Genomic DNA, 56,895 nt, shown 5'->3' with positions numbered 1-56,895 from the left:
TGCTGATGGCCCACGACGGCCGGTACGCCCTGCCCGACCACATCGTCTCCAACGAGTTCTACGAACTGGAGGACGACAAGTTCTCCACCACGCGGGGCCACGTCGTCTACATCGACGAGGTGCTCGGCCTCGTCAGCCGCGACGCGTTCCGGTTCCATCTGGCGCTCACCGGACCGGAGCACCAGCGGACGAACTTCAGCCGGGACGGGCTGGTGAAGGTCACGCGGGACCGGCTCGTCGGGCCCTGGAACCGGATCGCCGGCGCCCTCGCCCCGGCCGCCGGCACCACCCCGGGAACGCTGCCCGTGTCCGGCGCGGCCCGGCGGCGGGCCCGTGCCGTGCTGGACCGGTTCGTCGACGCCTACGAGATCCAGGGCTACAGCCCGTCCACCGCCGCCGACCTCCTGGTGGCACAGCTGGACCGGCTGGGCAGGGCGACGGCCCGGCTCGCGGAACTGCCCGCCCCGGCACGGGCCGAGGCCCTCGGCGACCTCTTCCTGGACTTGCGCGTCCTGATCGCGGGCGCCTCGCCGATCCTCATCGACCTCGCCGAGGAGGCCCGCCGGACCGGCGGCTGGGACGGCACGCTGGACGAGGCCCTGGCGGACGCCGGGGAGGTCACCGCCTTCCCGGTGCCGTTCCTCGGCCACGCCGGTGAGCGGCCGGGGGAGTGAGCACCGTGCGGGGGACGAACGGGGGCCCGGCCCGAGGGGATCCGCACACCCTGGTGGTGGGCGGCGGATCGGTCGGACTGCTCACCGCGGTGGAATGCGTCCGGGCGGGGCAGCACGTCACCGTCCTCGAACGGGGCCCCCTGCCCCACCCCGGCTCCTCCTCCCACGACCGGCACCGGGTGATGCGGGCCCTGCACCCGCACGATGCCGGCGCCACCCGCGCGGCCGTCACCGCGCACGGGCTGTGGCGGGAGCTTGAGTCGCTGCTGGACGCCCGCTTCCTGTACCGCACGGGCGTGCTGACCGCGCTGCCGGCCGGCGAGACCGCCTCCGCAGCGGCCGGGCTGACGCGGGCCGGCCTCCCGGCCCAGGTGCTCGCACCACGGCAACTGGCCGAGACCTACGGACACTTGGCCTTCCCGGCCGGTTTCGGCGCCGTCCTGGAGGAGGACACCGGAGTGCTCCTCGCCGACCGGGTGCTCGGGGCGGCGGTCCGCTGGCTCGGCGCCCAGCCCAGGGCCCGGCTGCTGCCGCACACCACGGTCACGGCGGTCGACGCGGCTGCCCGGGCGGTGACGGTCGAGGACGGCCGGACACTGCGCGGCGACCGGGTGCTGCTGGCGACGGGGGCCTGGTCGCGGGCCCTGCTGCCGCCGGCCCTGGCCGGGCGGCTGACCGTGCACCGGCAGACCATGGTGTACTGCGATCCGCCGCCCCGGGAGCGGGAGCGATGGCGTGGCACGCCCGCCGTGCCCGCCTCCGGCATCCCGTGGGGAGCCTGGCTGGTCCCGCCGGTCGCCGGCACCCCGCTGAAGCTGTCGACCGACGCGTTCCGCAGGGTCGTGGCCGAGCCCGGCGCTCCCGAGCCCGACCAGACGCCCGCCGGGGACCTGGCGAGCCGGTTCACCGAACTGGTCCCGGGTCTGCGGCCGGAGTGGGTCGTCGGCACCCGCGACTGCCACTACGTCACCGACGGCACATCCGGCGGCGCCCTGCTCGCCGACCTGGGCGGGGGAGCCGTCCTCGCCCACTGCGCCTGCGGCGGCGGCGCGTTCAAGTTCGCCCCGCTCACCGCCCGCACACTGGCGAGCCGGTTCGGCGGCGTGCCGCCCGCCCCGACCGGTCTGCGCCCACTGGACCACCCCGTCGCCGCCGGTCCGGGCGACCCGGCCACGACCCCCACCACACAGGAGACGACGCGTGATCGACTACAACGGCAGAACGTTCCGCAACACCGAGGCGGGGCCTGACGGCACCGCACCCGTGGCCACGTACCACCAGGACGGCGACCTCGTATGGGCGGAGGCCGACGGGGGCGATGTCCGCCGCTGCGCCCTGGCCGGGACGTGCGACGCCGACGGCGTCATCACCATGGGCTACACCCTGGTCCTGAACAGCGGCGAGATCGCCGTCGGACGGTGTGTCAGCACGCCCGAACGGCTCGACGACGGCCGCATCGTGCTGCACGAGGAGTGGGAGCGCTACCAGCCGACTCCCGCGAAGGGCACCTCCGCCATCGAGGAGATCCCGTCCCGCGCCGCCGCCACCAAGCCGACAGAATCCGCACCCGAGGGGGGATGAGATGTCCACCGCAACACTCAGCAGGGTCGGCGACCACGTGCTCGCCTTCGACGACACCGTGACGAAAGCCGTACGGGAGACGTCGGACCAACTCACGGCCGTCGAGGGGCCGGTGGACGGCGCGGCCTGGACCGCGGCGGCCGGCGACGCCTGGCACCATCTGCCGGCGGAACTCCGGCAGGCCGTCAGCAGGTTCCGCCGCCACTCCGGCGATCAGGGCGTCCTGCTGCTGCGCGGACTGCCCGTGGGCGAGGACACCCTGCCCGACACGCCCGCCACCCTCGACTCCGTCCAGTCGGAGCCGTCCGTCTCGGCCGCCGTCCTGATGATGATCGCCCGCGGCCTCGGGGACCCGGCCGCCTTCCGGCCGGAGAAGAACGGCGCCCTCGTGCAGAACGTGGTGCCGGTGCCGGGCGAGGAGGAGGTGCAGGGCAATCCGGGCTCCGTGGAACTGACCTTCCACACCGAGAACGCCTTCCACGCCCACCGCCCCGACTTCGTCCTGCTCATGTGCCTGCGGTCCGACCACGAAGGAGTCGCGGGACTGCGCACCTCCTGCATCCGGCAGATCCTGCCGATGCTGAGCTGGGTGGACCGGGAGGCGCTCTACCGCGCCGACTACGTCACCGCGCCGCCGCCCTCCTTCGGCGGGCGGAACAACCACGTCACCGAGCACGCCGTACTCGTCGGCGACCTCTTCGACCCGGACCTGAGGGTCGACTTCGCCGCCACCACCCCCCGCAGCGGACAGGCCGAACTCGCCCTGGCCGAGCTGGAGTCGGCCTGCCACGCGCAGGCCATGGAGTTCCGGCTGCGGCCCGGGGACCTGGCCATCGTGGACAACCGGGTCACGCTGCACGGGCGTACCGCCTACCGGCCGCGCTACGACGGGCGTGACCGCTGGTTGCAGCGCACCTTCGTCCTGACCGACCTGCGGCGCTCCCGCCAGCACCGCCCCAACGACGGCAACGTACTGGTCCGGTGACCGGCCCGAGCGCGGCCCGGACCGCGCGCACAGTCCGTCAGGCCTCCGAGACACGGGAGATCGGCACGGTGGATACCCTTCGACGCGGACCGGACGGCCCGCACTTCGGCTGTGTGGGCATCGGTGTCGGCCCGGCCAACCTGAGCCTCGCCTCCCTGCTGCACGGCCACCCCGAGATGACCAGCCTGTTCGTCGAGCGCCGGGAGACCTTCGGATGGCACGACGACCAGCAGATCGCCGGGGCCACGCTCCAGGTGTCGCTCTTCAAGGACCTGGTCACGCTGGCCGATCCGACGAACAAGTTCTCGTTCCTGTCCTACCTCCACGACCAGGGGATGATCTACCACTTCGTCAACGCCCAGTTCGATGCCATGCCGCGCCGGGAGTTCCGCAACTATCTGGAGTGGGCGAGCCGCAAGAACGAGAACGTCACCTTCGGTGAGGAGGTCCTGTCCGTCGACTTCGACCGGGTCTTCGTGATCCGGACCAGCAAACGCACCCTGACCGCGGACCACGTGTCCCTCGGCATCGGCAACCGGCCCTGGGTGCCCGAGCACGCCCGCGGTCTGCTGGGGGAGTCGCAGTTCCACGTCAGCGACTTCGTGCGGCGGTCCGGCGGGCTGGGCGGACGGCGGGTCGGTGTGGTGGGCGGAGGGCAGTCCGGCGCGGAGGCCTTCCTGGACCTGATCTCCCGGCCGGAGGGGGAGCGCCCGGCTCATGTGGCGTGGATATCCCGGCGCGACAACTTCTTCCCCATCGACGACTCGCCGTTCACCAACGACTACTTCACGCCCTCCTTCTCCGACCACTTCTTCGGGCTCGACCGCGCCCAGCGCGAGGCGTTCAACGACCGGCAGCTCCTGGCCAGCGACGGTGTCTCCCCCGCCACCCTCAAGGAGATCTACCAGCGCTGCTACACCCGCCACTTCGTGGAGGGCGACCAGAAGCTCATCGCGCTGTACCCCGACCGCACCGTCACCGAGGTGAGCGGCGGCGACGGCGCCTGGGAGCTCACCCTGGAGCCGGGGGACCGGCCGCGTGCCGTCGAACGGCTCACCGCGGACGTCGTCGTCTGGGCGACCGGATTCCGGCCGGCCCGCCCGGACATGCTGGCGCCGCTCGCCGGCCGGCTGGAGTGGGAGGACGAGGAGATCCGCGTCGACCGGGACTTCGCCGCGTGCTGGGACGGACCGCCCGACCACGGCATCTTCGTCCAGAACGGCGTCCGCCGGCAGCGTGGCCTGGCCGATCCCAACCTCAGCCTGATCGCCTGGCGCAGCCGCCGGATCCTCGACCGGATGCTGGGCGTCAAGACCGAGGAGCAGTGCGACTCCTTCCTGAGGTGGTCCTCGCAGCCGGCCGTCGACAAGTTCCCGCAGGGAGCGTGATCGCCGATGGCAGGAATCCGGATCGCCGTGGTGGGCGCCGGGATCATCGGCTGCCTCGTGGCGCGGGAGCTGGCCGCGCGCGAACCGCACGCCACGATCGCCGTCCTGGACCGGGACGCGATCGGCAGCGGCGCCAGCCGCCGCTCGGCCGGCCTGCACCTGCCGCGGGGCGCGACCGAGCGGCTGCGGGCGATGACCCGGTACAGCCAGGACTACTACGACCGGCTCCGGCGCGAGCGGCCCACGCTGCCGATCCACGCGACGGCCGTGTCCGTGGTGTCCGCCACGGCAGACGACCGGGCGGTCCGCGAGACGTACCTGGCCGGTGCCGAGCCCGTCCGCGCGCAGCACCCGGACCTCCCGGCCGTCGGCATCCCGGCGGACGCGTCCGTCTGGCGGGTGAGCGGCGGACACCACACCGTCGTCCAGGACCTGACGTGCGCGCTCGCCCGGGAGCTGCGGTCCCGCGTCGACTTCCGCGAGGGCGTCGCCGTCACGGCCGTGCGGCCGGGGAGCGGTGGTGTGCTGCTGCGGCTGAGCACGGGCGACACGCTCACCGCCGACCGGGTGGTGCTGGCGCCCGGGCCGTGGACCGCCGACCCGGCGCTGGCGCCGTTCGTCGCGCCGTCGGGGGCCCGGGTGAAGAAGGTGGTCGCCCTGCACATCGAGCGGAGCCCGGCCCCGACGGACGGCGCGATCGTCTTCCAGGACGACGACGCCTTCCTGCTGCCGCTGCCCGAGCGGGGGCACTGGCTGTACAGCTTCACCCGCACGGAGTGGGACGTCGACCCCGGCACGGTGGCCCGGGGCCTGAGCGCCGAGGACGTGGAGGAGGCGCGCGGCACGCTGCGCAGGTGGGCGCCCGCACTCGTCGAGCACGCGGGCTCGGGCCGCGTCTTCTGCGACGCCTACAGCCCGGGCCGGGAACCGGTCGTCGACGTGGTGGACGACGGGGGGCGCGTGGTGTTCGCCGGTGCCGCGAACGGCTGCGGGTACCGGCTCGCCCCGGCCATCGCCCGGGAGGCGGCCGATCTGGTCCTGGGGGTGGTCGGCTGAAGCGGAGGGCGGGGCCCGGTGCCGCGGTGGCCGAGGATCGCGGTGGCCGAAGACCATCGCCGGCACCCCACCGCGGCTCTCTGCTTCTTGCGGCGGTATCGGCGCTGTAGCAAGATCGACCGGACTTTTTTCAGCCCGCCATTCGGATTGAGGTTTTCTGCTGATGGAGTGGGGCGTTCTGGCGGTCGTCGCAGTGGCCGGATTGCTGTCCGGTGCCGTGAACTCCATAGCCGGTGGCGGCTCCTTGCTGCTCTTTCCGGCACTGGTCGGAGTCGGCCTTCCGACCCAGGCCGCAAATGTCACGAATTCCGTGGCCAACTGGCCGGGATTCGCGGGGCAGGTCTACGGATTCGCACCCGAGCTGAAGTCCGAGCCGAGAGCCCGGATGGTGCTTCTGTCGGTGCTCACCGCCGTCGGTACGGTGGCCGGCTCGGTGCTGCTGCTGGTCACCAGCAGCAAGAGCTTCGACACGTTCGTACCGGCCCTGGTGCTCTTCGCGAGCCTGCTGCTGGCCGGCCAGAAGCAGGTGAAGAGGCTGGTGCGGGCGGCGGGCTCGGCCACCGGCGATGAGCGCCGCGAGCGGGTCGTCCCCCTGGCGGTGGTCATGACCGCGGCCGGCGTGTACGGCGGCTACTTCGCCGGCGCGCTCGGCGTGATCATGCTGGTGTCGCTGGCCATGACCACGTCCGAGAGCCTGCACCGCCTCAACGCGCTCAAGGCGGCACTCTCCCTCGTCAACTCGACCGTCACCCTGCTGATCTTCGCCCTCTTCGGCCCCGTCGACTGGGCCATGGCACTCGTCGCCGCCCCGACCGCCCTGGTCGGCGGCTACCTGGGTGCGAAGGTGTCCCGCTGGATGAACGAGGAACTGCTGCGCTGGACGGTGGTGACCATCGGCGTCACGGTGTCGGTGATCCTCTTCACCACCTGACCGTCCGCCCCGACGGCCGGGCCCGGGAACGCCTCCGGCCCGGCGCCCGGCCGCCGGCGTCAGCGCAGCGTGACGTGCTCGGGGCGGAGCTCGGCCGTGGAGCGCACGCCGAGCAGCTGCATCGTGCGTACGATCTCGGTGCGCAGGATGTCCACCGCCCGGCGGACACCGCGTTCGCCGCCCGCCATCAGGCCGTACAGATAGGCCCGGCCGATCAGGCAGGCGTCGGCGCCGCGGGCGATCGCGGCGACGATGTCCGCGCCGGACAGGATCCCGCCGTCCAGCCAGATCTCGGCCTCCTCCTGGATCTCGTCGCGGACCCTCGGCAGCAGCTCCAGCGGGGTCGGCGCCCGGTCCAGCTGGCGGCCACCGTGGTTGGACAGCAGCACCGCGTCCGCGCCGTGCTTGACGACGTCCCGGGCGTCCTGCGTGCTCTGGATCCCCTTCACCACGAGCTTCCCGGGCCAGCTCTGCCGCACCCAGTCGAGGTCCTCGTAGTCGAGCCCCGGGTCGAACATCGCGTTGATCAACTCGGCCACCGTGCCGTCCCAGGAGCTGAGCGAGGCGAAGGTGAGCGGCTCGGTGGTGAGCAGGTTCAGCCACCAGGACGGATGGGTCGCCCCGTCCAGGAGGGTGCTGAGCGAGAGCCGGGGCGGGATGGTCAGGCCGTTGCGCAGGTCCCGCAGCCGGGAACCGCCCACGGGGGTGTCGACGGTCAGCAGGAGCGTGTCGTACCCGGCCTCCTCGGCCCGCCGCATCAGCTCCGCGCCCGCCCCGCGGTCGTGCCACACGTACAGCTGGAACCACCTGCGTGCGTCCGGCGCGGCCCGGGCGACGTCCTCGATCGACGTCGTCCCCATCGTGGACAGGGCGTACGGGATGCCGGCCTGCTCGGCGACGGCGACGACGGCCCGTTCGCCCTCGTGGTGCATCATGCGGGTGAACCCGGTCGGGGCGAAGGCGAACGGCAGCGCCGACCGCTTCCCCAGGATCTGCGTGCCGGTGTCCAGCTCGGCCACCCCGCGCAGCACATGCGGATGGAACTCCAGGTCCCGGAACGTCCGCCGGGCGCGCCGCAGGCTGATCTCGCCCTCCGCGGCCCCGTCGGTGTAGTCGAACACCGCGCGGGGCGCTCGCCGGCGGGCGAGGCGGCGCAGATCGGCGATGGAGTACGCCGTCGACAGCCGACGGTCGGTCGGGTCCAGCACGAACGGCCTCGGACGCAGGAGCTGGGCCACCTCGCGGGGCCGCGGCAGGCGTCGTTTCGTCACGGAGTACCTTTCTCCTCAGGCGACTCTCTGTCCTCAGGCGACGCGGGCGGGCAGGGGCTTGCGGCTGGTGACGGCGAGCCGGTTGAAGGTGTTGATCACGCTGATCGACCAGACGACCGCCGCGTACTGCTCCTTGGTGAACACGGAGGTGGCCTCCGCGTAGAGGTCGTCGGGCACGTCCTGGCTCTGCGACAGCTTGCTGATGGTCTCGGTGAGCGCGAGCGCGGCCCGCTCCTGGGGGCTGTACAGATCCGTCTCCCACCATGCGGCCACCAGGTGCAGCCTGCGGTCGTCCTCGCCCAGCCGGCGGGCGTCGCGCGTGTGCAGATCGAGGCAGTACGCGCAGCCGTTGATCTGCGACGCCCTGATCTTGATCAGTTCGATGAGCCGCATGTCGAGCCCGGCCTCGACGGCTGCCTTTTCGACGAGGACCCGGATGTCCCGGAGTTGCCCGAAGGCCTCGGGGAGTTCGTTTCCCACATTTATGCGTCGCTCTGTCATGCCGACCAATTCTGAGCGTTCCCCGACGGGTAATGCAGCGGCTTTTTTCAGCCTTCCCAGAGGTGGCGGAGGATGGAGAACAAGGGACGTGAATGCGAATGTGCGGGAAACGTGCCCATATGCCGGGGGAGACGTGCCGGAGCGGAACGCGGAGTGCTCGCGCGGGCGGTCCGGTCCGCCCCGGTGTCGGCTAGGGTCGCACAGGTCACGACGGTTCTGGGGGCAGCATGCGACTGAGAGTGGAGTTCACGACCGAGCCCTTCGACCTCGACGAGGCACCCGCGCACGCGCTGGTCGCCCGTGAGGTCGTGGAGGCCGCCGAACTGGACGCCGTGGACGTCGGCCCGTTCGGCAACACCGCCGAGGGCGGTGCCGACGCGGTGCTCACCGCCGTGGACGCACTGCTCCGCAAGACCCTGGAGGCGGGCGCCACCCGGGTCTCCCTCCAGGTCAACGTGATCGAGGAGGACGAGGCATGAGCGGCGCCGGGGACGAGCCGTTCATCGCGGCCGTGAAGCCCCTGGTCGACGCCATGGGCGGCGAGATGATCCCGCCCGACGAGGCCGGCCCCGACGACGTCGTCCTGTCCTGGGAGGGCCGCGACGCCGTCGCCGTAAGGCTGCCGCAGCTCGCCGACTCCCTCGATCACATCCTGGCCGCCATGGAGCGCCGCAAGGGCATGCCCCTGGCCGACCTGGACCGCAAGGCCAAGCAGGAGGTCGTACGGATACTCGAGGCGCGCGGCGCCTTCTCCGTACGGCACGGGGTGGAGACCGTGGCGAGCGCCCTGGGCGTCAGCCGCTTCACCGTCTACAACTACCTCAACCGCGAGAAGGGGGCCTGACCGGTACCGCGCCCGGTTTCGCCGCCTCGCCGGGTTTCGTCACACGGAATTTTCAACAAACTGTTGACGTGCTGTCGCGGGAGGGCGTTAGCTATCGGCACGCCCGTTCAGCACGAAGGCCGTACCCGGCCACGGAGGCTCCCGTGACTTCCACTTCCACGCCGCCGGGCCTGGCCCGGTTCAACGCTCTCGAGGAGCACGCGGCCTTCACCGCGCTCCACGAGGCGTGCGCCTCCACGGCGTGGGCGAAGCGGCTGCTCGCCGCCCGCCCGTACGCCACCCCCGAGGCGCTCTACGCCGCGAGCGACGCCGCCATGGCGGAGCTGACGGCAGAGGACCTCGCGGAGGCGATCGCCGGCCACCCGCCCATCGGCCGCCCGAAACCCGGCGACCCCGCCTCGGCCCGGGAGCAGCGCGGCATGGCCGGCGCCTCCGACGAGCTCAAGGCGGAGATGCTGGAGCTGAACCTCGCCTACCAGGAGAGGTTCGGCCATGTCTTCCTGATCTGCGCCACCGGCCGGACCGGCGAGCAGATGCGCGACGCGGTCAGGGAGCGGATCGGCAACACGCCGGAGCGGGAGCGGGAGATCGTCCGCACCGAACTGGGGAAGATCAACCGCATCCGCCTGGCCCGACTCGTCGAAGAGGACTGACAGCAGCATGAGCACCTCCGCCACCGCGTCCGTGTCCACACACATCCTGGACACCAGCGCCGGCCGCCCCGCCGAGGGCGTCGCGGTCCAGCTCTCCGCCCGCAGCGGGCGTGCGGCCCACTGGCAGGCGCTCGGCGGCTCCGCGACCGACGCGGACGGCCGGTGCAAGGACCTTCCGGCCCTGCCGGAGGGGACCACCCACGTACGGCTCGACTTCGCCGTCGAGCCGTACTTCGAGAAGAAGTTCGCGAACGACGCGAAAAGCGAAGCCGATGCGCAGCAGGACGCCCCCGCGAATCGGGACAGCGGCGCCGGTGTGTTCTTCCCGGAGGTGGCGATCACGTTCACCGTCGTGCCGGGCGAGCACTACCACGTACCGCTGCTGCTCAACCCGTTCGGCTACTCCGTATACCGAGGGAGCTAGCTACTCATGCCCACCATTCTGGGACAGAACCAGTACGGCAAGGCCGAGAACCGAGTCGTCAAGATCACGCGGGACGGCGCCACCCACCACATCAAGGACCTGAACGTCTCGGTGTCGCTGAGCGGCGACATGGAAGAGGTCCACTACTCCGGCTCGAACGCCAACGTGCTCCCCACGGACACCACCAAGAACACGGTGTACGCGTTCGCCAAGGAACACGGCATCGAGTCCGCCGAGCAGTTCGGCATCCACCTCGCCCGCCACTTCGTCACCAGCCAGGAGCCGATCCACCGGGCGCGGATCCGCATCGAGGAGTACGCCTGGGAGCGGATCGAGGCCTCCGACGCCAACTCGCAGTTCATCGGCGCCGACGAGGTCAAGCACTCCTTCGTCCGCAAGGGCCAGGAGGTCCGGCTGACCCAGATCACCTACGACGGCACGTCGTGGGAGGTGATCTCGGGCCTGAAGGACCTCGTCGTGATGAACTCGACCAACTCCGAGTTCTGGGGCTACGTCAAGGACAAGTACACGACGCTGAAGGAGGCCTACGACCGCATCCTGGCCACCCAGGTCTCCGGCCGCTGGCGGTTCAACTGGACCGACGACGACCAGCGCATGCCCAACTGGGAGAAGTCCTACGAGCAGACGAAGAAGCACATGCTCCAGGCCTTCGCCGAGACGTACTCCCTCTCGCTCCAGCAGACGCTCTACCAGATGGGCGCGCGGATCATCAACAACCGCAGCGAGATCGACGAGGTCCGCTTCTCCCTCCCGAACAAGCACCACTTCCTGGTGGACCTGGAGCCGTTCGGGCTGAAGAACGACAACGAGGTGTACTTCGCCGCCGACCGGCCCTACGGCCTGATCGAGGCGACGATCCTGCGGGACGGCTGCGAGGCGAAGATCCCGGTGGAGCTCACCAACCTCTGACGTCCCTTCCGACGTTCCCTCTTTCGGCACCCGTGGCCGGGGAACCCTTCTCCTCGGCCACGGCACTCAAACTCCCCGGGTCCTGCCGTGCCCCCTCCCTCTCAGCGCAAAGGACGAACCATGGCAGCAGCCCAGCGCATCGTCATCGAGAACGGTGCGATCGCGACCGTCGACGCCGACGACACCGAGTACGCCTCCGGGCATGTCGTCCTGGCCGGCAACCGCATCGAGTCGCTCGGCGCGGGCAAGGCCCCCGAGGGCCTGGAGAACGTCGTACGCCGGATCGACGCCTCCGGTCACCTCGTCACCCCCGGACTGGTCAACACCCACCACCACTTCTACCAGTGGATCACCCGGGGTCTGGCCACGGACCACAACCTCTTCGACTGGCTGGTCGCGCTGTACCCGGTGTGGGCGCGCATCGACGAGCCGATGGTGCGCGCGGCGGCCCGGGGGTCGCTCGCGATGATGGCCCGCGGCGGCGTCACCACCGCCATGGACCACCACTACGTCTTCCCGCGGGGCTCCGGCGACCTCTCCGGCGCGATCATCGGCGCCGCCCGTGACATGGGGGTCCGCTTCACCCTCGCCCGCGGCTCCATGGACCGCAGCGAGAAGGACGGCGGCCTGCCCCCGGACTTCGCCGTCGAGACCCTGGAGGGTGCGCTCGCGGCGACGGAGGAGACCGTGGAGCAGCACCACGACTCCTCCTTCGACGCCATGACCCAGGTCGCCGTCGCGCCCTGCTCGCCCTTCTCCGTCTCCACGGAACTGCTGCGGGACGGCGCCCAGCTCGCCCGCCGCCTCGGCGTGCGGCTCCACACCCACGGCTCGGAGACCGTGGAGGAGGAGAAGTTCTGCCACGAACTGTTCGGCATGGGCCCGACCGACTACTTCGAGTCCACCGGCTGGCTCGGCGAGGACGTGTGGATGGCGCACTGCGTCCACATGAACGACTCCGACATCGCAGCCTTCGCCCGTACCAGGACCGGCGTCGCGCACTGCCCCTCGTCCAACGCCCGCCTCGCGGCAGGTATCGCCCGCGTCCCCGACATGCTGGCGGCCGGCGTCCCGGTCGGCCTCGGCGTCGACGGCACCGCGTCCAACGAGTCCGGCGAACTCCACACCGAGCTGCGCAACGCCCTCCTCATCAACCGCCTCGGCGCGCACAAGGAGGCCGCCCTGAACGCCCGCCAGGCGCTGCGCCTCGGCACCTACGGCGGCGCCCAGGTGCTGGGCCGGGCCGCGGAGACCGGCTCACTGGAGGCGGGCAAGCTCGCCGACCTGGTCCTGTGGAAGCTGGACACGCTCGCCCACGCCTCCATCGCCGACCCGGTGACCGCCCTGGTCTTCGGCGCGGCGGCCCCGGTCACCGCCTCCTTCGTGGACGGCCGGCAGATCGTCGAGGACGGGCGGCTGCTCACGGCCGACGAGGACGCCATCGCCCGCTCCACGCGGGACGAGGCCCAGCGGCTGGCGAGGATCGCCGCGCAGGGCTGACCACCCGGATGACTCCGGCCGGGAGGGACGGCTCCCGGCCGGTGGCCGCGGACCCGAGCGGGGTCCACGGCGGTCGTCTCCGGGGCGTGCGTAAACGCGCGCGCCCCGGAACGGCCACCCCGTCCACGTACGCCCGGTCCCGCACGACCACCCGCACCACCTCCTTGACACCCACGGCCGTCACGCGACGCAGCCGTGTAACCGACCGGAGGGAAGCCGCCGTGGCCGACCACCCCGTTGACGAAAAACTCCCCGCGCTCAAGATGGCGACGACCGGCCTCCAGCATGTGGCCGCCATGTACGCGGGAGTCGTCGCCCCACCCCTGATCGTCGGCGCGGCCATCGGCCTGACCGCCACCGACCTGACCTTCCTCACCGGCGCGTGCCTGTTCACCGCGGGCCTCGCCACGTTCCTCCAGACCCTCGGGATCTGGAAGATCGGCGCCCGGCTGCCGTTCGTCAACGGCGTCACCTTCGCCGGTGTCGCGCCGATGACCGCGATCGTCGCCTCCACCGAGGACAAGTCGGACGCCCTGCCCATCATCTTCGGCGCGGTGATCGTCGCCGGACTCCTCGGCTTCATGGCCGCCCCCGTCTTCTGCAAGGCGGTCCGCTTCTTCCCGCCGGTGGTGACGGGCACGGTCATCACCCTGATCGGCATCTCGCTGCTCCCGGTCGCCTTCGGCTGGGCGCAGGGCCCCGACCCGGCGGCGCACGACTACGGCTCCGCGACCAACCTGGGGCTGGCCGCCGGCACCCTCGTCGTCGTCCTGCTGCTGCGGCGCTTCACCCGGGGCTTCGTCAAGCAGATCGCGGTGCTGCTCGGTCTGGTCGCCGGCACCCTGATCGCGATTCCCTTCGGCGCCACGGACTTCGGGCCGGTCGCGGACGCGGCGGTCATCGGCTTCCCCACGCCCTTCCACTTCGGCGCCCCGCAGTTCCAGCTCGCCGCGATCATCTCCCTGTGCGTGGTGATGGTGGTGTCGATGACCGAGTCCACCGCCGACATGCTGGCGCTGGGCGAGATCGTCGACCGCCCGGCCGACGAGAGGACCATCGCGGCCGGCCTGCGCGCCGACACTCTCGGCTCGGCGATCAGCCCGCTCTTCAACGGCTTCATGTGCAGCGCCTTCGCGCAGAACATCGGCCTGGTCGCGATGACGAAGATCCGCAGCCGGTACGTCGTCGCGGCCGGCGGCGGCTTCCTGGTGCTGATGGGCCTGTGCCCGATGGCCGCCTCGCTGATCGCCGTCGTACCGCGCCCGGTGCTCGGCGGGGCGGGCGTGGTCCTGTTCGGCTCGGTCGCGGCCAGCGGCATCCAGACCCTGGTCCGGGCCGGACTGGAGAAGGACAACAACGTCCTGATCGTGGCCGTCTCCCTGGCCGTCGGCATCATCCCGATCACGGCGCCGGAGTTCTACCACGCCTTCCCGGAGACGGCGCGGATCGTCCTGGACTCGGGTATCTCCACGGGCTGCGTGGCGGCGGTCCTGCTGAACCTGGTCTTCAACCACCTGGGCCGACGCGACCGGGACGCCCACGACGTGACCCACCCGATGGAGGCGGGCGAGGAGATCACGGGCGTCACCCGGGCCCCGGCCGCGCCGTGAGACCGGCGAAAACAGCCCCGGACTCCGCTTAGGCTTCTGCCTCGGTCAACTCACCGTTGACCGGGGGGCAGGGGACGAGGGGGAGGCGGACCGATGAACCACACGACCGAGGTGTTCCGGCCGCTGCAGGCGGACGATCCGCCCGTGGTGGCCGGATACCGCCTGGCAGCCCGGCTCGGCGCGGGCGGCATGGGCCGGGTCTATCTGTCGCACACGCAGGGCGGCCGGCCGGTGGCGATCAAGGTGGTGCGGCCGGAGCTGGCCGACGACCCGGCCTTCCGGCGGCGGTTCCGCCGGGAGGTGGAGGCGGCCCGGCGGGTCCGGGGTGCGTACACGGCGGAGCTGATCGACGCGGACGCGGACGGCACACCACCCTGGTCGGCCACGCTGTACGTGCCCGGCCCGTCCCTGACGGATGCCGTCGCCCGGCGCGGTCCGCTGCCGGTGCCCGCGGTGCTGTGGCTGATGGCCGGGGTGGCCGAGGCGCTGCAGGCCATCCACGGCGCGGGCATCGTGCACCGGGACCTCAAGCCGTCGAACGTGCTGCTGGCCGCCGACGGGCCGCGGGTGATCGACTTCGGCATCTCGCTGGCCTCCGACCTCACCTCCCACACCGCCACGGGCGCCACCGTCGGGACTCCCCACTTCATGGCTCCCGAGCAGGCGTCCGGGGGCGAGGTGACGGCGGCGACCGACATCTTCGCGCTGGGCCAGACGGCGGCCTTCGCGGCGCTGGGCCGTCCGCTCTACGGGGACGGCTCGGCGGTCGGTGTCCTGTACCGGATCGTGCACGACGAACCCGACCTGTCGGTGCTGCCCGAGCAGCTCCGTCCGCTGATCGCCCGGTGCCTGGCCGCCGCCCCGGAGGACCGGGCGGGCCTGGCGGAGATCGTCGAGTGGTGCCGGCGGGGGCTGGGCGCGGACGCCGAGGCGGGCGCGGGCCCGGCCGTCTGGCGGGACGTCATGGGGCCGGAGGTGACGGTCCCCTCCCCGGCGGACCTCGACGCCACCTGGGCCTCCCCGGCGCCCCTGGTCCCGACCAGGGTGCACATGCAGCCGCTGGTCGTCACGCAGCCGCAGACGCAACCACCGGGGCCGGAGAGACGGGCGCGCAGACGGCGCACCGCCCTGATCACGACCGTGGCCGTGACGGCGGGGGCGCTGGTGCTGACCGGCCTGGCCTGGACGGTCGCCGACGCGGGGAACAGATTCCGGGACTGGGTGGCGGGCGCACCGTCGACGCCCGGCCCGGAGAAGTCCGGACGGTCGTCCGCGCCGGAGTCGTCGACGGGGGCGCGCTCGGGCTCCGGGTCCGCGTCGGGGGCGGAGGCGGAGGCGGAGGCGGGCGGCGGAACTCCGGAAGCGTCCCGTCCGTCCCCGGCCGCGTCCAAGTCACCGCAGGTCATCACGCAGGCACCACTGCTGCTGAACGCGAAGACCTCGCTCAGCTTCGAGAAGCCGCTCTGGCGCGACGACCGCAAGGGAGACGTCCGCTTCAACTGTGAGAACCCGAGCTGCGAGCTGGAGAGCGACACCAGCGTCTTCGTCCAGATGTTCACCGACGAGGCGGTTTCCCTCGACGAGTGCCGGCTCATACTCGGCGGTGCCGACCGCCACCGCTGGACGCTGGCCTCGGTGGCGGCCGGCAGTCAGATCTGCGTCAAGCACTCCTCCGGGGACATCGCCTTGCTCGTGGTCCAGACGAAGTCGACCGCGCTGCCGGAGCTCGCCTCCCTCATGGTGGACATGACCGTCTGGAAGAAGGCCGCCTAGAGTCCGAACAGGCCCGGGTCCGACGCCAGCTTCCTGCAGTGCTCCCGGGGATCCGGGACCAGCTTGCGGGCCTTCAGGTCCAGCAGGCCGCCGACCGCCGTGATCTCGGCCGCCACCGTGCCGTCCGCCTTGCGGACCGTCTGCTCGATGCGGAAGGTCTTGCCCTCGCCCCAGGCGAAGGCGCAGGTCACCGCGACCTCGTCGCCCGCGAGCAGCTCCCGCTTGTACCGGATGGTCGTCTCCAGGGCGACCGGGCCCACGCCGCTGCCGATGAGGGCGGACTGGCTGATCCCGGCGGCTTGCAGGAACGACCAGCGGGCGTGTTCCGCGTAGTTCAGGTACACGCTCTGGTCGAGGTGACCCTGCACGTCGGTCTCGTAACCGCGGACGGTCACGGGGACGGAAAACGGCTCGCTCATGGGCTTCCCTTCTCACACCGGAGACTCGTGGCGTACGCAACGATCCACTGATCTTGGCATGCTCATCACGCCCGGCGGGGGGAGGCCAGGAGATAGCGGGTCCCCGTGCGCGGCTCGCGGTGCTCGCTCACCTGCCAGCCTGCTCCCTCCAGGGTGGCCGCGCAGGTCCGCAGCGCCTCGCCGTCCGGCTCGTACACGGCGACGGCCTCCGGCTGCGGCGTCTCCCGCACCCGGTAGCCCCCGCCGTCCCGACCGGCCGGGTGGTGTCCGGCCGCCTCCAGCGCCAGTGCGGCGGCCTGCACGAGATGCGTGCGCTCCCAGCCGCACGGCCGCTCCACCGCACCGTCCGGGTTGGTCATCCGGCGCAGCTCCAGCAGCCCCTGCCAGGCGCTGTGCACCTCACGGCGCCGGGCGGGCCCGGCCCGCGGCGCCGCCTCCTCGCCGCCGACGCGCGCGGCGAACACACCGGCGGTGGCGGGGGCCTCGGCGGCGGGCGCGGGGACCTGTGCGACGCCCTGCCGTACCCGGTGGCCCTCCGGCGTCAGGAAGTAGTCGTGCGGCGGCCGCGGGTGCCGGAAGGCGAGCCCCCGCTTCACCAGCGCGGCGAGCTGTGCCTCCGTACCCCGCAGCCGGCCGGTCACCGGGTCGGCGGCGTCGATGACCCGCCGCTGCGCGGCGGTCGGCGGTCGGGTCACGGCGCGCTCCTCTCCGGCACGGGACGTTGCGGACCCCCCCTGGGGCACTCGCCCCACCTGCTGGAAGGCTACGACCCGCCACTGACAATCGCGCCTACTGCCGGTACCCGCCGAGGAACCGCCCGATCCGCCCGATCGCCGCCTCCAGGTCCTCGGCGTACGGGAGAGTCAGGATGCGGAAGTGGTCGGGGGTGGGCCAGTTGAAGCCGGTGCCCTGGACCACCTGGATCTTCTCCCGCAGCAGCAGGTCCAGGACGAACTTCTCGTCGTCGTGGATCTTGTGCACCTTTGGGTCGAGACGAGGGAACGCGTACAGCGCCCCCTTCGGCTTCACGCACGTCACGCCGGGGATCTCGTTCAGCTTCTGCCAGGCCATGTCGCGCTGTTCGTGCAGGCGGCCGCCCGGCAGGGTGAGGTCGCGGATGGACTGCCGGCCGCCGAGGGCGGCCTGGATGGCGTACTGGGCGGGCGCGTTGGCGCACAGCCGCATGGAGGCCAGCATCGTGAGGCCCTCCAGGTAGTCCTTGGCGTGCTGCCTAGGGCCCGTCACCACCAGCCAGCCGGAGCGGAAGCCCGCCACGCGGTACGTCTTGGACAGGCCGCAGAAGGTGAGCACCACCAGGTCGGGAGCGAGCGCGGCGGCCGAGTGGTGCACGGCGTCGTCGTAGAGGATCTGGTCGTAGATCTCGTCGGCGAACACCATCAGGCCGTGCCGCCGGGCGAGGTCGAGGATGCCCTCGACGATCTCCTTCGGGTAGACCGCGCCGGTGGGGTTGTTGGGGTTGATGATGACCACGGCCTTCGTGCGGTCCGTGATCTTCGACGCCATGTCGTCCAGGTCCGGATACCAGTCGGCCTGCTCGTCGCAGAGGTAGTGGACCGCCTTGCCGCCCGCGAGGGTCGTCACGGCCGTCCAGAGGGGGAAGTCGGGGGCGGGGATGAGGATCTCGTCACCGTCCTCCAGCAGCGCCTGGACCGCCATCGAGACGAGCTCGGACACGCCGTTGCCGAGGAAGACGTCGTCGACGCCGACCTCCAGGCCCAGCGTCTGGTAACGCTGGGCGACCGCGCGGCGGGCGGAGAGGATGCCGCGCGAGTCCGTGTAGCCGTGCGCCTGCGGCAGCATCCGGATCATGTCTTGGAGGATCTCCTCCGGCGCCTCGAACCCGAAGAGCGCGGGATTGCCGGTGTTCAGGCGCAGCACGCTGTGCCCGGCCTCCTCCAGCGCGTTGGCGTGCTCTATCACCGGGCCGCGGATCTCGTAACAGACCTCGCTCAGCTTGCTCGACTGCCGGAACTCCATGCGCCGCATCCCCTCGCTAACTGGTGTTGCTTGGTTTTACCAAGTAGCCGCTTGGAAAGTCCAACAACTTGTCTAGACTGCGTCGCATGCCACCTCGCCGAAGCTACGACCAGTACTGTTCCGCCGCCCGCGCCCTCGACGTCGTCGGCGACCGCTGGACCCTCCTGATCGTCCGGGAGCTCCTCGCCGGCCCCCGCCGCTACACCGACCTGCACGCGGACCTGCCCGGCGTCAGCACGGACGTACTCGCCTCACGGCTGAAGGACATGGAGCGCGACGGCCTCGCGACCCGCCGCCGGCTGCCCCCGCCCGGTGCGGCCTACGTGTACGAACTCACGGCCCGGGGCCGGGAGTTGCTGCCCGTGCTCCAGGCGCTGGGGGAGTGGGGGCAGGGGGAACTCGGGGAACGGCGGCCGACGGACGCGGTGCGGGCGCACTGGTTCGCCCTGCCGCTGCTGCGCCTGCTGGACGGGGAGGGGCTCGTCGAAGTCCGCCTGGACGAGGGACGGTTCCACCTGCGCGCCGGTGCCGAGGAGGGACCTGTGTACGGCGACGGGCCCGCCCCCGGGGAGCCGGACGCCCGGCTGGTCCTGGACACCGGCACGTGTACGGCGCTCAGCCGGGGGGAGCTGACTCTGGCCCGGGCCGTGCGGGAGGGCCGGGTCGAGGTGAGCGGCGAGGGCCCGCTCGCCAAGGCGCTCCGCGAGGTGTGAGGGAAGGCCCGCACCGTGCGGGCCTTCCGGGGTGGTGTCAGGCGGTGGGGGCCGCCGGTGGGGGGTGCACTGTGCCGTGTGTCAGCGCGTCGGGTATGGCGCTCCGGGGGGTCGGGCGGAAGGCCCGCAGGGCGGGGGCTTTCCGGGGTGGTGTCAGGCGGTGGCACCCGTGGGGGGGCGCACTGTGCCGCGTGTCAGCGCGTGCGGAAAGGCACTCCGGGAGGTCCGGGGGAAGGCCCGCAGGGTGCGGGGCCTTCGGAGGGGGTGTCAGGCGGCACGTGGCAGCCGTGGCGGGTCGCACCGAGGCGCGTGTCAGCGCGTAGGGAAAGGCACTCCGCGAGTCGGGCGGAAGGCCCGCACGGTGGGGCTTTCCGGGGTGGTGTCAGGCGGTGGGGGCCGCCGGTGGGGGGGGGCGCACCGAGGCGCGTGTCAGCGCGTCGGGAATGGCGCTCCGGGGGGTCGGGCGGAAGGCCCGCGCCGTGCGGGCCTTCCGAGCCGGTCTCAGCCGGCGGGTGGCACCCGTGACGGCCTTCCCGGGCCGCGTGTCAGTGCGTACCCGGCGACACCCGCCAGCGCGGCGAGGGCACCGCCCACCGCCGTCCACACCCACCGGTCCGACCACCAGGCGAACGCCCAGCCGTCCTCCGGTTCGAGGTCGGCCAGGACCGCCGTGCTCTCCTGCCGCTCTTCCGGCCGCGTCGCGATGCCCGGCACCAGGGGCTCGGACAGCGAGCCGTCCACCGCCGCCGCGCCGCCGATGTCCTTGGAGTCGGCCCGGACCTCGGTGTCGACCGGGAGGCCCAGGTCGGAGGTGGCGACGCCGGTCGCCGTCAGCCGGATGTAGTAGGTGCCGGGCAGCGGGTCGTTCGCCCACGGCTCCGACCAGGCGCGGACCGTGCGCAGCACACAGGCCAGCTCCACGGAGGGCGCGTTCGCCGCCGCGGTGCGGGTCTGGGCGCCGTACTGGCAGGCCTGACGGCGGCGCAGGCCGTCGTACACGTCGATCTGCCAGGTCTGCGCGGCGTGGGTGTCCGGCAGCTTCACCGTCGCCCTGACCGTGGGGCGCTGGCCGGTGTCGGCGGGGAACGACCAGTACAGGTAGTCGCCCGTGGAGCCGCTCGCCGTGGCCCGCTGCCCCTGCTCGAACTCCGTGGCCGTACGGAAGGAGGTGCCCGCCCGGGTGGGTGCCGCCGACGCGTCCTGCGACGGACTGGGCGAGGCGTCGGCAGCGGCCGGCGCGGCCGCCAGTGAGAGGATCAGCAGCGCGGCGCTCAACGCTCTTACCGTTCGCATCAGTTGGTCCTCCAGACCGCGACCCGCCAGCGCGACAGCCAGCCCCAGATCAGACCGGCGAGGAAGCCGGTGAGAATCAGCGCGCCCAGCAGCCACCAGCCGCGGCCGAGGCCGAAGGAGGCCACGTCGCCCGCCTGGCTCGGACCGTCCACGACGTCGACCGTCAGCTCCAGCGGCAGCCCGGGCGTGGTCTTCACCCCGGAGGCCGCAGAGAAGGAGTGGGTGACCGCCAGGCACACGGTCTCCGCGGCCGGCTTGTCACTGTCGGAGTCCTCACGCTCGGGCTCGGGGTACCGGAGCCCCGTCGAGATCACATCCGTACGGCCGGTGCCCGCCGCCTCGCCGCGCACGATCTCCCGGCCGTGCGCCGTGACCGCCCGCAGCAGCACCCCGTAGCCGGGGTTCACCGCCCGGTCGGCCGCCACGCTCACCGAGGCCCGCAGCTCCTGGCCCGGCAGCACGTCCACCCGGTACCAGCGCTGCTGCCCGAACTCCTCCCGGTCCGTGTACAGCCCGGACTTCAGCGCCGGTGCCTTCGCACACTCGGCGGCGCCCTCCACCGGCACCGGCGTCACCACCGGATCGGCCGCCCGGTCCACCAACTGGTTCACCCGGTCGGTGAGTTCGTCCTGGTGCTCCACCGAGGTGTAGGTGCCGCCGGTGGCCTCGGCGATGCAGCTCAGCTGCCTGCTCAACTTGGCGGTGGGCACCAGGCCCAGCGTGTCGATGGTCAGGCCGATGCCCTTGGCGGCGATCTCGCGGGCCACCTCGCACGGGTCGAGCGGGGCGCAGGTGTCCTCGCCGTCGCTGATCAGCACGATGCGCTTGGAGCCGTCGCCGCGGTCCAGGTCGCCGGCCGCCTTCAGCAGGGCCGGGCCGATCGGTGTCCAGCCGGTCGGGCTGAGCGTGGCGACGGCCGTCTTGGCCTCGGTGCGGTCCAGCGGACCGACCGGGTAGAGCTGCGCGGTGTCCTTGCAGCCCGTCTTCCGGTCGTCGCCGGGGTAGTTCGCGCCGAGGGTGCGGATGCCGAGTTCGACCTCCTCGGGCGTCGCGTCGAGCACCTCGTTGAACGCCTGCTTCGCGGCGGCCATCCGCGACTGTCCGTCGATGTCCCGTGCCCGCATCGAACCGCTGACATCGAGGACGAGGTCGACCTTGGGGGCGTCCTGGCCCGTGGGTTCGCCGGCGGCCGCTCCGGCCGGGAAGGCCAGCCCGGCCGTCAACGCGGCGAGCAGGGCACAGACGCCCGCCGCCAGCCGTTTTCTTGTGATCATCGGCGGATCTTATTGATCAGGGGTGCCGTGCTCCAAAACGGGGTTCAGGCAAGGGGGTTGGGCAGCTCCGCCCATTGGTCGCCGGGCGCCTGGGGCGAGAGCCGCATCAGCGTCAGCGCCTTCGTGGGCAGGGGCTCCGCGCGCAGCGCCGCGAGGTCCGGGGTGCGGGGCAGATCCCGTACGGCCGTCTCCAGCGCCTCCGTGAGCGCCGCCCCCGACCCCGCCGTGCCGGCCAGCGCGCCCGCCACCAGCGAGCCGAACAGCTTGCGCCGCAGGGCGCGTTCGTCGTCCGTGACCATACGGGCGGGCAGGTCGGGCACCGTGATGCCGTGCCGGGCGAGACGGGCCGGGCTGACGCGGATGTCGGCCAGGTCCCGGTAGACCAGCCGCAGCGGATCGCCCGCAGGCGAGAGGATCACCAGGAGGTTCTGGCCGTGCGCCTCCAGGGCCACGCCCAGCTCCAGCAGCCGCAGACCGGCGGTGAGGGCGAGGCGCGCGAAACCGGCCAGCCAGGCGGGGGAGCGGGGCAGGCCCGTGGTGGCGAGCGCCGCCACCGGCAGGACCCGTTCGCCGCCCCCCGCGTAGGTCTCCGGCGGCTCCCGCAGGACGGCCGCGAAGTCGGGGGAGCCGGCCGCCGCGGCGCCCAGGGTGCGGGTCATGTGCAGCAGGCCGCCGGCGTGCGCCGCAGGCGTCTCGGCGAAGTCCGACAGCACCGCGGACGCGGCGACCGAGGGCAGCGAGATGTCCCGCACCGAGGACGTCAGCCGGGCACTCAGCGAGGTCTTGACGTGCGGCCCGCCGGGCAGCGCCAGCGTCCGCAGCGCCATCAGGGGATGCCCGGCGCGCCGCTCCTCGCACACCCGCTTCAGCACATGCGCCGCCTGCCACGGGTGCACCGGCAGCACCACCCGCTCCCCGTCCCGCAGCTCCCGCGGCCACGCCCCCGTCACCAGGCACTCCTGCGCCCGCACCGGCACCAGCCCCAGCTCCACCAGCGGACGGTGCTCGGGCCCGTAGGCGAGCTGCTCCGCCACCGAGAAACCGGGCCGGGACCGGCACGTGGGATGGAACGGATGCCCGTCGACGATCCGCTGCTCCCACTCCCAGCCGCTCTCCGGCCACCCGTCCGTGGCGCGCCCCTCCTGCCCCGCCCTCGACAGCGCCATCGAGGCGACGCTGTGCCCGAGTTCGACGGCGAAGGACGCGGAGTGCGGTACGGCGAGGTCCGTGACCAGCCGGGCCGGATCGTCGTACTCCGCCTCCTCCAGCCGTACGACGGTGACGTACGCGCCGGTCGCGTACGGATCCGGCCGCGGGCCGTGCAGCCTGCGGCCGTCGGACAGGTACAGGGTCAGCCCGTCCCGGCCCTGCTCGCGGCGGGTGACCCAGGGCAGCGGATCATGGGCGAGACCCCGCCACAGACGGGACAGCACGGCCGCCCGGGCGCCGGGCAGTTCGGCCTCGTACCGCGGCAGCAGACCGGGCCGTACCACGGCCAGTTCGTCGGCGACCTCGGCCTCGGCGGTGGGGGAACGGTGCACGGGCGGGCTCCTCGGGTACGAATAGGGCGTCACGGCGGGATGACGACGGCACGCATACTGATCATCTCCGCCCGGAAGTCCGGGAATCCGGAAGGACCGCAGGGAACGAGTGGAACGCGTGGACCTCATGCCCCCGCCGGACGGCGACGACTCCGCCCCCGGTGCCTCCCATGGTGACCCCGCTCAGGACGACCCGGTCACCGGCGCCCTCGCCGCACGGGCCGACGCGTACGCCGCCGTGCCGCTGCTGAACTGCCTGCTGCGGGAGGTGGGGGAGCACGTCGAGCCGGGCGTGTACCGGCTGCGGACCAGCGGCCGTCTGCTGCGCGTGCGGGGCGGCCGCCGGCCCACCGAGCCCGAGGTACGGGCGGACGGCGCCTGGCACCGCCTCACCCACGCCGAACTGGTCAAGCTCACCGCCGAGGAACTGCGCCGCCACACCGGCCTGTCCAACTCCGAACTGCCCGCCGAGATGATCGACAGCCGGGACGCCGTGGCCGCGCTGCTGGCCGCCCGCGCCCGGGCGAACCCGCCCGACGACCTCTACCTGCGCTCCGAGCAGTGCCTCCTCACCGGCCACACCCACCACCCGGCCCCCAAGGCGCGCGGCGGCGGCCCCGCCGCCGGATGGCTGCCGTACGCGCCCGAGGCGTACGCCCGCTTCCCGCTGACCCTGCTCGGGCTGCGCGAGGACACCGTCGTCGAGGAGGGCGACACCTCGGCCCTCGACGCCCTCGGCACGGCCCCGCCCGGCTACCGGCTGCTGCCCGCCCACCCCTGGCAGCTCGACCTGGCCGGCCCCGAGCTCGCCGGCGCCTTCGCGGACGGCAGACTCGTCCGGCTCGGCACGACCGCCTTCGACACCTGGCCGACGGCCGCGATCCGCACGCTCTACGCACCCGGGCACGACCTCTTCCTGAAGTTCAGCCTGGACGTGCGCATCACCAACGACGTCCGCCGGCTGTGGCGGCACGACCTGCTCGCCCTGCGCCGGACCGACGCGGCCGTGTGCGCCGCCCTCGACACGTTCGAAGGCCCCCCGGCCTGGCTCGGCGACCGCGGGTACCGCACCGCCGACTTCGCCTTCGAGGCCCTGGCCGTCCTCGTGCGGGACGGCTTCGGCGGCCGTCTCCTGCCCGGTGCCACCCCGCTGCTCGCCGCCGGTCTCGTCGAGGGCTTCGACGGCAGCCCACTCGACCGGGCCGCCGACCCCGGGGCCTGGTGGGCGGCGTACCTGGCCCGGGTGGTGCCCCCTGCCCTGACGGCCTTCGCCCGGCACGGGGTCGTCATCGAGGCGCACCTCCAGAACACCCTGGTCGCCGTGGACGCGGACGGCATGCCCGTGCAGGCGCTGTACCGGGACGCCGAGGGCGTGAAGCTGCTGCCGGACGTGGAGCGGGAAGCCGGCTGGGAGCGGCTCGTGTACTGCCTGGTCGTCAACCACCTCAGCGAGATCGCCGGTGCCCTCGTGGAACGCCGCCCCGGTTTCGACCCCTGGCCCACCGCCCGCCGCGAACTCGCCCGCCACGACGTCCCCGAGATCCCCGCCCTGCTCGCCTCACCCACCCTCCCCGGCAAGACGAACCTGCTGCTCCGCTGGACGGGCGCGGACGGCGCGGACGCGCGCTACCTGCCGCTGCCCAACCCACTGCGCGGCGCCTGAGCGCCCTTCACCCGTCCGGACCCTCCGGCAGGGCGCCGGCACGGGGGCGCGGCCAGGGTGAGGGTGGCTGTCCGTGCCGTGTCCCCCCTGCGAGGAGAGGTATGACCGAGACCGACAGGGCCACCGCCCTCGCCGCCGAGCCCTCGGAGCACACCGACCCGGATCCCGCCGAGGCCGATCTGCGCCGCGTGGGCGCCAACCCCGACCACTGGTATCCGGTCGCCCTGTCCCGGCGGGTGCGCGCCGAGCGGGTGCTGGCGACCACGTTCGCGGGTGAGCGCATCGCCCTGTTCCGGGGAAAGAGCGGTGACGTGCACGCGCTGGAGGACCGGTGCGCCCACCGGCAGGTGCCGTTGAGCATGGGCGTGGTGGAGGGCGAGACGCTCCGCTGCCGCTACCACGCCTGGGCCTATCGCGGCGACGGCCGGATCTCGCAGATCCCGTACCTGGCCAAGGGTGATCGCCGGCCGCCCCGCGGCGTGCGCGGCTACCCCGTGCGCGAGGCGTACGGCCTGGTCTTCGTCTTCCCGGGCGACCCGCAGCGAGCGGCGGCCACGCCGCTGCCGCACCTGCCCGCCTTCGGTTCACCGCGGTACCGGACCATGACGTACTCCCGGACCGTGCGCTGCCACTACTCGTTCATGCACGAGAACCTCCTCGACATGAACCACCAGTTCCTCCACCGGGGCGTCGTCGGCAGGCTCCACCCCGAACTGCTGGGATACGAGGCCGACGAGCGGTCCGTCGAGGCCAGGTACCTGTTCACCCACACCGGGGGCAGGCGGAACCGCAGCGCCGGACTGCTGGCCGCCGAGGGACTCGGGGGCGGCACCGCCGACGTCATGACCATCCGCACCGAGTACCCCTACCAGACGCTCGACCTCGTCCCCGAGAACGCCGAACGCCCGGCCTTCCGCCTCTGGGCCGCCTACGTGCCCGCGGACGCCGAGCAGCGCACGTGTCACGCCTTCGGCCTGCTCATGATCGAGAAGCCCGGGATCCCCGGCCTCCTGCAGCTGGCCTGGCCGTTCATCAGGCGCTTCACCGAGCGGGTGTTCGCCGAGGACCGCATGGCCGTGGAGGCCGAGCAGCGGGCCTGGGACGAGCAGGGCGAGGACCGCAACCACGAGGTCTTCCCGCTGATCCTTGACGTCCGCGAGGTGCTGCGCGCGAACGGCGTCCCCCTCCGGGCCCGGGCCGCCGCCTGCGGCAGCCCATCACTGTGCGACGGAGCGCGGCTCACCGACGGCATCCGGGGTCAGGAGTGACCTGACGCGGGTGCGGTCGGGTCCGGCTGCGGGACGGGCGGGCCCTCGTCGTCCATGTCGCCGCGCAGCGCGGCGATGACGAAGGCCGTCATGGAGGCCAGACCGAGCAGTGCGAGCGGGCCCCAGATCGCCCAGATCGCCCAGAACGGCCATTCGTTGGCGGCCTGCGCCCACAGCGTGAAGAGCGCCGCGACGGCCAGGCAGACGCCGTGCCACCGCACCACGACCGCCGCCTTCGCATGCCGCCGGTCGCCCCGCGCGAACAGGGGCCACACCCCGCCGACGAAGGCGGGCAGGCCGAACGAGAAACAGGCGAGCGCGCCGCCGAGCCGGTCCTCGGACCAGCCCACGGGCCCGTCCGACGTCTGCTGCCGCCGCCCGTCGGCGTCCCGTACCTCGACGACCCGCCCGTGCCAGATCAGGCCGACGACCTTCTCGCCCGGCGCCAGCTCCGACACCACCGGGCCGGCCTGCCGGAACGTGACCTCCCAGGACTCGCCGGAGGGCAGCAGCAGCTCCGCCTCCGGGGAGGCGTTGCGCTTCCCGCGGTTCGTGTCGGCCGTGCGGACGGTGAACTCCTGCTCCCACCGGCACCCCGACGCCCGCACCGGGACCGAGGCGCAGGCCGGCGCGGCACGGAACTCCCGCTCCCGGTCCAGCGCCCCGCGGACCTCCAGGGCCATGAACACTCCGACGACGACCGTCACGACACCCATCAGCAGCCATGCCACGCTCCCCGGCGCCTGCCGTCTCCCCGACCCCATCGTGCCTCCCCATCCCTCTCAGGACTCGGCCCGACCGTATCCGAACCTGCCCGGCCGGCCCCTCGTTCCGGGAGGAGCGGACGCCCATGGAATGATGATCAGCGGCAGGACGAGAGCGGAACGACGAGGAAGCCGGTGTGACCGACGATCCCCTGGACGCAGCGGCGACCGGTCCGGCACCCTGCCGCATCGTCGTGTGCCGGGACTGCTGTTGCGGCACCGGCAAGGTGACCGGCGTCGATCACACGGCCCAGACCGAGCGGCTGCGCGCGGCCGGGCCGGTGCGGATCTCCGCCTGTCTCGACGTCTGCGACCAGGCCAACGTCATCGTCGTCCAGCCGTCCGCCGAAGGCCGGGCCGCCGGGGCCCGCCCGGTGTGGCTCGGGCTGGTCAACGACCCGGCCGCGACCGAGGACGTCGTCACCTGGGTCCGGGAGGGCGGCCCGGGCGTGGCCCCGCTGCCCGAGATCCTCGACCTGTACGTCTTCAGTCCCCTCGCGCGACGGCGCCCGGACCCCACATGACCTGGGAGCCGTCCCGAGCGGGACGGGGCGAGGACGGTCACCCCGCCGGGCGGGGGCCGGTGCCCCCGAGCACAGGTGCGCTGGTCAGCGCCCAGTAGAGTGCGCCTCTGTTGCCCCCGAACCCCGAGGTACCGCGCAGTGACCCCCCTACCCCCCGCACCGACCGCCGCCGTGACCGTCGTCGGGCTCGGGGCCGACGGCTGGGCGGGACTGCCCGACGCCTCCCGCAGCGCACTGCGCGAGGCCGAGGTCCTGATCGGCGGACCCCGCCAGCTGGACCTGCTGCCCCCGGAGTGCACCGGGCGGCGCGTCGCCTGGCCGTCGCCGCTGCGCCCCGCCGTCCCCGGCCTGCTCGCCGCGCACGCCGACCGCCGGATCGCCGTACTGGCCAGCGGGGACCCCATGTTCTACGGCATCGGCCGCGCCCTCGCCGAGGAGACCGGCGCCCTGCGCGTCCTGCCGCACCCCTCCTCCGTCTCCTACGCCGCCGCCCGGCTCGGCTGGCCGCTGGAGGACGTGGAGGTCGTCACGCTCGTCGGCCGGCCCACCGCCCGCCTGGCCGCCGCCCTGCACGACGGCCGGCGGCTCCTCGTCCTCAGCGCGGACGCCACCACCCCCGGCGAGGTCGCCGCCCTGCTGCGGGACCGGGGCTTCGGACCCAGCCGCATGCGCGTCCTCGAACAGCTCGGCGGCGACAGGGAGCGCACGACCGACGAGGTCACCGCCGACGACTGGCCCGCGTCGCAGCCGCCCGGCGATCCGCTCAACATCGTGGCCGTGGAGTGCCGCCGGTCCCCCGACGCCCTGCGGCTGGGCGCCGTACCCGGGCTGCCGGACGAGGCGTACGAGCACGACGGGCAGCTCACCAAGCGGCACATCCGCGCCGCCACACTCGGCGTGCTCGCCCCCGCACCCGGCGAACTGCTGTGGGACATCGGCGGCGGCTCCGGCTCGATCGCCGTCGAGTGGATGCGCACCCACCCCTCGTGCCGCGCGGTCACCGTGGAGCGGGACCCGGCACGCGCCGAACGGATCAGCCGCAACGCCGACCGGCTCGGCGTGCCCGGACTGCGGGTCGTCACCGGCGCAGCGCCCGCCGTCCTCGCCGAACTCCCGCCCCCGGACGCCGTGTTCGTCGGCGGCGGGCTCACCGTGCCCGGCCTCCTCGACGCCTGCTGGGAGGCGCTGCCCGGCGGCGGGCGGCTGGTCGCCAACACCGTGACGCTGGAGTCCGAGGCGCTGCTCGCCGACGCCCACCGGCGCCGCGGCGGCGAACTGGTGCGGCTCGCGGTGGCACACGCCGTGCCGGTGGGCGGCTTCACCGGGTGGCGGCAGGCGATGCCGGTGACCCAGTGGGCCGTACGGAAAACGCCCGACACCTCTTCAGGAGCAGACAGATGACCGTGTACTTCATCGGTGCCGGCCCCGGCGCCGCCGACCTGATCACGGTGCGCGGCGCCCGCACGCTCGCCGCCTGCCGGGTCTGTCTGTACGCGGGCAGCCTGGTCCCGCGCGAACTGCTCGCCGAATGCCCGCCCGACGCCCGGCTGGTGGACACCGCGCAGCTCGACCTGGACCAGATCACCGCCGAACTGCTGCGCGCCCACGAGGAGGGGCACGACGTGGCCCGGCTGCACTCCGGGGACCCCGCCGTGTTCAGCGCGGTCGCCGAGCAGATGCGACGGCTGGACGCGGCCGAGGTGCCCTACGAGGTTGTCCCGGGCGTCCCCGCCTTCGCCGCCGCGGCCGCTTCCCTGAAGCGGGAGCTGACCGTACCGACCGTCGGCCAGACCGTGATCCTCACCCGCGTCGCCAACCGGGCCACCGCCATGCCCGAGGGAGAGGACCTGGCCACCCTCGGCCGCAGCGGCGCGCTGATCGTGCTGCACCTGGCCGCCAAGTACGTGGACCGCGTGGTCGGCGAACTCCTGCCGCACTACGGCGCCGACTGCCCGGCCGCGGTCGTCGCCTACGCCTCCCGCCCGGACGAGCTGATCATCCGCGGCACCCTCGACGAGATCGCGGGGAAGACCAAGGAGGCCGGTGTGCTGCGCACGGCCGTCATCATGGTGGGCCGGACGCTGGGGGCGGAACAGTTCCGGGACAGTCACCTGTACTCGCCGGAGCGGGAACGCCACGTGTGCTGACAGCGGTGAGCGGTCCCCGCCGTCAGGCCGGCGCGCTGCGCCCCACCACCGTCCCCGCCCGGTCGATGCAGATCACGTCGACCACGACCGGCGCCCCGCGCAGCACGGCCAGGGCCTCGTCGCGGGCGGTGGTGGCGACCAGGTCGCCGAGCGGCACCCCGGCGGCCTGGCACGACTGGAGCGCGGCGAGCCCGGTGTTGGCGTCCGCCACCTCCGCGGCCAGCGCCTCGTCCGCGCCGCCGCGCCGGGCCAGTTCGGCGAGGAAGCCCTTGTCGACCTGGGAACGGGCCGAGTGCAGGTCGAGGTGCCCGGCGGCGAGCTTGGAGAGCTTGGCGAAGCCACCGCAGATCGTCAGGCGGGCGACGGGGTGGCGGCGGATGTACTTCAGCACGGCGCCCGCGAAGTCGCCCATGTCGAGCAGGGCGTCCTCGGGCAGCCCGTACTCGGCCACGACCGTCTTCTCCGACGTCGACCCGGTGCAGCCGGCGACATGCGTACGCCCCGCCGCCCGTGCCACGTCCACGCCCCGCCGGATGGAGTCGATCCACGCCGAGCAGGAGTACGGGACGACGATGCCGGTCGTGCCGAGGACGGACAGGCCGCCCAGGATGCCGAGCCGGGGGTTCCAGGTGGAGCGGGCGATCTCCTCGCCGTCGTCGACGGAGACGGTGATCTCGACGTCGCCCGGGCCGCCGTGCCGGGCGGCGACCTCGGCGACGTGCTCGCGCATCATCCGGCGCGGGACCGGGTTGACGGCCGGTTCGCCGACGGGCAGGGGCAGGCCGGGGCGGGTGATCGTGCCGACCCCGGGTCCTGCCCTGAACACCACCCCGGACCCGGCGGGCAGCGGCCGTACCGTGACCCGGACCAGCGCGCCGTGCGTGACGTCCGGGTCGTCCCCGGCGTCCTTCACGACCCCCGCCATCGCGTGCCCGTCGCCCCGTTCCTCGACGGCCAGGGCGAACGACGGCGTCTGCCCCTTCGGCAGCGTGATCGTCACGGGGTCGGGAAACTCGCCGGTCAGCAGGGCGGTGTACGCCGCCGTCGTGGCCGCCGTCGCACAGGCGCCGGTGGTCCAGCCGGGCCGCAGGCCGGTGTGTTCCAGCTGGGCCCTGCGGCCGCCCTTCACTTCGCTGCTCATGAACGGACCTGGACTTCCATGCGCGTACTGATTCTCGGCGGCACCACCGAGGCCCGCCGTCTCGCCGAACTGCTCCACGACACGCCCGGCCTGACCCTGACCAGTTCCCTCGCCGGGCGGGTGGCCAGCCCCCGCCTGCCGCCGGGCGAGGTCCGGATCGGCGGCTTCGGCGGGGTGGAGGGGCTGACCGCGTGGCTGCGTGAGCACCGGGTGGACGTGCTCATCGACGCCACCCACCCTTTCGCCGGGACGATCAGTTTCCACGCGGCGCGGGCCGCCGCCACCGCCCATGTTCCCCTGCTCGCCCTGCGGCGCCCCGGCTGGGTCCCCGTCGCGGGCGACGACTGGCACGACGCCGGCTCCCTGGAGGAGGCCGCACGGCTGCTGCCCTCGCTCGGCCGGCGCGTGTTCCTCACGACCGGGCGCATGGGCCTGGCCGCGTTCGCCGGCCTGGACGAGCTGTGGTTCCTCGTACGGTCCGTGGACGCGCCCGAGGCCCCGCACCCGGCCCGCATGGAGGTGCTGCTCGACCGCGGCCCGTTCACGCTCGACGGCGAGCGCGAGCTGCTGCGCCGGCACCGCATCGAGGTCGTGGTGACCAAGGACAGCGGGGGAGCGGCCACCGCACCGAAGCTGACAGCGGCCCGGGAGGCCGGACTGCCGGTACTCGTGATCCGTCGGCCTCCGGTCCCCGAGGGCGTCCAGGTCGTGCCCGGACCGGAGGAGGCGGCCCGGTGGGTCGGGGAGGGGCTCCACGGACGCGGGTCCCCGGCCACCGGCTGAGCACCGACCGGGGCCGGAGACGATCCGGCCCGGCCGCTGTCGCCGGTGCGCGGCCTCGCCTCGCACCGGGTCCGTAGGTCATGCCTCCGGATAGCGGCGCGGGGTCCACACGATCTCCTCGCCGCCCCCGCGCCGGACGGCCCGGGTCTGGGAGGAGCCGACCAGCAGGATGGTGCGCATGTCGACCTCGGCCGGGTCCAGATCGGCCAGCCGTACGATCCGGACGTGTTCGCCGGGGCCGCCCACGTCCCGCGCCACCACGACCGGGGTGTCCGGCGCCCGGTGCTCCAGCAGCAGTTCTCGGGCCTTGCCCACCTGCCAGGTGCGGCTGCGCGAGCCGGGGTTGTACAGGGCCAGCACCAGGTCCGCCGAGGCCGCCGCGTGCAGCCGCTCGGCGATGACCTCCCAGGGCTTGAGCCGGTCGGAGAGGGAAAGGGCGGCGTAGTCGTGGCCGAGCGGGGCGCCCGCCCGGGCCGCTGCCGCGTTGGCGGCGGTCACCCCCGGCAGCACCCGTACCGGGACGTCCGCGTACTCCTCCTGGGACGCGACCTCCAGGACGGCCGTCGCCATGGCGAACACGCCCGGGTCGCCGCCGGAGACGACCGCGACCCGCCGCCCGCGCCGGGCCAGATCGAGGGCGAACTCGGCGCGCTCCGACTCGACCCGGTTGTCCGAACCGTGCCGGACCTGCCCGGGGCGCTGCGGCACCCGGTCGAGATAGGTCGTGTAGCCGACCAGGTCGTCGGCGGCGGCCAGCGCGCCCCGGGTCTCGGGCGTCAGCCACAGCGGACCGGCCGGCCCGGTCCCGACCACGACGACCTCGCCCCGCTCCCGGGCCTCCGGCCGCTCCGCGCCGACCTGGCTCGGCAGCACGGCCACCGAGAAGTACGGCACCGACTCCGCGTCCACGTCGGCCAGTTCGGCGAGCCGCTCCCCGGCCATGGTGGCCCGCTCGACATACCGGGCGTCGCCCAGCCGCCCCGAACCCTCCAGCGCGCTGCGCACCTTGGTGAAGGTCCGCCCCAGCTTCATCACCACGGCCGCGTCGGTCGAGGCCAGCCGTGCGGTCAGCTCCTCCTCGGGCAGGGTGCCCGGCAGAATGGTCAGCACCTCCTCGCCCTCGGCGAGCGGGGCGCCCAGCCGGGCGGCAGCGGCGGACACGGACGTCACGCCCGGGATCACCTCGGTGTCGTAGCGGCCCGCGAGCCGCTTGTGCATGTGCATGTAGGAGCCGTAGAAGAGCGGATCGCCCTCGGCGAGGACCGCGACCGTCCGCCCCGCGTCCAGGTGCGTGGCGAGCCGGGCCGACGCCTCGGCGTAGAACTCCTCGATCGCGCCCCTGTAGCCGCCGGGATGGTCCGTCGTCTCGGTGGTGACCGGGTAGACCAGCCGCTCCTCGATGTGATCGGAGCGGATGTGCTTCGCCGCGATCGAGCGGGCGATGGAACGTCCGTGCCGGGCGCTGTGGTACGCGATCACGTCCGCCTCGGCGATGACCTCCACGGCCCGAAGGGTCATCAGGGAGGGGTCACCGGGGCCGAGCCCGACCCCGTACAGCCGCCCCGCTGTGGACTGCTTGCCGCTCACTCTTCCTCACTCGCGATCGCGTTGAGCGCGGCGGCGGCGATGGCGCTGCCCCCGCGACGGCCGCGCACGACCAGGTGCTCAACACCGGACGGATGCGCGGCCAGGGCGTCCTTGGACTCGGCGGCCCCGACGAAGCCGACCGGTACGCCGATCACGGCGGCGGGCCGGGGAGCGCCTTCCTCGATCATCTCCAGCAGCCGGAACAGCGCGGTCGGCGCGTTGCCTACGGCGACCACCGAACCCTCCAGCCGGTCCCGCCACAGCTCCAGCGCGGCGGCGCTGCGCGTGGTGCCGAGCCTCGCGGCCAGCTCCGGCACGGACGGGTCGGAGAGCGTGCAGAGCACGTCGTTGCCGGCGGGCAGCCGCTTGCGCGTCACCCCGCTGGCCACCATCTGCACGTCGGTGAAGACGGGCGCGCCCGCGCGCAGGGCCGCACGGGCGCGGGCCACCACGGCCGGCGTGTAGGCCAGGTCCCGTACGAGGTCGACCATCCCGCAGGCGTGGATCATCCGCACCGCGACCTGGCTGACGTCGGCGGGCAGGGCCGCGAGGTCCGCCTCCGCGCGGATGGTGGCGAAGGACTGGCGGTAGATGGCCGCGCCGTCCTTCTCGTAGTCGTACGTGGTCACGGTGGTCTTCTCGCTGCTCTCGGTCGTCGTACGGGTCATGAGGTGATCGCCGCCAGGGCGGCGGCGAGTCGGGCGGGGTCGTTCATCGTGGTGGTCCGGGGTTCCCGGCCGGGGACGGCGGTGGAGAGCCGGTAGCCGCCCCCCGGAGCGGCGACCACGTCGACGCGGTCGCCCCGGGGACGGCCGCAGCGGCGTTCGCAGCCGGACCAGTACAGGGGCAGTCCGTGCGGGCCGATCGCGCCGAGGGCCCCGGCCGCGTCGGTCCGCACGTCGGCCTGCGACTTGGCGCATCCGGGCCTGCCGATGCAGGCGCCGACGTGCAGCCAGGGGGAGTGGGGGTCGGTGACGAGGCCGGTGGCGGCGAGCCGGGCGAGGGACACCTCCGCGTGGGTCCCCGGTGTGGGAAGAACCACACCGCGCCACGGAGTCAGACGCAGCTCGCCGGCGGCGACGTACGTCAGTTCCCGCCATTGGCGTGCCGAGAGCCGCCCCAGGGGCACGTGCACGGAGAGGCCGGCACCCACCACTCCCGGGGGCGGGCCGTCGGTGCGGCCGGTCTCCCGGCTCCGCCGCTCGTGGCGGATGCCCTCGGCCGTCAGCCGCCGGCCGACCGCATCGAGCAACTCGCCGTCAGAAAGGTCGAGTTCGTCCACGCGCCAGACCCGTGTCCCGCTCGCCCGGGCCGCCTCCAGGAAGGTCTCCGCGGCGATCAGCGCGGCCCGAGCCGCCTCGTCGGCCAAGACGCGCAACGCTTCCCCGGCCGCTCCGACGCCGAGTTGCGCACCGCCGTCCGCCGCCGCCCGTACCGTCACATCGGCACCGAGGCCGGCCACGTCGCCGCGTCCGTCGTCGAGCGCGAACAGGAAACGGCCCGACAGGTCCTGCGCCGCCTCGCTCGCGCACAGCGCCTCGTCGAGGGCCGTCAGCCAGGGCCGTACGTCCCGCACGCCCTGCCCGTCGAGACCGGACAGCGGCGAGGCCACGATGTTGCGCACCCGCTCGTGCCCGCGCGAGGGCAGCAGCCCGGCGGCGTCCAGCAGCCGGGCCAACTCCCCGCCGCAGCCGTCCTCCAGACCCCGCAGCTGCACGTTGCCGCGCGAGGTCAGATGCAGATCCCCGTCGCCCAGCCGCTCCGCCGCGTCGGCGAGCGCCTCCGCCTGCCGCACGGTCAGGACGCCTCCGGGCACCCGGACTCGGGCCAGCGCGCCGTCGTCCGCCGCGTGCAGCCGCAGCGTCCCCGGACAGGCGTCACCGCGGTCCCGGGAGACCGCTGTGGCCTGGGGCGATGAACGGAGGGCAGGCGTGGGCATGGCGGCGAGCATACCTACCATCACACCCGGTGTATGCCCCGCCCTTTTCCCCTGCCCCTTACTATGCTCCTCGGTGGATCATCCGGTCCGCCGACGCCACGACGGCGACAGGGGAGGAAGCCCGGTGCGAGTCCGGCGCGGTCCCGCCACTGTGAGCCCGGCCCACGCGGGCCGGGCGAGCCAGGAACTCCCGCCGTCCCACCACCCGCCCGGGGCGCGGACACCCCGAGGAAGGCCAGCCGCCGCATGCTGCACTCAGCCGGGGAACGCCCCACGCACCCCCGCATCCTGCTCCTGTCGACGTCCGACACCGACCTGCTCAGCGCCCGCGCGGCCGGCGGCCCGGTCCCGTACCGCTTCGCCAACCCCTCCCGCCTCGACCTCGACGGCCTCCCCGCCCTCCTCGACGGCGTCGACCTGGTCGTCGTACGCCTCCTCGGCGGCATCCGGGCCTGGCAGGACGGACTCGACCTGCTCCTCGCCGACGGCCGTCCCGTCGTCGTCCTGACCGGCGAACAAGCCCCGGACGCCCAGCTGATGGCGTCCTCCACCGTCCCCGTCGGCATCGCCGCCGAGGCCCACGCCTACCTCGCGCACGGCGGTCCGGCCAACCTGGAACAGCTCGCCCGCTTCCTCTCCGACACGGTCCTGCTCACCGGCCACGGCTTCGAGGCGCCGGCGGCGGCCCCCACCTGGGGCCCGCTGCCCAGGGAGAGCAGGGACACCGACGGCCCGACCGTCGCCGTGCTCTACTACCGGGCCCACCACATGAGCGGCAACACCGCCTTCGTCGGCGCCCTGTGCGACGCGATCGAGGACGCGGGCGGCCGGCCCCTGCCCCTGTACGTCGCCTCCCTGCGCGCCCCCGAGCCCGAGCTGATCGAGGAACTCCGCGCCGCCGACGCCATCGTCACCACCGTCCTCGCCGCCGGCGGCACCAGGCCCGCAGAGGCCTCGGCCGGCGGCGACGACGAGTCCTGGGACGCCGGCGCGCTCACCGCCCTCGACGTACCGATCCTCCAGGCCCTGTGCCTCACCGGTTCACGGACCGCCTGGGAGGAGAACGACGAGGGCGTCTCCCCGCTCGACGCGGCCAGCCAGATCGCCGTCCCCGAGTTCGACGGCCGTCTCATCACCGTCCCGTTCTCCTTCAAGGAGATCGACGCCGACGGCCTCCCGGCCTACGTCGCCGACCCCGAGCGCGCTGCCCGGGTCGCCGGAATCGCCGTACGCCACGCCCGGCTCCGCCACATCCGGCCCGCCGACAAGCGCCTCGCGCTGGTCCTCTCCGCCTACCCGACCAAGCACTCCCGCATCGGCAACGCTGTCGGCCTGGACACGCCCGCCAGCGCGGTCGCCCTGCTCCGCCGGCTCCGCGACGAGGGCTACGACTTCGGAACGGACACGGAGGTGCCGGGCCTGGCCTCCGGCGACGGGGACGAGCTGATCCGCGCGCTGATCGAGGCGGGCGGGCACGACCAGGACTGGCTCACCGAGGAGCAACTGGCCCGCAACCCGGTGCGGATCCCCGCGGCCGACTACCGCCGCTGGTTCGCCACGCTCCCCGAGGAACTGCGCACGGCGGTGGAGGAGCACTGGGGCCCGGCCCCCGGCGAGATGTTCGTCGACCGCAGCCGGAACCCGGAGGGCGACATCGTCCTCGCGGCCCTGCGCTTCGGCAACCTGCTGATCCTCATCCAGCCCCCGCGCGGCTTCGGCGAGAACCCGATCGCGATCTACCACGACCCGGACCTGCCGCCCTCCCACCACTACCTGGCCGCCTACCGCTGGATCGCCGCCCGGGCCGAGGACGGCGGCTTCGGCGCCGACGCGATGATCCACCTCGGCAAGCACGGCAACCTGGAGTGGCTGCCCGGCAAGAACGCCGGCCTGTCCGCCGCCTGCGGCCCGGACGCCGCCCTCGGCGACCTCCCGCTGATCTACCCGTTCCTGGTCAACGACCCCGGCGAGGGCACCCAGGCCAAGCGCCGCGTGCACGCCACCCTCGTCGACCACCTCGTCCCGCCCATGGCCCGCGCCGACTCCTACGGCGACATCGCGCGCCTGGAACAACTCCTCGACGAGTACGCCCAGATCTCCTCCATGGACCCCGCCAAGCTCCCGGCGATCCGGGCCCAGATCTGGACCCTCATCCAGGCCGCCAGGCTCGACCACGACCTCGGCCTGGAGGACCGCCCGGACGACGACGGCTTCGACGACTTCCTCCTGCACGTCGACGGCTGGCTCTGCGAGGTCAAGGACGCCCAGATCCGCGACGGACTGCACGTCCTCGGCAACCCGCCGCAGGGCGCCGACCGGGTCAACCTCGTCCTCGCCATCCTCCGCGCCCGCCAGATCTGGGGCGGCGCGCAGGCCCTGCCCGGCCTGCGCGAGGCACTCGGCCTGGACGAGTCCGCCGCGACCCGCACGACCGCCGACGCGGCCGAGGAGCAGGCCCGCGCCCTGGTCCAGGCGATGGACGACGCGGGCTGGGACCCGGCCGCGGTCCCCGCCGAGCACGGGGGACAGGTCGCCGCCGTCCTGGAGTTCGCGGCCCGCGAGGTCGTGCCGCGCCTCGCCGCGACCACCGCCGAAATCGACCACACCGTCCACGCGCTGGCGGGCGGCTTCGTCCCCGCGGGCCCCTCGGGATCACCCCTGCGTGGCCTCGTCAACGTCCTCCCGACGGGCCGCAACTTCTACTCGGTGGACCCCAAGGCCGTCCCCTCCCGCCTCGCCTGGGAAACGGGCCAGGCCCTCGCCGACTCCCTCCTGGAGCGCTACCGCACCGACAACGGCGACTGGCCCACCTCCGTCGGCCTCTCCCTGTGGGGCACCAGCGCCATGCGCACGGCGGGCGACGACGTGGCGGAGGCCCTCGCCCTGCTCGGCATCCGTCCCGTCTGGGACGACGCCTCCCGGCGGGTCACGGGCCTGGAGCCCGTCCCGTACGAGGAGCTGGGCCGCCCCCGCATCGACGTCACCCTCCGCATCTCGGGCTTCTTCCGGGACGCCTTCCCGCACACCGTCGGGCTGCTGGACGACGCCGTACGCCTGGCCGCCTCCCTGGACGAGCCGGCCGAGGCCAACCACGTACGGGCCCACGTCCGGGCGGACGTGGCGTCCCACGGCGACGAACGCCGCGCCACCACCCGCATCTTCGGCTCCCGCCCCGGCACGTACGGAGCGGGCCTGCTCCAGCTCATCGACTCCCGCGACTGGCGCACCGACGCCGACCTCGCCGAGGTCTACACGGTCTGGGGCGGCTACGCCTACGGCCGCGACCTCGACGGCCGCCCGGCGCGCGACGAGATGGAGACGGCGTACAAGCGGATCGCTGTCGCGGCGAAGAACACCGACACCCGCGAGCACGACATCGCCGACTCGGACGACTACTTCCAGTACCACGGCGGCATGGTGGCGACCGTCCGGGCGCTGCGCGGCACGGCCCCCGAGGCGTACATCGGCGACTCCACCCGCCCCGAGACGGTCCGTACCCGCACCCTCGTCGAGGAGACCTCCCGCGTCTTCCGCGCCCGGGTCGTCAACCCCAGGTGGATCGAGGCCATGCGCCGCCACGGCTACAAGGGCGCCTTCGAACTCGCCGCCACCGTGGACTACCTCTTCGGCTACGACGCCACCACCGGCGTGGTCGCCGACTGGATGTACGACAAGCTCACCGAGACCTACGTCCTGGACCCGGCCAACCGCGAGTTCCTCCAGCAGGCCAACCCCTGGGCCCTGCACGGCATCGCCGAACGCCTGCTGGAGGCGGAGTCCCGCGGGATGTGGGAGAAGCCCGACCCGGCCGTGCTGGAGGGCCTGCGGCAGGTGTACCTGGAGACGGAGGGGGACCTGGAGGGCGACGGCTGACCGGGCCCCGGCTCACTCCTCGTCGGAGGTGGTGGGACGCGTCCGGCCGGGCTCCGGGAGCTCGCCCTGCTGCGCCCGGATGTGGAGCACGTCGCCGATGAACAGGTCGTACACCAGCACCCCGACCACGCCGCCGACGAGCGGTCCGACGATCGGGATCCACCAGTAGCCGCTGAACGCCCCCGCCAAGCTGCCCGGGAACGCCAGATCCTCCCAGCCCGCCATCCAGGTGAACAGGCGGGGGCCGAAGTCGCGGGCGGGGTTGATCGCGTAGCCCGCGTTCGCCCCGAAGGACATGCCGATGGCCGCCACGACGAACCCGATCACGAGGGGGCCGAGGTTCGCCTTCACGGCCGTGTTCCGCAGGTCGATGATCGCCACCACCAGCATGGCCAGGAAGGCCGTGCCGACGATCTGGTCGACCAGGGGGCCCCAGATGCCGCCGTGGAAGTAGGGCGCCGGGAAGGTGGCGAAGATGGAGAACGAGGCGAGGGTGTGGCCGTTCGTCTTCGGCCCCTTCATGGCGTCGTCGAAGGTGTTGATGGCGTCGTGGTACACGGCGTAGACCAGTGCCGCGCCGGCCAGGGCGCCGAGCACCTGGGCCACCCAGTAGGGGACGACCTTGACCCACGGGAACTTGCGGCGCACGGCGAAGGCCAGGGTCACCGCCGGATTGATGTGCGCACCGCTGACCCCGCCGGCCACATAGATACCGAGGATCACGGCCATGGCCCATCCCCAGGTGATCAGCAACCAGTCCCCGGCGCCGAGGAAGAACGTGGTGGGTCCCTCGGTACGCCCCGAGCCGGGCAGCGCCGCGACCGCCATCGCGACCACGCCGCAACCGAAGGAGATGAGGACGAAGGTCCCCAGGAACTCCGCAAGGCATTCGCCCCACAAGCCTCCGCGGCGCCTGAGCCGCGAGGGCTTGAGCAGGGGCTGGATCTCGACGGCCATGGTGATCCTCCCAGACACTCGCCCGGCCGCGCCTGAACGCGGCTGCCGGTGCCGTAGTGGCCTGCTTTCGCTTCATGCCTTGACGCCAAGGTAAATCCGGGCAGCGACCACCGCGAGTCGACACCGGGTGGGCGAGCCGTGTTTCCCGGTCCGAGGGGACGGCGACCGGCTCTCCGGTTCCGCCCGGGCCGAAAGCCGCTCGGCTCGCACCGCGGCATCGCGACATCCGCGGGGCAGTCACCGCCGCCCGCGACCGTCAGCTCTTCTTCAGCTCCTCGGCGAGCATCACAAGGATGCCGCTGGGACCGCGGACGTACGTGAGCTTGTAGACGTCCTCGTAGGTCGCCACACCGCGCAGCGGACGGCATCCGTGCTTCGCGGCCGTCTCCAGGGCTTCGTCGATGTCGTCGACCGAGAAGGCGACGCGATGCATGCCGATCTCGTTGGGACGAGTGGGCTCCGACTCGATCGCCTCGGGGTGGATGTACTCGAAGAGCTCGAGGCGACCGTGACCGTCCGGCGTCTGGAGCATCGCAATGTCGGCGTGATTGCCATCAAGGCCGACGGCGGTGTCGGTCCACTCACCACTGACGGTGTCACGGCCGACGACCGTGAGGCCGAGGTCGGTGAAGAAGGAGATCGCTGCTTCGAGGTCGCGAACGGCGATGCCCACGTTCTCGAGTTTGATGGCCATGCGCCGCATGCTACCGAGCCGGGGCGATCAGGTGCTTTTCGGCAAGAGGGAACATTCGGGGTACGGGGAATGCCGTCGCCGGGGGAGCGGGGCGCTGTTCGAAGACCTTTCCGGTGGTGCGTGCGGGGCGGGACCAAGGGGTCCTTGCAATATGAGCGCAAGGACCCCTAAGGGCGCCGCAGCGACCGCAGGGCGGCCCGGCCGGCCACCGTCGCGGCGGTCGCCGTGAGGGCGGTGGCGCCGGCGGTGGCCGTCCACCGGGCCGCGCGGGAGGGCCGCTCGGGGCGCACGGCCAGGCGTTCCGGTTGCCCGGCCGGGAGCGTGCCCTCCAGACCGCGGGCCAGTACTTCGGCCAGGTGCAGGGCACGCCGTCCGGTGCCGCCCTGTTCGATCTGGGTGCGGCAGCTGAAGCCGTCGGCGAGCAGCAGGCTGCCCGGCTCCGCCGCGCGGACGGCGGGCAGGACGCCCTGCTCCGCGACGGCCATGGACACCTCGTGGTGGCCGCGTTCGAAACCGAAGTTGCCGGCGAGGCCGCAGCAGCCCTCGTCGAGGACATCGGCGTCGAGACGGGCGCGGCGCATGAGCTCCCGGTCGGCGTCGAACTTCATGATCGCGTGCTGGTGGCAGTGGGTCTGCACCGTCGCCCGACGAGCCAGACCTGGTGGCTGCCAGCCGTCGGGCGCGTGCCGGACGAGCTGCTCGGCGAAGGTGCGGACCTGCCCGGCCAGCCGCTGCACGTCCTGGTCGCCGGGCATCAGCTCCGGGGCGTCGGCGCGGAAGACGGCGGTGCAGGACGGTTCGAGGCCGATGACCGGGGTGCCCGCCTCCAGATGGGGCCGGAGCACGTCGAGGGTGCGGCGCAGCACCTTCTGCGCGCGGGGCAGTTGGCCGGTGGAGATCCAGGTCAGGCCGCAGCACACCGGCTTGGCGGGCACGGCGACGCGGAAACCGGCGTCCTCCAGCACGTGTACGGCCGAGATGGCGACGGAGGGGTGGAAGTAGGTGCTGAAGGTGTCGGGCCACAGCAGCACGGTGCGCGGATCGGCCGGGTCGGGCTCCTCGGTGTCGCGCCGCTGCCACCACTGGAGGAAGGACTGCCGGGCGAACACGGGTGCCTGACGGGCCGCGTCCACGCCGGCCAGCCGCTTGCCGGCCCGGGCCAGACCGGGCGCGTGCAGGGCACTGTTGACCACTCCGGGGGCGATCCGGGACAGGCGCGCCCACACGGGCAGCCAGCCCATGGAGTAGTGGGCCGCGGGGCGCATCCGCCCCTCGTAGTGGTGCGAGAGGAACTCCGCCTTGAGGGTGGCCATGTCGACACCGGTCGGGCAGTCCGACTTGCAGCCCTTGCAGGCCAGGCACAGGTCGAGGGCATCGCGCACCTCGGTGGAGCGCCAGCCGTCCGTGACGGCGGAGTCGGCGTGGCCGCCGAGCATCTCGAACAGCAGCCGGGCGCGGCCTCGTGTGGAGTGCTCCTCCTCCCTCGTGGCCCGGTAGGAGGGGCACATGACGCCGCCGGAGTGGCTGCGGCAGTTGCCGATGCCGACGCAGCGCATCACGGCCCGGTCGAAGGAGTGGTCGTCCTCCGGGAAGCCGAAGTGCGTCGCGGGTGTGGCCGGGTGCCAGGAGGGGCCGAGGCGCAGCTGCCCGTCGACCGGGTTGGGGTCGACGACCTTGCCCGGGTTCATCCGGTTGCCCGGGTCGAACAGCGCCTTCAGCTCGCCGAACGCGGTCACGAGTCGCTCGCCGAACATGCGCGTGAGCAGCTCGCCCCGGGACTGGCCGTCGCCGTGCTCGCCCGACAGGGAGCCGCCGTAGGAGGAGACGAGGTCGGCGGCCCGCTCCACGAAGCGCCGGAAGTCGGCCACGCCCTCGGCGGTCGTGAGCGCGAACGGGATGCGGGTGTGGACACAGCCCTGTCCGAAGTGCCCGTAGAGGGACGGGTGGTCGTAGTCGAACTCCTCGAACAGCTGCTGGAGGTCCCGCAGATAGTCGCCGAGCCGCTCGGGTGGGACGGCCGAGTCCTCCCAGCCCTCCCAGGTCTCCCGGTCGTCGGGCGGACGGGCGGTGACGCCGAGCCCCGCCTCACGGGCCTTGAGCATCCGCTGCTCGCGCTCCAGGTCGTCGGAGAAGGCGACAGTGCGGTCCTTCTCGGACCGGCCGACGGCGCCCAGCAGGGCATGCGCCTGCTCGTCGACGGCGTCCTGGCTGTCGCCGAAGAACTGCAGCATCAGCCAGCTTTCGCCCTCCGGCAGGGTGTTCAGGGACTCCAGGTAGGCGCCCTCCTCGCGCATCAGCTGGGCCATGCGCCCGTCGAGGGCCTCCAACTGGCCGGGCGCGCAGTGCTCCAGCAGTCGGGGGACGTCGTCGGCGGCCGTGCAGATGTCGTCGTAGCCGAGGACCAGCAGCGACTGGTACGCCGGCACCGGCACCAGGTCGAGTTCGGCGCGCAGCACGGTCACCAGGGTGCCCTCGCTGCCGACCAGGGCCCTGGCCACGTCGAAGCCGTTCTCGGGCAGGAGCGAGTCGAGGTTGTAGCCCGAGACCCGCCGCGGGATCTTCGGATAGCCGCGCCGGATGTCGCCGAGATACCCGCTGACGATGCCGTCCAGGCCGGCGTACAACTCGGCGCGCCGGCCGCCCTCCGCGGCGATCCGCGCCCGCTCGGCCCGCGAGGTCGGCCCGACCCACATCCGGACGCCGTCGTAGGTGAGCACCTCCAGGCGGCGCACGTTGTCGACGGTCTTGCCGTAGGCCTGCGCGGACGCGCCGCACGAGTTGTTGCCGATCATGCCGCCCAGGGCGCAGTGGCTGTGCGTCGAGGGCTTCGGCCCGAACTGGAGCCTGTGGTCGAAGAGTCGCTGGTTGAGCGCGTCCAGGACGATCCCCGGCTCGACCACGCAGGTCCGTGCGGCGGGATCGACGGAGACCAGCCTGTTGCAGTACTTGCTCCAGTCGATCACCACGGCCGTGTTCGTGGACTGGCCCGCGAGGCTGGTGCCGCCGCCCCGCGACAGCACCGGGGCGCCGAAGCGGGCGCACACCTGCACGGCGTGAGCTCCGGCCTCCACCGTACGAGGCACCACGACACCGATCGGCACCTGCCGGTAGTTGGAGCCGTCGGTCGCGTAGGCGCCCCTGCTGCCCGCGTCGAACCTGACCTCGGCGTCCACCTCCTCGCTCAGCGCCTCCGCCAGCCCGGCCACATCATCCGCCCCGGAGGCGTCGAAAGGAGTGCGAGTCATCGGGGGAAACCGCCTTCCTGAGCCGTTGACCGCGCGCGACGTCCGGTCGTGCCGGGTCGGCTCTCCGCCTGCCGCTCCCGAGTACCCGACCTCGCCGGGCGCAAGAGCGGACTCTCACCCGCGGTGGCCCGATCACAAAGGCACCCCAGATCTCTGGAATTACTCGGCGTTCATGACGTACGCCAACACCGTCACGACGGTGGCGGAGATGCAGCAGGTCATGCAGGTCGGCCCGCGCCGATGACAACCTGGCGATGGGCATCCGGAAGCGCCTGGGGCTCGAGGCGGGCCGATGGTGATGTGTGGTTACCGGGGCATGCCGGAGGCGACGCGCGAGGCGACCGATCCCGACGGGTGGCGCACACCGGAGACATCGCTGGCGTCGACGACGACGGGTTCCTCTGGATCGTCGACCGCAGCGAGGACCTCACGCCGCGGGCAAGAACATGTCGCCCACCGCGATCGAGATGAAGCTGACCTCGGCAGCCCCGCTGATCGGCCACGCGTGTGTCATCGGCGACCGCACTGCTCGTACTCGACCCCGCATCGACCGCCGGACCACCAGGGGCGGCCGACCTCGATGTCCTCGCCCGCGTGGCCGACGAAGTCGCGGCGGCCGGCGCCCGGCTGGCGCGGGGCGAACAGATAGCCAGGAGCGCACCCCGCAGTCCGTCTGGAACAAGATCACCGGACTCCCCGAAGTGTCACCCTCGGTTACTATGCTCACTTCATGCCGGAGGCCGGAGGCCAGGGGCGGACGAAGAGGCGGGTGGCCCGGACAATGCTCAGAGAGGTCTTCGCAACCCGCTACATAGAGCCGCTGCGCTCCGGCGGCTCCGTGCCCGGCGTCGTCGAGGCCGACGACCTGGGCACGTACGTCGTGAAGTTCACCGGCTCCGCGCAGGGCCGCAAGGCGCTGGTCGCCGAGGTGATCGTGGGGGAGCTGGCCCGCGCCCTCGGACTGCGCTTCCCCGAGCTGGTGCTGGTGCACTTCGACCCGTCGATCGCGCAGGGGGAGCCGCATCAGGAGGTACGGGACCTGCACGCGGCCAGCGCGGGCGTGAACCTCGGCATGGACTACCTGCCGGGCGCCCGGGACTTCACGCCGGAGATCGGGAGGGTCTTCCCCGTCGATCCCCTGGAGGCGGGGCGGATCGTCTGGCTCGACGCCCTGACGGTGAACGTCGACCGCACGGTGCACAGCTCCAACCTGATGGTCTGGCCCACCCTGGGCGTCGCGCCCCCGCGCCTGTGGCTGATCGACCACGGTGCCGCGCTCGTCTTCCACCACCGCTGGGACGGCACCGACCCCGCCAAGGCCTACGACTTCCGGCACCACGCCCTCGGCCACTACGGGCCCGACGTCCCGGCCGCCGACGCCGAGCTCGCTCCCAAGGTGACCGAGGACCTGCTGCGCCGGATCCTCGCGGAGGTCCCGGACGCCTGGCTCGCGGACGAGCCGGGTTTCGCCACCGCGCAGGAGGCACGCGAGGCGTACGTGTCGTACCTGCACGCGCGCGTGCGGGCCTCCGGGGCCTGGCTGCCCACCGACTTCCCCGGCCGGGAGGAACTCGCCGCCGAGGAGGCCCGCCGGACGGCTCGTAACCAGCAAGGACGCCCCGCGTGGCTCAGGCAGGTCCCCGACCTGCACGGCAAGCCCGCGGCCGAACAGGATTGGTCGGTGCACCTCGGATGAGTGGCCGTGTCGAGATCGAGTACTGCACCCAGTGCCGCTGGCTGCCCCGCGCGGCCTGGCTGGCGCAGGAACTGCTCACGACCTTCGAGGCCGAGCTGACCGAGCTCGCGCTGAAGCCCGGCACGGGCGGGGTGTTCGTCGTGCGCGTCGGCGACGAGGTCGTCTGGGACCGTCGCGAGCACGGCTTCCCCGAGCCGACGGCCGTGAAGCGGGCCGTACGCGACCGAGTGGCCCCGGGGAAGACCCTGGGCCACTCGGAGAAGCCGTCCGCGGACCAGGTCAGCCCTTGAGCTGCTCGTACGCCGGGAGCGTCAGGAAGTCGGCGTAGTCCTCGTCGAGGGAGACCGTCAGCAGCAGGTCGTGGGCCTGCTGCCAGTTGCCGGCCGCGAAGGCCTCGTCGCCGATCTCGGCCTTGATGTTCGCCAGTTCCTCGGCGGCGACCTTGCGGGCCAGGTCGGCGGTGACCTTCTCGCCGTTGTCGAGGACGACGCCCGCGTTGATCCACTGCCAGATCTGGGAGCGGGAGATCTCGGCGGTGGCGGCGTCCTCCATCAGGTTGAAGATCGCGACGGCGCCGAGTCCGCGCAGCCAGGCCTCGATGTAGCGGATGCCGACCTGCACGGCGTTCACCAGGCCCGCGTACGTCGGCTTGGCGTCCAGCGAGTCGATGGCGATCAGGTCGGCCGCCTTGACGTCGACGTCCTCGCGCAGCCGGTCCTTCTGGTTGGGCTTGTCGCCGAGGACCTTGTCGAAGGACTCCATGGCGATCGGCACGAGGTCGGGGTGGGCGACCCAGGAGCCGTCGAAACCGTCGTTCGCCTCGCGGTCCTTGTCGGCGCGGACCTTCTCGAAGGCGACCTTGTTGACCTCCGCGTCCCGGCGGGACGGGATGAACGCCGCCATGCCGCCGATCGCGTGGGCGCCGCGCTTGTGGCAGGTGCGGACGAGGAGTTCGGTGTACGCGCGCATGAACGGGGCCGTCATGGTCACCGCGTTGCGGTCCGGCAGGACGAACTTGGCGCCGCCGTCCCGGAAGTTCTTGACGATGGAGAACAGGTAGTCCCAGCGGCCCGCGTTCAGCCCGGAGGCGTGGTCGCGCAGTTCGTAGAGGATCTCCTCCATCTCGTACGCGGCCGTGATCGTCTCGATCAGCACGGTCGCGCGCACGGTGCCCTGCGGGATGCCGACGTAGTCCTGCGCGAAGACGAAGATCTCGTTCCAGAGGCGGGCCTCCAGGTGCGACTCCGTCTTGGGCAGGTAGAAGTACGGGCCCTTGCCCAGGCCCAGCAGGCGCTTGGCGTTGTGGAAGAAGTACAGGCCGAAGTCGACGAGCGCGCCGGGCACCGGGGTGCCGTCCGCGTCGACGAGGTGACGCTCGTTCAGGTGCCAGCCGCGCGGGCGCATGACGACCGTGGCCAGTTCCTCGTTGGCCTTCAGGGCGTACGACTTGCCCGACTTCGGGTCCGTGAAGTCGATGGTGCGGGTGTAGGCGTCGATCAGGTTGAGCTGGCCGAGGACCACGTTCTCCCAGGTGGGCGCGGAGGCGTCCTCGAAGTCCGCGAGCCACACCTTCGCGCCCGAGTTGAGGGCGTTGATGGTCATCTTGCGGTCGGTGGGGCCGGTGATCTCGACCCGCCGGTCGTTCAGGGCCTCGGGGGCCGGGGCGACCTTCCAGGAGTCGTCGGCGCGGATCGCGGCGGTCTCCGTGAGGAAGTCGAGGGTGGAGGTGCGGGCGATCTCGGCACGGCGCTCGGCGCGGCGGGCGAGGAGCTCGTCACGCCGGGGCGTGAACCGCCGGTGCAGCTCGGCCACGAAGGCGAGCGCCGCTTCGGTGAGGACCTCCTCCTGCCGGGGCAGGGGCTCGGCGTCGACGATGGCCAGCGGGGACGGCGCTGGTGCGGACATGAACTGTCACTTCCTTCAGCGAGCTACGAAGACGAACCGGCGGTTCGGCACCGGGTGCCAGTCTTCCCGGATACGGCGTTCGGCGCCCGCGGGGGCCTCGGGCGCTTCTGAACAGTGGATACTAGTTTCCTCATGGTGGAAGTTCAATCGTCTGTTGATGTCGAGATTCTCCGGGTCGAGGCAAGGTGGCTCTCCGTGCCACGTCGATCACTCAAGGTGGATCAGATCGGCCTCCGTGTCGATGTCGAAGGGCCGGGCCACGTCCCCGCACTCGACGAGCCTGATCCCCGGCTCGCGCTCCCGCAGATAGGCGCGTGCCCCCCGGTCCCCGGTCGCAGTCGCGGCGATGCCGGCCCAGTGGGCGGCGCCGAACAGCACCGGATGGCCGCGCACTCCGCAGTACGCGGCCGACACCAGCGACTCCTCGCCCTCGTACGCCGTGAGCACCCGGGCCACCGCCTCCGGGCCGATACCGGGCTGGTCGACGAGCGAGACCAGGGCGGCCGCCGCGCCCGTGCCGGCCAGCGAGTCCAGGCCGGCCCGCAGGGACGTCCCCATGCCCTGTTCCCAGTCGGGGTTGCCGACGAGAACGCAGCCCGGCAATGAGGCCCGTGCGCGCACCTCGTCGGCTCGCGCGCCCAGCACCACGTGGATCCGCTCGCAGCCGCCCTCGCGCAACACCCGCACCGCGTGCTCCACGAGTGGCCGCCCCCGGTGGGTGAGCAGTGCCTTGGGGCGCCCGCCGAGCCGCCGCCCGCCCCCGGCGGCGAGCAGCACCCCCGCAACCGCACGCGTCCTTTTCGTCGTCTCCCGTGTCGTCATGGATCCTGCATACCGCACGACCTCGGGCCGAGAAGTTACGCAGCGGAGCAAGTCGATGACGCAATGGACTGGCGCCTGGTGGCCCGTGTCGTTTACTGTCGCCCGCACCGACCGGCCGGGCGGCCGACCGGCGCCCGGTGTGGGGGACATCGCGTCGGAAGGGCACGCGCACGACGGAGTGCGAGGGGGAGGACTGTGTTGCGGAGCGTTGAGCAGAGGCGGCAGGGGCCTGTGACCAGCGGCGACGAGGATCCGCGCGTGACGGAGCTGCGCTCCGCCGTCGCCCGGCTGCGCCGTCGGCTCGCCGCGCATCCCGGCGAGTTCGCCGACCGGACCATCGCCGAGGAGGAACTGGCCGCCCTGAATGCGATGGCGGCCGACGGCACCCCCGAGATCCCACGGCTGCGCCGCTCCCTCCTGCTGATCGCAGGCGCGATCGGCTCGGTGAGCGCCCTCTCGCCGGAACTGGCGGAGGTCCGCCGCGCCGTCGACCTCTTCGTAGGGCCGGTGCGGGGGCAGGGCTAGCGGGTGCGGTCACCCCCTGGGGCGGGGGGCGGTCGGGTCCGGGCTCTGGAGGCCCGGGCCTCCTTCCAGCTCTCCAAGCAGCCGGAGGGGCACGCCTATGGGGCGTGCCAGGCGTACGCCGGCCGTGCCGACGGGGCGCGAAGGATCCGGGGGCCATGTCGACCGGAAAACCCCGGCGTGCGGCGGCCGTGTCGCGGGGCGATCCGGGCGTCCGCGTCCGCCTGGCTGTGTCGCGAGGTGTTGCGTGGTCCGCCCGGTCGGGCCGTGAGGCGCTGAGGAGTTCGTCGGTCCTGGCGCGGGGTGGCTCCGGTGTCCCGTCCGAACCCCGCGGCGCGCGTCGCCGAGGCCGCTCGGCCGTGTCGTGAGGTGCTGCGGGAATCCGTCGGTCCTGGGGTGAGGCGCCTCGCGTCCGATCGGCCCGGGGTGTCAGTCCCTTACGCGGGGCTCTGGGTGGCCAGGGCCTCCGACAGTTCGCCGGCGACCTGCTGGAGGACCGGGACGATCTTCTCCGTCGCCGCCTCCGTGACCCGGCCCGCGGGGCCGGAGATGGAAATGGCCGCCGCCGTGGGGGAGTCGGGCACCGAGACCGCCAGGCAGCGGACGCCGATCTCCTGCTCGTTGTCGTCGATCGCGTAGCCCTGCCGGCGCACGTCCTCCAGCGCCGCGAGGAACCCGTCGGGCGTCGTGATCGTCTTCTCCGTCGCGGCGGGCATGCCCGTACGGTTCAGCAGGGCCCGCACCTCCTCCGGCGGGAAACCGGCGAGCAGGGCCTTGCCCACACCCGTCGAGTGCGGTAGCACGCGCCGGCCGACCTCCGTGAACATCCGCATCGAGTGCTTCGACGGCACCTGCGCCACGTAGACGATCTCGTCCCCGTCCAGCAGCGCCATGTTCGCCGTCTCGCCGGTCTCCTCGACCAGCCGGGCGAGGTACGGCCGCGCCCAGGTGCCCAGCAGCCGGGCGGCGGACTCGCCGAGGCGGATCAGGCGCGGGCCGAGCGCGTACCGACGGTTGGGCTGCTGCCGTACGTATCCGCAGGCCACCAGCGTGCGCATCAGGCGGTGGATGGTCGGCAGGGGCAGGCCGCTGCTCGCGGACAGCTCGCTCAGGCCGACCTCGCCGCCCGCGTCCGCCATCCGTTCGAGCAGGTCGAAGGCGCGCTCCAGGGACTGGACCCCGCCGTTGGCGGAGGACCGGGCGGAGTCGGTGGTGCTGGCGCTGGACGTCGGCACGTCGCGTTCCTTTCGGGACTGGCGGAAGAGCAGAAGCCTACCCGGCAGTCGGTTGACTCCTCGCTTGTACGTAGCTACGTTCTGCGTGCTGGAATTGTAATTCCGCTTTGTGGAAACATCCAGGAGTAGTCGCATGCTGGGCGCAGGAGTCCAGTGTGCCCTTGACGGGCGCGGGAGAGGGGGTGAAGACTCCTTCAACAGAAAGTTGAATTCCGTTACGCGGAAGTAACTGGAAGCAAGTGGATGTAAGGGGTTCGGGTGTCCGACGCTGAACTGGTGCTCCGCTCGACGCGTGTCATCACTCCCGAGGGGACGCGCGCCGCATCGGTCGCGGTCGCCGCCGGCACGATCACGGCCGTCCTCCCGTACGACGCACCCGTACCGGAGGCCGCCCGCCTGGAGGACCTGGGCGACCACGTCCTGCTGCCCGGCCTGGTCGACACCCACGTGCACGTCAACGACCCCGGCCGCACCGAGTGGGAGGGCTTCTGGACCGCCACCCGCGCCGCCGCGGCCGGTGGCATCACGACCCTCGTCGACATGCCCCTCAACTCCCTGCCGCCGACCACGACCGTCGCGCACCTGCGGACCAAACAGCAGGTCGCCGCCGACAAGGCGCACATCGACGTCGGCTTCTGGGGCGGCGCCCTGCCGGACAACGTGAAGGACCTGCGCCCGCTGCACGAGGCCGGCGTCTTCGGCTTCAAGGCGTTCCTGTCGCCGTCCGGCGTCGACGAGTTCCCGCACCTCGAACGGGACCCGCTCGCCCGCGCCATGGCCGAGATCGCCGCCTTCGACGGCCTCCTCATCGTGCACGCCGAGGACCCCCACCGCCTCGCCTCCGCCCCGCAGCGGCCGGGCCCCAGGTACGCCGACTTCCTCGCCTCCCGCCCCCGGGACGCCGAGGACACCGCCATCGCCCAGCTCATCCGCGAGGCCAAGGCCCTCGACGCCCGGGTGCACGTCCTGCACCTGTCCTCCAGCGACGCCCTGCCGATGATCGCCCAGGCGCGGGCCGAGGGCGTCCGCATCACCGTGGAGACCTGCCCCCACTACCTGACCCTCACCGCCGAGGAAGTCCCCGACGGCGCCAGCGAGTTCAAGTGCTGCCCGCCGATCCGCGAGGCCGCCAACCAGGACCTGCTCTGGCAGGCGCTGGCCGACGGCACCATCGACTGTGTCGTCACCGACCACTCCCCGTCCACCGCCGACCTGAAGACCGACGACTTCGCGACCGCCTGGGGCGGCATCTCCGGACTCCAGCTGAGCCTGCCCGCGGTGTGGACCGAGGCCCGGGAGCGGGGACACGGCCTGGAGGACGTGGTCCGCTGGATGTCCACACGGACGTCCGAACTCGTCGGGCTCGACGACCGCAAGGGCGCCATCGCGGCGGGCCGCGACGCCGACTTCGCCGTCCTCGCCCCCGACGAGACCTTCACCGTCGACCCGGCGGCCCTCCAGCACCGCAACCACGTCACGGCGTACGCGGGCCGGACCCTGTACGGCGTCGTGAAGTCCACCTGGCTGCGCGGGCAGCGCATCGTCGCGGACGGCGAGTTCACCGAGCCGAAGGGGCGACTCCTCACCCGGACCAACTGAACCCCATCCCGGCCCCGAAAGGCAGAACTGATCATCGTGACGGCGATTCCCAGCTTCACCGGCGACGCGAACCCCTACGGAGGCGGCGACCCGTACGCGGACTACCGCACGGCCGACTTCCCCTTCACCCAGTACGCCGACCTCGCCGACCGGCGCCTCGGTGCCGGTGTCATCGCCGCCAACGACGAGTTCTTCGCCCAGCGCGAGAACCTGCTGGTGCCCGAGCGCGCCGAGTTCGACCCCGAGCACTTCGGGCACAAGGGCAAGATCATGGACGGCTGGGAGACGCGGCGCCGCCGGGGCGCGTCGGGCGAGAACCCGTGGCCGACCGCCGAGGACCACGACTGGGCGCTGGTCCGCCTCGGCGCCCCGGGCGTGATCCGGGGGATCGTCGTCGACACCGCCCACTTCCGCGGCAACTACCCGCAGGCCGTGTCCGTCGAGGGCACCTGCGTGCCGGGCTCCCCGTCGCCGGAGGAGCTCCTCGGGGACGACGTGAAGTGGACGACCCTGGTCCCGCGCACCCCGGTCGGCGGCCACGCCGCGAACGGTTTCTCCGTCGCCGTCGAGCAGCGCTTCACCCACCTGCGGGTCAACCAGCACCCCGACGGCGGCATCGCCCGACTGCGCGTGTACGGCGAGGTCGTCCCGGACCCCGCGTGGCTGGAGGTGCTCGGCACCTTCGACGTCGTCGCCCTGGAGAACGGCGGCCAGGTCGAGGACGCCTCCAACCTCTTCTACTCTCCGGCCACCAACACCATCCAGCCGGGCCGCTCCCGAAAGATGGACGACGGCTGGGAGACCCGGCGCCGCCGCGACCAGGGCCACGACTGGATCCGCTACCGGCTCGCCGCGCAGTCCCGGATCCGCGCCCTGGAGATCGACACCGCGTACCTCAAGGGCAACAGCGCCGGCTGGGCCTCGGTGTCGGTCAGGGACGGCGAGGACGGCGACTGGCGGGAGGTCCTGCCCCGCACCCGCCTCCAGCCCGACACCAACCACCGCTTCGTCCTGCCGGACCCGGCCGTCGGCACGCACGCGCGCGTGGACATCTTCCCGGACGGCGGCATCTCCCGGCTGCGGCTGTTCGGCTCCCTGACGGAGGACGGTGCGCGGCGTCTCGCGGCGCGTCACCAGGAGCTGGGCGGCTGACCCGCCCCGAGGGGCGCACCGGCCCGACAGCACCGGTGCGCCCCTGCCTCACGCCGCGTGCCCGCCGTCCACGGCGAACTCCGCACCGGTGACGTACGCCGCCCCGGCCAGATACGCCACCATCGACGCCACCTCGTCGGCCGTCCCGAACCGCCCCAGCGCCGTCATCGCCGCCTGGCCGGCCGCGTACGGTCCGTCCGCCGGGTTCATGTCGGTGTCGATCGGGCCGGGAAGGACGAGGTTGGCCGTGATCCCGCGCCCGCCCAGTTCCCGGGCCAGGGCCTTGGTCATGCCGGCCAGGGCCGCCTTGCTGGTCGCGTAGAGAGTCCCGCCGGGGCCCGGCACGCGCTGGGCCATGCAACTGCCGATCGTGATGATCCGCCCGCCCTCGGGCATGCGCGCGGCGGCGGCCTGGGACGTCAGGAAGACACCGCGTACGTTGACGGCGAGGACCCGGTCCACGTCCGCGAGCGAGAGGGTCTCCAGCGGCCCGAGCACCCCCACGCCCGCGTTGTTCACCAGGACGTCGAGGCCGCCCAGCGCCTCGGCCGCCGCGGTCACGGCACCGGCCGCCTCGGCGGCGTCCGCCGCGTCCGCGCGTACCGCCACCGCCCGGCGCCCCAGCGCCTCCACGGCCCGTACGACGTCCTCGGCCGCCTCCTTGCCGTTCACATAGCCGACCGCCACGTCCGCGCCCTCCCGGGCCAGCCGCAGGGCCGTGGCCGCGCCGATGCCCCGGCTCGCGCCGGTCACGAGAGCCACCTTGCCGTCGAGAGTTCCTTGAGAAGTACCGGGAGTTCCCTGAGAAGTCATGGGTCCATCCCACCGGCCGACCGACTGCGGTGCCGGCGGTGAACGGACGTCGAGGTGGGCCCCTCCGGTTCCCCACCTGAGGGAGCCGTCCGGGCGAGCGATGAGTTGCGGGTGCGCACGGGGTCTGAACCGATGACAACAGACCCCGACCGTTCCGAGCAGAAGGGCACCCGCCATGGGCAAGCTCGTCTCCACCCTCTTCGTCACCCTCGACGGCGTCTACCAGGCCCCCGGCGGCCCGCACGAGGACACCCGCGGCGGCTTCACCCACGGCGGCTGGAGCTTCCCGTACGCCGACGAGGACTTCGGCCGGTTCATCGGCGAGGTCTTCGCACGTCCGCGCGCCTTCCTGCTGGGGCGCCGGACGTACGACATCTTCAGCACGTTCTGGCCGAAGGTGACCGACCCCGCCGATCCGGTCGCCTCGAAACTCAACTCGCTGCCGAAGTACGTCCCGTCCGCCACCCTCACGGACCCGGGGTGGGCCGGCACCACCGTGCTCACCGGAGACCTCGCCAAGGAGGTCACGGCCCTGAAGGAGCGCACCGACGGTGAGATCCAGGTGCACGGCAGCGGCGCCCTCGTCCGGTCCCTGCTGGCGCTCGACCTGGTCGACTCGCTCCATCTGCTGACCTTCCCGGTCGTGCTCGGCACCGGGTTCCGGCTGTTCCCGGAGGGCGCCGTACCGACCGCGTTCCGGCACGCCGGGGGGAGCGTCACCAGCACGGGCGTCTCGATCGGGACGTACGAGGTGGCGGGCCGCCCGCAGTACGGCGAGTACGCGCTGCCGGAGAACGCGTAGCCGCCTCGCCCCGGCGCCCTCACCGACTCCGGTGAACAGCGCGTCAGGGCGCCGGAGGGCAGGTTAACTTACCGCCAACTCACGGGACTTGACGGGAAAATCTCCGAGCTTGACATTGACATGCCACTGTCTACGCGCGTCATCATGTGCGCATGAATTTCCCCCCACGCGCCTCGCGACTCGGCGCAGCAGCCGCCCTCCTGTCCGCGCTCCTCGTCGGCGGTACCGTCTCCGCCACCACGGCCGACGCGGCCCCCACCGCCGTCGGTGACATCTGCTACAGCGACCTGCCGTCCCAGGCCCATGACACGCTCGACCTGATCGAGCAGGGCGGCCCCTTCCCGTTCGAACAGGACGGCACCGTCTTCCAGAACCGGGAAGGCATCCTGCCGAGCCAGTCGACCGGCTACTACCACGAGTACACGGTCATCACCCCGGGCTCCTCCACGCGCGGTGCGCGGCGCATCGTCACCGGTGAGGAGAACCGGGAGGACTACTACACGGCCGACCACTACGAGTCGTTCGACCTGGTCGACTACGGCTGCTGACCGGGCGGCCACGTCCGTGAACGCCGGCCGGAAGTCCGCCCGGCCCGTCAGGCGGACTTCCGGCTCCCCGCCGCCGCGAACAGGGCGATGCCCAGCACGAGCAGGGCGACGCTCGCGTAGATCTCGTAGCCGTCGAGGAACCCCAGTCGTTGCACGAGGCCCCAGTTCCAGTCGGTGAACTCGTGTACCAGGCCCGCCACGCCCTGGACGAGGGCGAGGAAGCCGAGAATCTCCAGCACCTGCTTCATGGCAGACAGCCTCGCCCCGCGGATCCCCCACGCGCATCGGCCGCGGGGCGGGAGTCCGAGGACGGAAGTCCCGGTCCGGACCCGGTCGGCCGCGTCGAAGGTCTGCGATGCGGTGACTTTGGTCGACCGTTCCGGCCGGGGTGAGGTGAACGGGCCCGGGCCTGCGTAGATTTGTCGACCGTGAGTGGTGACGACGCGGGGCGGTCCTCCCCGGTGCTGACGGGGCTGACGGGCGAGACACCTGCGCTGTTCACCGGGCGCAGATGGTTCATCCCCTCCGCCCTCCTGCACGAGCTCGACCCCGACGCCGCACGGGCCGGGCGACGGCCCCGGCGTACCGCCCGCGACTGGGTCGTCGACTTCTCCTGCTTCCTGCTGGCCGTGCTGGTGGGCGCGGTCGCCGTAGAAGCGCTCAACGACAACCCCCATGTCCCGGAAGGGCTGGCCGTCGTCGACCAACTGATCGGAGCGCTGGCCTGCGCGGCCGTCTGGCTGCGCCGGCGCTGGCCGCTGGGGCTTGCCGTGGCGATGACCGCCGTCACCTTCGTCTCGGACACGGCGGGCGGCGCGGGTCTGATCGCCCTCTTCACCCTCGCCGTGCACCGCCCCTTCCGGTACGTGGCCTGGGTGGGCGGCATCAACGCGGCCATGGCCCCGCTGTACTACTGGATGCGACCCGACCCGGACATCCCCTATCTCGTGAGCGTGGTTTTCGCCGCGTTGCTCACGGTCGCGATCGTCGGCTGGGGCATGTTCGTACGGGCCAAGCGGCAGCTCATGGTGAGTCTCAGGGACCGGGCCCGGCGAGCCGAGACGGAGGCGCGGCTGCGGGCCGAGCAGGCGCAGCGGCTCGCCCGCGAGGCCATCGCGCGGGAGATGCACGACGTGCTCGCCCACCGGCTGACCCTGCTGAGCGTGCACGCGGGCGCCCTGGAGTTCCGGCCCGACGCGCACCCGGCGGAGACGGCGCGGGCGGCGGGTGTCATCCGGGAGAGCGCGCACGAGGCCCTCCAGGACCTGCGCGAGATCATCGGCGTGCTGCGAGCGGCGGAGCCGGACGACACGGGGCGGCCGCAGCCGACGCTCGCGGCGCTGGACACGCTGGTCGCCGAGTCGCGTGAGGCCGGCATGAAGGTGGCCCTCGACCAACGCGTCGGCGACGCCGGCATCGTTCCGTCCTCCGTCGGCCGCACCGCGTACCGGATCGCCCAGGAGGGCCTGACCAACGCCCGCAAGCACGCGCCCGGCACGGAGGTCACGGTGACCGTCACCGGTGCGCCGGGCGCCGGCCTCACGGTCTGCGTGCACAACCCGCTCCCCGAGGGCGAGGTGCCCCCCGTCCCCGGCTCCGGCCAGGGCCTGATCGGCCTGACGGAACGAGCGACCCTGGCGGGCGGCCGCCTGGAGCACGGCCACACGCCGGAGGGCGGGTTCGAGGTACGGGCGTGGCTGCCGTGGGGCTGAGGCGCGGCCTCGCGTCTCCTTCCCGGGCCATCCGGCGGGCCTCGGCCGCGGAGTCTCCATCTGGGCCGGCCTGACGTCGGCTCGCGTGGCGACGGAGGGTCTGGGCCGGACGGCTGACGTCGGCTCGCGGTGTGGTGGACGGTCT

At 72.8% G+C, this 56,895-nt stretch carries 52 protein-coding genes and 1 riboswitch (1 of these 53 running past the window's edge); of the genes, 31 read left to right on the top strand and 21 right to left on the bottom strand.

The features are described 5' to 3' along the window. The 7 genes from GTY47_RS04550 to GTY47_RS04520 all read left to right on the top strand — a co-directional run. Window positions 1-674, top strand: the 3' end of a protein-coding gene (locus GTY47_RS04550) for a class I tRNA ligase family protein (RefSeq protein WP_010039068.1). The gene continues 949 nt to the left of window position 1, outside the view; the window shows 674 of its 1,623 coding nt (coding positions 950-1,623); its start codon lies beyond the left edge, outside the window; its stop codon occupies window positions 672-674. A gap of 5 nt (window positions 675-679) precedes the next feature. Then, on the top strand, window positions 680-1,924 hold the full coding sequence (locus GTY47_RS04545) for an FAD-dependent oxidoreductase (protein ID WP_197709810.1): 1,245 nt from the start codon (window positions 680-682) through the stop codon (window positions 1,922-1,924). Beyond that, window positions 1,875-2,255, top strand: coding sequence for a hypothetical protein (locus tag GTY47_RS04540; RefSeq protein ID WP_010039066.1), 381 nt, complete (start codon window positions 1,875-1,877; stop codon window positions 2,253-2,255). Before GTY47_RS04545 ends, GTY47_RS04540 begins: the two co-directional genes overlap by 50 nt. 1 nt (window position 2,256) lies before the next feature. Then, window positions 2,257-3,240, top strand: a complete 984-nt coding sequence (locus tag GTY47_RS04535) for a TauD/TfdA family dioxygenase (protein ID WP_010039065.1) — start codon at window positions 2,257-2,259, stop codon at window positions 3,238-3,240. 68 nt (window positions 3,241-3,308) lie between these two features. Beyond that, entirely contained in the window at window positions 3,309-4,628 is a 1,320-nt protein-coding gene (locus GTY47_RS04530; RefSeq protein ID WP_040903077.1) for a SidA/IucD/PvdA family monooxygenase, read from the top strand. 6 nt (window positions 4,629-4,634) lie between these two features. Next, complete coding sequence (locus tag GTY47_RS04525; RefSeq protein ID WP_010039063.1) at window positions 4,635-5,684, top strand: FAD-binding oxidoreductase; 1,050 nt, start codon at window positions 4,635-4,637, stop codon at window positions 5,682-5,684. A gap of 163 nt (window positions 5,685-5,847) precedes the next feature. Then, complete coding sequence (locus tag GTY47_RS04520; RefSeq protein ID WP_010039060.1) at window positions 5,848-6,615, top strand: sulfite exporter TauE/SafE family protein; 768 nt, start codon at window positions 5,848-5,850, stop codon at window positions 6,613-6,615. A 59-nt stretch (window positions 6,616-6,674) separates the two neighbouring features. Here the strand turns inward: GTY47_RS04520 and GTY47_RS04515 are convergent, their stop codons facing one another. Together GTY47_RS04515 and GTY47_RS04510 are read right to left on the bottom strand one after the other, a co-directional pair. Continuing rightward, window positions 6,675-7,886 carry an alpha-hydroxy acid oxidase gene (locus GTY47_RS04515; RefSeq protein ID WP_010039058.1) on the bottom strand — a complete coding sequence of 404 codons (1,212 nt, stop codon included), beginning with the start codon at window positions 7,884-7,886 and terminating at the stop codon, window positions 6,675-6,677. A gap of 33 nt (window positions 7,887-7,919) precedes the next feature. Next, window positions 7,920-8,387, bottom strand: coding sequence for a carboxymuconolactone decarboxylase family protein (locus GTY47_RS04510; protein ID WP_029181120.1), 468 nt, complete (start codon window positions 8,385-8,387; stop codon window positions 7,920-7,922). Between the two features lie 227 nt (window positions 8,388-8,614). On the opposite strand from GTY47_RS04510, the gene GTY47_RS04505 reads away from it, so the two are divergent. The 8 genes from GTY47_RS04505 to GTY47_RS04470 all read left to right on the top strand — a co-directional run bounded on the left by GTY47_RS04505 (window position 8,615) and on the right by GTY47_RS04470 (window position 16,121). Next, window positions 8,615-8,866, top strand: a complete 252-nt coding sequence (locus GTY47_RS04505; protein ID WP_010039055.1) for a hypothetical protein — start codon at window positions 8,615-8,617, stop codon at window positions 8,864-8,866. Then, entirely contained in the window at window positions 8,863-9,231 is a 369-nt protein-coding gene (locus tag GTY47_RS04500; RefSeq protein WP_010039054.1) for a helix-turn-helix domain-containing protein, read from the top strand. Before GTY47_RS04505 ends, GTY47_RS04500 begins: the two co-directional genes overlap by 4 nt. 143 nt (window positions 9,232-9,374) lie before the next feature. Beyond that, window positions 9,375-9,884, top strand: coding sequence for a 2-oxo-4-hydroxy-4-carboxy-5-ureidoimidazoline decarboxylase (gene uraD / locus GTY47_RS04495; protein ID WP_010039051.1), 510 nt, complete (start codon window positions 9,375-9,377; stop codon window positions 9,882-9,884). A gap of 7 nt (window positions 9,885-9,891) precedes the next feature. Further along, window positions 9,892-10,308, top strand: a complete 417-nt coding sequence (gene uraH / locus GTY47_RS04490) for a hydroxyisourate hydrolase (protein ID WP_010039049.1) — start codon at window positions 9,892-9,894, stop codon at window positions 10,306-10,308. A 6-nt stretch (window positions 10,309-10,314) separates the two neighbouring features. Then, window positions 10,315-11,238, top strand: coding sequence for a factor-independent urate hydroxylase (gene pucL / locus GTY47_RS04485; RefSeq protein WP_010039047.1), 924 nt, complete (start codon window positions 10,315-10,317; stop codon window positions 11,236-11,238). 120 nt (window positions 11,239-11,358) lie between these two features. Then, window positions 11,359-12,738, top strand: a complete 1,380-nt coding sequence (locus GTY47_RS04480; RefSeq protein WP_010039045.1) for an 8-oxoguanine deaminase — start codon at window positions 11,359-11,361, stop codon at window positions 12,736-12,738. A gap of 221 nt (window positions 12,739-12,959) precedes the next feature. After that, a complete protein-coding gene (locus tag GTY47_RS04475; RefSeq protein WP_010039043.1) occupies window positions 12,960-14,348 on the top strand; it encodes a nucleobase:cation symporter-2 family protein in 1,389 nt (462 codons plus the stop codon). Window positions 14,349-14,441: 93 nt separating this feature from the next. Beyond that, window positions 14,442-16,121 (top strand): serine/threonine-protein kinase, encoded by a 1,680-nt coding sequence (locus GTY47_RS04470; RefSeq protein ID WP_010039041.1) that lies wholly within the window; start codon window positions 14,442-14,444, stop codon window positions 16,119-16,121. Here the strand turns inward: GTY47_RS04470 and GTY47_RS04465 are convergent. From GTY47_RS04465 to GTY47_RS04455, 3 genes are all read right to left on the bottom strand, one after another. Then, entirely contained in the window at window positions 16,118-16,540 is a 423-nt protein-coding gene (locus tag GTY47_RS04465) for an acyl-CoA thioesterase (RefSeq protein WP_010039040.1), read from the bottom strand. The genes GTY47_RS04470 and GTY47_RS04465 overlap by 4 nt on opposite strands. Window positions 16,541-16,605: 65 nt before the next feature. Then, a complete protein-coding gene (locus GTY47_RS04460; protein ID WP_010039039.1) occupies window positions 16,606-17,235 on the bottom strand; it encodes a hypothetical protein in 630 nt (209 codons plus the stop codon). A 94-nt stretch (window positions 17,236-17,329) separates the two neighbouring features. After that, window positions 17,330-18,538, bottom strand: a complete 1,209-nt coding sequence (locus GTY47_RS04455) for a pyridoxal phosphate-dependent aminotransferase (RefSeq protein WP_010039038.1) — start codon at window positions 18,536-18,538, stop codon at window positions 17,330-17,332. Between the two features lie 86 nt (window positions 18,539-18,624). Here GTY47_RS04455 and GTY47_RS04450 point away from each other — a divergent pair, with 86 nt between their 5' ends. After that, on the top strand, window positions 18,625-19,251 hold the full coding sequence (locus GTY47_RS04450) for a helix-turn-helix domain-containing protein (protein WP_010039037.1): 627 nt from the start codon (window positions 18,625-18,627) through the stop codon (window positions 19,249-19,251). Between the two features lie 501 nt (window positions 19,252-19,752). On the opposite strand, the gene GTY47_RS04445 is transcribed toward GTY47_RS04450, so the two are convergent. From GTY47_RS04445 to GTY47_RS04435, 3 genes are read right to left on the bottom strand one after another with little or no spacing between them, the layout of a single operon-like run. Further along, window positions 19,753-20,544 (bottom strand): hypothetical protein, encoded by a 792-nt coding sequence (locus GTY47_RS04445; RefSeq protein ID WP_040903043.1) that lies wholly within the window; start codon window positions 20,542-20,544, stop codon window positions 19,753-19,755. Continuing rightward, entirely contained in the window at window positions 20,544-21,818 is a 1,275-nt protein-coding gene (locus GTY47_RS04440) for a VWA domain-containing protein (RefSeq protein ID WP_010039029.1), read from the bottom strand. The genes GTY47_RS04445 and GTY47_RS04440 overlap by 1 nt, the downstream gene beginning before the upstream one ends. 44 nt (window positions 21,819-21,862) lie before the next feature. Continuing rightward, complete coding sequence (locus tag GTY47_RS04435) at window positions 21,863-23,359, bottom strand: IucA/IucC family siderophore biosynthesis protein (protein WP_010039027.1); 1,497 nt, start codon at window positions 23,357-23,359, stop codon at window positions 21,863-21,865. 109 nt (window positions 23,360-23,468) lie between these two features. Here GTY47_RS04435 and GTY47_RS04430 point away from each other — a divergent pair, with 109 nt between their 5' ends. Together GTY47_RS04430 and GTY47_RS04425 are read left to right on the top strand one after the other, a co-directional pair. Beyond that, window positions 23,469-25,022 (top strand): IucA/IucC family protein, encoded by a 1,554-nt coding sequence (locus tag GTY47_RS04430; RefSeq protein WP_010039025.1) that lies wholly within the window; start codon window positions 23,469-23,471, stop codon window positions 25,020-25,022. Between the two features lie 101 nt (window positions 25,023-25,123). After that, entirely contained in the window at window positions 25,124-26,290 is a 1,167-nt protein-coding gene (locus GTY47_RS04425) for an aromatic ring-hydroxylating dioxygenase subunit alpha (RefSeq protein WP_010039021.1), read from the top strand. On the opposite strand, the gene GTY47_RS04420 is transcribed toward GTY47_RS04425, so the two are convergent. Next, window positions 26,281-27,054, bottom strand: coding sequence for a hypothetical protein (locus GTY47_RS04420; RefSeq protein WP_158688405.1), 774 nt, complete (start codon window positions 27,052-27,054; stop codon window positions 26,281-26,283). The genes GTY47_RS04425 and GTY47_RS04420 overlap by 10 nt on opposite strands. 137 nt (window positions 27,055-27,191) lie before the next feature. Between GTY47_RS04420 and GTY47_RS04415 the strand changes: the two genes are divergently transcribed. From GTY47_RS04415 to cobM, 3 genes are all read left to right on the top strand, one after another. After that, window positions 27,192-27,578, top strand: coding sequence for a hypothetical protein (locus GTY47_RS04415; protein WP_010039010.1), 387 nt, complete (start codon window positions 27,192-27,194; stop codon window positions 27,576-27,578). A gap of 138 nt (window positions 27,579-27,716) precedes the next feature. Next, window positions 27,717-28,979, top strand: coding sequence for a bifunctional cobalt-precorrin-7 (C(5))-methyltransferase/cobalt-precorrin-6B (C(15))-methyltransferase (locus GTY47_RS04410; protein ID WP_010039008.1), 1,263 nt, complete (start codon window positions 27,717-27,719; stop codon window positions 28,977-28,979). Beyond that, window positions 28,976-29,725 (top strand): precorrin-4 C(11)-methyltransferase, encoded by a 750-nt coding sequence (cobM, locus tag GTY47_RS04405; protein ID WP_010039006.1) that lies wholly within the window; start codon window positions 28,976-28,978, stop codon window positions 29,723-29,725. The genes GTY47_RS04410 and cobM overlap by 4 nt, the downstream gene beginning before the upstream one ends. A 22-nt stretch (window positions 29,726-29,747) precedes the next feature. On the opposite strand, the gene GTY47_RS04400 is transcribed toward cobM, so the two are convergent. Next, complete coding sequence (locus GTY47_RS04400) at window positions 29,748-30,866, bottom strand: cobalt-precorrin-5B (C(1))-methyltransferase (RefSeq protein ID WP_010039004.1); 1,119 nt, start codon at window positions 30,864-30,866, stop codon at window positions 29,748-29,750. A gap of 18 nt (window positions 30,867-30,884) precedes the next feature. Here GTY47_RS04400 and GTY47_RS04395 point away from each other — a divergent pair, with 18 nt between their 5' ends. Further along, window positions 30,885-31,649, top strand: coding sequence for a cobalt-precorrin-6A reductase (locus GTY47_RS04395; protein ID WP_010039002.1), 765 nt, complete (start codon window positions 30,885-30,887; stop codon window positions 31,647-31,649). A 78-nt stretch (window positions 31,650-31,727) separates the two neighbouring features. On the opposite strand, the gene GTY47_RS04390 is transcribed toward GTY47_RS04395, so the two are convergent. From GTY47_RS04390 to cobG, 3 genes are read right to left on the bottom strand one after another with little or no spacing between them, the layout of a single operon-like run. Further along, entirely contained in the window at window positions 31,728-33,236 is a 1,509-nt protein-coding gene (locus GTY47_RS04390; RefSeq protein WP_010038998.1) for a precorrin-2 C(20)-methyltransferase, read from the bottom strand. Continuing rightward, a complete protein-coding gene (locus GTY47_RS04385; protein ID WP_010038994.1) occupies window positions 33,233-33,904 on the bottom strand; it encodes a precorrin-8X methylmutase in 672 nt (223 codons plus the stop codon). Before GTY47_RS04385 ends, GTY47_RS04390 begins: the two co-directional genes overlap by 4 nt. Continuing rightward, window positions 33,901-35,175 carry a precorrin-3B synthase gene (cobG, locus tag GTY47_RS04380; protein ID WP_231911105.1) on the bottom strand — a complete coding sequence of 425 codons (1,275 nt, stop codon included), beginning with the start codon at window positions 35,173-35,175 and terminating at the stop codon, window positions 33,901-33,903. Before cobG ends, GTY47_RS04385 begins: the two co-directional genes overlap by 4 nt. Window positions 35,176-35,288: 113 nt before the next feature. After that, window positions 35,289-35,365: riboswitch (cobalamin riboswitch) on the top strand. 56 nt (window positions 35,366-35,421) lie between these two features. Between cobG and cobN the strand changes: the two genes are divergently transcribed. Further along, window positions 35,422-39,048 carry a cobaltochelatase subunit CobN gene (gene cobN / locus GTY47_RS04375; protein WP_010038990.1) on the top strand — a complete coding sequence of 1,209 codons (3,627 nt, stop codon included), beginning with the start codon at window positions 35,422-35,424 and terminating at the stop codon, window positions 39,046-39,048. Window positions 39,049-39,060: 12 nt separating this feature from the next. Here cobN and GTY47_RS04370 read toward each other — a convergent pair whose 3' ends face one another. From GTY47_RS04370 to GTY47_RS04360, 3 genes are all read right to left on the bottom strand, one after another. Beyond that, window positions 39,061-40,005, bottom strand: coding sequence for an MIP/aquaporin family protein (locus GTY47_RS04370; protein WP_010038988.1), 945 nt, complete (start codon window positions 40,003-40,005; stop codon window positions 39,061-39,063). 256 nt (window positions 40,006-40,261) lie between these two features. Continuing rightward, entirely contained in the window at window positions 40,262-40,699 is a 438-nt protein-coding gene (locus GTY47_RS04365; RefSeq protein WP_010038985.1) for a VOC family protein, read from the bottom strand. A gap of 167 nt (window positions 40,700-40,866) precedes the next feature. Next, a complete protein-coding gene (locus GTY47_RS04360) occupies window positions 40,867-43,944 on the bottom strand; it encodes an FAD-binding and (Fe-S)-binding domain-containing protein (RefSeq protein WP_040903038.1) in 3,078 nt (1,025 codons plus the stop codon). A gap of 781 nt (window positions 43,945-44,725) precedes the next feature. On the opposite strand from GTY47_RS04360, the gene GTY47_RS04355 reads away from it, so the two are divergent. Continuing rightward, window positions 44,726-45,640, top strand: coding sequence for a HipA family kinase (locus GTY47_RS04355; protein ID WP_010038980.1), 915 nt, complete (start codon window positions 44,726-44,728; stop codon window positions 45,638-45,640). Then, window positions 45,637-45,930, top strand: coding sequence for a SelT/SelW/SelH family protein (locus tag GTY47_RS04350; protein ID WP_010038979.1), 294 nt, complete (start codon window positions 45,637-45,639; stop codon window positions 45,928-45,930). The genes GTY47_RS04355 and GTY47_RS04350 overlap by 4 nt, the downstream gene beginning before the upstream one ends. On the opposite strand, the gene aceB is transcribed toward GTY47_RS04350, so the two are convergent. Together aceB and GTY47_RS04340 are read right to left on the bottom strand one after the other, a co-directional pair. Next, the gene (aceB, locus tag GTY47_RS04345; RefSeq protein WP_010038978.1) at window positions 45,920-47,545 is read right to left on the bottom strand and encodes a malate synthase A; all 1,626 of its coding nucleotides are present in this window, start codon (window positions 47,543-47,545) and stop codon (window positions 45,920-45,922) included. The genes GTY47_RS04350 and aceB overlap by 11 nt on opposite strands. Window positions 47,546-47,752: 207 nt before the next feature. Further along, window positions 47,753-48,367 carry a nucleotidyltransferase family protein gene (locus GTY47_RS04340; protein ID WP_029181114.1) on the bottom strand — a complete coding sequence of 205 codons (615 nt, stop codon included), beginning with the start codon at window positions 48,365-48,367 and terminating at the stop codon, window positions 47,753-47,755. A gap of 195 nt (window positions 48,368-48,562) precedes the next feature. On the opposite strand from GTY47_RS04340, the gene GTY47_RS04335 reads away from it, so the two are divergent. Next, window positions 48,563-48,892 carry a DUF5955 family protein gene (locus tag GTY47_RS04335; RefSeq protein WP_078602808.1) on the top strand — a complete coding sequence of 110 codons (330 nt, stop codon included), beginning with the start codon at window positions 48,563-48,565 and terminating at the stop codon, window positions 48,890-48,892. Between the two features lie 434 nt (window positions 48,893-49,326). Here the strand turns inward: GTY47_RS04335 and GTY47_RS04330 are convergent, their stop codons facing one another. Further along, window positions 49,327-50,124: an IclR family transcriptional regulator gene (locus tag GTY47_RS04330; RefSeq protein ID WP_010038972.1), complete on the bottom strand. Its 798-nt coding sequence runs from the start codon at window positions 50,122-50,124 to the stop codon at window positions 49,327-49,329. 258 nt (window positions 50,125-50,382) lie between these two features. Between GTY47_RS04330 and allB the strand changes: the two genes are divergently transcribed. Then, complete coding sequence (allB, locus tag GTY47_RS04325; protein ID WP_010038971.1) at window positions 50,383-51,723, top strand: allantoinase AllB; 1,341 nt, start codon at window positions 50,383-50,385, stop codon at window positions 51,721-51,723. Window positions 51,724-51,759: 36 nt separating this feature from the next. Then, the gene (gene alc, locus GTY47_RS04320; protein ID WP_010038969.1) at window positions 51,760-52,875 is read left to right on the top strand and encodes an allantoicase; all 1,116 of its coding nucleotides are present in this window, start codon (window positions 51,760-51,762) and stop codon (window positions 52,873-52,875) included. A gap of 48 nt (window positions 52,876-52,923) precedes the next feature. Here alc and GTY47_RS04315 read toward each other — a convergent pair whose 3' ends face one another. After that, window positions 52,924-53,688, bottom strand: a complete 765-nt coding sequence (locus GTY47_RS04315) for an SDR family oxidoreductase (protein WP_040903037.1) — start codon at window positions 53,686-53,688, stop codon at window positions 52,924-52,926. Window positions 53,689-53,863: 175 nt separating this feature from the next. Here GTY47_RS04315 and GTY47_RS04310 point away from each other — a divergent pair, with 175 nt between their 5' ends. Both GTY47_RS04310 and GTY47_RS04305 read left to right on the top strand, forming a co-directional pair. Next, on the top strand, window positions 53,864-54,490 hold the full coding sequence (locus GTY47_RS04310) for a dihydrofolate reductase family protein (RefSeq protein WP_010038965.1): 627 nt from the start codon (window positions 53,864-53,866) through the stop codon (window positions 54,488-54,490). Window positions 54,491-54,642: 152 nt separating this feature from the next. After that, the gene (locus tag GTY47_RS04305) at window positions 54,643-55,038 is read left to right on the top strand and encodes a ribonuclease domain-containing protein (protein WP_010038962.1); all 396 of its coding nucleotides are present in this window, start codon (window positions 54,643-54,645) and stop codon (window positions 55,036-55,038) included. A gap of 47 nt (window positions 55,039-55,085) precedes the next feature. Here the strand turns inward: GTY47_RS04305 and GTY47_RS04300 are convergent, their stop codons facing one another. Beyond that, window positions 55,086-55,286, bottom strand: a complete 201-nt coding sequence (locus tag GTY47_RS04300; RefSeq protein ID WP_010038960.1) for a hypothetical protein — start codon at window positions 55,284-55,286, stop codon at window positions 55,086-55,088. A gap of 246 nt (window positions 55,287-55,532) precedes the next feature. Here GTY47_RS04300 and GTY47_RS04295 point away from each other — a divergent pair, with 246 nt between their 5' ends. Continuing rightward, entirely contained in the window at window positions 55,533-56,750 is a 1,218-nt protein-coding gene (locus tag GTY47_RS04295) for a histidine kinase (protein ID WP_078602813.1), read from the top strand. Window positions 56,751-56,895 lie beyond the last annotated feature (145 nt).

This window comes from Streptomyces sp. SID5464, assembly GCF_009862985.1.
Taxonomy (GTDB): Bacteria; Actinomycetota; Actinomycetes; order Streptomycetales; family Streptomycetaceae; genus Streptomyces; species Streptomyces chartreusis_D.
Note: the sequence above shows the minus strand (reverse complement) of the source record. Positions and strands in the feature narration are given on the sequence as shown.

Bases quoted from the DNA above. Each gene is read 5' to 3' on its own strand.
- GTY47_RS04455 (WP_010039038.1), bottom strand. From the start codon at position 18,538: ATGGAGTTCCGGCAGTCGAGCAAGCTGAGCGAGGTCTGTTACGAGATC.
- GTY47_RS04440 (WP_010039029.1), bottom strand. From the start codon at position 21,818: ATGATCACAAGAAAACGGCTGGCGGCGGGCGTCTGTGCCCTGCTCGCC.
- pucL (WP_010039047.1), top strand. From the start codon at position 10,315: ATGCCCACCATTCTGGGACAGAACCAGTACGGCAAGGCCGAGAACCGA.
- GTY47_RS04535 (WP_010039065.1), top strand. From the start codon at position 2,257: ATGTCCACCGCAACACTCAGCAGGGTCGGCGACCACGTGCTCGCCTTC.
- GTY47_RS04355 (WP_010038980.1), top strand. From the start codon at position 44,726: ATGCTCAGAGAGGTCTTCGCAACCCGCTACATAGAGCCGCTGCGCTCC.
- cobN (WP_010038990.1), top strand. From the start codon at position 35,422: ATGCTGCACTCAGCCGGGGAACGCCCCACGCACCCCCGCATCCTGCTC.
- GTY47_RS04360 (WP_040903038.1), bottom strand. From the start codon at position 43,944: ATGACTCGCACTCCTTTCGACGCCTCCGGGGCGGATGATGTGGCCGGG.
- GTY47_RS04340 (WP_029181114.1), bottom strand. From the start codon at position 48,367: ATGACGACACGGGAGACGACGAAAAGGACGCGTGCGGTTGCGGGGGTG.
- GTY47_RS04470 (WP_010039041.1), top strand. From the start codon at position 14,442: ATGAACCACACGACCGAGGTGTTCCGGCCGCTGCAGGCGGACGATCCG.
- GTY47_RS04400 (WP_010039004.1), bottom strand. From the start codon at position 30,866: ATGAGCAGCGAAGTGAAGGGCGGCCGCAGGGCCCAGCTGGAACACACC.
- GTY47_RS04445 (WP_040903043.1), bottom strand. From the start codon at position 20,544: ATGCGAACGGTAAGAGCGTTGAGCGCCGCGCTGCTGATCCTCTCACTG.
- GTY47_RS04300 (WP_010038960.1), bottom strand. From the start codon at position 55,286: ATGAAGCAGGTGCTGGAGATTCTCGGCTTCCTCGCCCTCGTCCAGGGC.
- GTY47_RS04520 (WP_010039060.1), top strand. From the start codon at position 5,848: ATGGAGTGGGGCGTTCTGGCGGTCGTCGCAGTGGCCGGATTGCTGTCC.
- cobM (WP_010039006.1), top strand. From the start codon at position 28,976: ATGACCGTGTACTTCATCGGTGCCGGCCCCGGCGCCGCCGACCTGATC.
- GTY47_RS04315 (WP_040903037.1), bottom strand. From the start codon at position 53,688: ATGACTTCTCAGGGAACTCCCGGTACTTCTCAAGGAACTCTCGACGGC.
- cobG (WP_231911105.1), bottom strand. From the start codon at position 35,175: ATGCCCACGCCTGCCCTCCGTTCATCGCCCCAGGCCACAGCGGTCTCC.
- GTY47_RS04395 (WP_010039002.1), top strand. From the start codon at position 30,885: ATGCGCGTACTGATTCTCGGCGGCACCACCGAGGCCCGCCGTCTCGCC.
- GTY47_RS04370 (WP_010038988.1), bottom strand. From the start codon at position 40,005: ATGGCCGTCGAGATCCAGCCCCTGCTCAAGCCCTCGCGGCTCAGGCGC.
- GTY47_RS04420 (WP_158688405.1), bottom strand. From the start codon at position 27,054: ATGGGGTCGGGGAGACGGCAGGCGCCGGGGAGCGTGGCATGGCTGCTG.
- GTY47_RS04500 (WP_010039054.1), top strand. From the start codon at position 8,863: ATGAGCGGCGCCGGGGACGAGCCGTTCATCGCGGCCGTGAAGCCCCTG.
- GTY47_RS04510 (WP_029181120.1), bottom strand. From the start codon at position 8,387: ATGACAGAGCGACGCATAAATGTGGGAAACGAACTCCCCGAGGCCTTC.
- GTY47_RS04310 (WP_010038965.1), top strand. From the start codon at position 53,864: ATGGGCAAGCTCGTCTCCACCCTCTTCGTCACCCTCGACGGCGTCTAC.
- GTY47_RS04525 (WP_010039063.1), top strand. From the start codon at position 4,635: ATGGCAGGAATCCGGATCGCCGTGGTGGGCGCCGGGATCATCGGCTGC.
- GTY47_RS04305 (WP_010038962.1), top strand. From the start codon at position 54,643: ATGAATTTCCCCCCACGCGCCTCGCGACTCGGCGCAGCAGCCGCCCTC.
- uraH (WP_010039049.1), top strand. From the start codon at position 9,892: ATGAGCACCTCCGCCACCGCGTCCGTGTCCACACACATCCTGGACACC.
- GTY47_RS04480 (WP_010039045.1), top strand. From the start codon at position 11,359: ATGGCAGCAGCCCAGCGCATCGTCATCGAGAACGGTGCGATCGCGACC.
- aceB (WP_010038978.1), bottom strand. From the start codon at position 47,545: ATGTCCGCACCAGCGCCGTCCCCGCTGGCCATCGTCGACGCCGAGCCC.
- GTY47_RS04425 (WP_010039021.1), top strand. From the start codon at position 25,124: ATGACCGAGACCGACAGGGCCACCGCCCTCGCCGCCGAGCCCTCGGAG.
- GTY47_RS04505 (WP_010039055.1), top strand. From the start codon at position 8,615: ATGCGACTGAGAGTGGAGTTCACGACCGAGCCCTTCGACCTCGACGAG.
- GTY47_RS04465 (WP_010039040.1), bottom strand. From the start codon at position 16,540: ATGAGCGAGCCGTTTTCCGTCCCCGTGACCGTCCGCGGTTACGAGACC.
- GTY47_RS04385 (WP_010038994.1), bottom strand. From the start codon at position 33,904: ATGACCCGTACGACGACCGAGAGCAGCGAGAAGACCACCGTGACCACG.
- GTY47_RS04365 (WP_010038985.1), bottom strand. From the start codon at position 40,699: ATGGCCATCAAACTCGAGAACGTGGGCATCGCCGTTCGCGACCTCGAA.
- GTY47_RS04350 (WP_010038979.1), top strand. From the start codon at position 45,637: ATGAGTGGCCGTGTCGAGATCGAGTACTGCACCCAGTGCCGCTGGCTG.
- GTY47_RS04450 (WP_010039037.1), top strand. From the start codon at position 18,625: ATGCCACCTCGCCGAAGCTACGACCAGTACTGTTCCGCCGCCCGCGCC.